54 protein-coding genes and 1 pseudogene (1 of these 55 running past the window's edge) are annotated in these 57,671 nt (G+C 49.1%); 34 read left to right on the top strand and 21 right to left on the bottom strand.

Features of this window, described 5'->3' with window-relative positions; genetic code table 11:
* Both WC980_09630 and WC980_09625 read left to right on the top strand, forming a co-directional pair.
* Positions 1-455, top strand: partial view of an RHS repeat-associated core domain-containing protein gene (locus WC980_09630; protein ID MFA5795305.1) — the 3' portion only. It extends 988 nt beyond the left edge of the window; the window shows 455 of its 1,443 coding nt (coding positions 989-1,443); the start codon falls outside the window, past its left edge; its stop codon occupies positions 453-455.
* Between the two features lie 24 nt (positions 456-479).
* Positions 480-1,580, top strand: coding sequence for a hypothetical protein (locus tag WC980_09625; GenBank protein ID MFA5795304.1), 1,101 nt, complete (start codon positions 480-482; stop codon positions 1,578-1,580).
* Between the two features lie 1,281 nt (positions 1,581-2,861).
* Here the strand turns inward: WC980_09625 and gdhA are convergent.
* On the bottom strand, positions 2,862-4,202 hold the full coding sequence (gene gdhA, locus WC980_09620) for an NADP-specific glutamate dehydrogenase (protein MFA5795303.1): 1,341 nt from the start codon (positions 4,200-4,202) through the stop codon (positions 2,862-2,864).
* Between the two features lie 272 nt (positions 4,203-4,474).
* Positions 4,475-5,398 (bottom strand): SDR family oxidoreductase, encoded by a 924-nt coding sequence (locus WC980_09615; protein MFA5795302.1) that lies wholly within the window; start codon positions 5,396-5,398, stop codon positions 4,475-4,477.
* A 163-nt stretch (positions 5,399-5,561) separates the two neighbouring features.
* Here WC980_09615 and WC980_09610 point away from each other — a divergent pair, with 163 nt between their 5' ends.
* Entirely contained in the window at positions 5,562-5,978 is a 417-nt protein-coding gene (locus tag WC980_09610; protein ID MFA5795301.1) for a PAS domain-containing protein, read from the top strand.
* Positions 5,979-5,981: 3 nt separating this feature from the next.
* Here the strand turns inward: WC980_09610 and bioD are convergent, their stop codons facing one another.
* Positions 5,982-6,605 (bottom strand): dethiobiotin synthase, encoded by a 624-nt coding sequence (gene bioD, locus WC980_09605; GenBank protein ID MFA5795300.1) that lies wholly within the window; start codon positions 6,603-6,605, stop codon positions 5,982-5,984.
* 91 nt (positions 6,606-6,696) lie between these two features.
* Positions 6,697-7,914 (bottom strand): hypothetical protein, encoded by a 1,218-nt coding sequence (locus tag WC980_09600; protein MFA5795299.1) that lies wholly within the window; start codon positions 7,912-7,914, stop codon positions 6,697-6,699.
* 148 nt (positions 7,915-8,062) lie between these two features.
* Between WC980_09600 and WC980_09595 the strand changes: the two genes are divergently transcribed.
* The 16 genes from WC980_09595 to WC980_09520 all read left to right on the top strand — a co-directional run bounded on the left by WC980_09595 (position 8,063) and on the right by WC980_09520 (position 23,500).
* Positions 8,063-8,692, top strand: a complete 630-nt coding sequence (locus WC980_09595) for an isoprenylcysteine carboxylmethyltransferase family protein (GenBank protein MFA5795298.1) — start codon at positions 8,063-8,065, stop codon at positions 8,690-8,692.
* On the top strand, positions 8,692-9,108 hold the full coding sequence (locus tag WC980_09590) for a hypothetical protein (GenBank protein MFA5795297.1): 417 nt from the start codon (positions 8,692-8,694) through the stop codon (positions 9,106-9,108). Before WC980_09595 ends, WC980_09590 begins: the two co-directional genes overlap by 1 nt.
* Positions 9,109-9,196: 88 nt before the next feature.
* Positions 9,197-10,156, top strand: coding sequence for a class II fructose-bisphosphatase (gene glpX / locus WC980_09585; GenBank protein MFA5795296.1), 960 nt, complete (start codon positions 9,197-9,199; stop codon positions 10,154-10,156).
* A gap of 257 nt (positions 10,157-10,413) precedes the next feature.
* Positions 10,414-10,770: a hypothetical protein gene (locus WC980_09580; GenBank protein ID MFA5795295.1), complete on the top strand. Its 357-nt coding sequence runs from the start codon at positions 10,414-10,416 to the stop codon at positions 10,768-10,770.
* The gene (locus WC980_09575) at positions 10,767-12,551 is read left to right on the top strand and encodes a glutamate mutase L (GenBank protein MFA5795294.1); all 1,785 of its coding nucleotides are present in this window, start codon (positions 10,767-10,769) and stop codon (positions 12,549-12,551) included. Before WC980_09580 ends, WC980_09575 begins: the two co-directional genes overlap by 4 nt.
* A 31-nt stretch (positions 12,552-12,582) precedes the next feature.
* Complete coding sequence (locus WC980_09570) at positions 12,583-13,710, top strand: hypothetical protein (protein ID MFA5795293.1); 1,128 nt, start codon at positions 12,583-12,585, stop codon at positions 13,708-13,710.
* 186 nt (positions 13,711-13,896) lie between these two features.
* On the top strand, positions 13,897-14,481 hold the full coding sequence (gene thpR / locus WC980_09565; protein MFA5795292.1) for an RNA 2',3'-cyclic phosphodiesterase: 585 nt from the start codon (positions 13,897-13,899) through the stop codon (positions 14,479-14,481).
* Positions 14,482-14,600: 119 nt separating this feature from the next.
* Complete coding sequence (recA, locus tag WC980_09560) at positions 14,601-15,641, top strand: recombinase RecA (protein ID MFA5795291.1); 1,041 nt, start codon at positions 14,601-14,603, stop codon at positions 15,639-15,641.
* A gap of 36 nt (positions 15,642-15,677) precedes the next feature.
* Entirely contained in the window at positions 15,678-15,911 is a 234-nt protein-coding gene (locus WC980_09555) for a hypothetical protein (protein MFA5795290.1), read from the top strand.
* Between the two features lie 31 nt (positions 15,912-15,942).
* Positions 15,943-18,603, top strand: coding sequence for an alanine--tRNA ligase (gene alaS, locus WC980_09550; protein ID MFA5795289.1), 2,661 nt, complete (start codon positions 15,943-15,945; stop codon positions 18,601-18,603).
* A gap of 10 nt (positions 18,604-18,613) precedes the next feature.
* A complete protein-coding gene (gene thiS / locus WC980_09545; GenBank protein MFA5795288.1) occupies positions 18,614-18,814 on the top strand; it encodes a sulfur carrier protein ThiS in 201 nt (66 codons plus the stop codon).
* Positions 18,815-18,817: 3 nt separating this feature from the next.
* On the top strand, positions 18,818-19,612 hold the full coding sequence (locus tag WC980_09540; GenBank protein ID MFA5795287.1) for a thiazole synthase: 795 nt from the start codon (positions 18,818-18,820) through the stop codon (positions 19,610-19,612).
* Between the two features lie 24 nt (positions 19,613-19,636).
* Positions 19,637-20,035 (top strand): secondary thiamine-phosphate synthase enzyme YjbQ, encoded by a 399-nt coding sequence (locus tag WC980_09535; GenBank protein ID MFA5795286.1) that lies wholly within the window; start codon positions 19,637-19,639, stop codon positions 20,033-20,035.
* Between the two features lies 1 nt (position 20,036).
* Positions 20,037-21,098, top strand: coding sequence for a DUF362 domain-containing protein (locus WC980_09530; GenBank protein ID MFA5795285.1), 1,062 nt, complete (start codon positions 20,037-20,039; stop codon positions 21,096-21,098).
* Complete coding sequence (locus WC980_09525; GenBank protein ID MFA5795284.1) at positions 21,091-22,326, top strand: NPCBM/NEW2 domain-containing protein; 1,236 nt, start codon at positions 21,091-21,093, stop codon at positions 22,324-22,326. The genes WC980_09530 and WC980_09525 overlap by 8 nt, the downstream gene beginning before the upstream one ends.
* A gap of 46 nt (positions 22,327-22,372) precedes the next feature.
* Positions 22,373-23,500, top strand: a complete 1,128-nt coding sequence (locus WC980_09520; protein MFA5795283.1) for a transglutaminase family protein — start codon at positions 22,373-22,375, stop codon at positions 23,498-23,500.
* 983 nt (positions 23,501-24,483) lie between these two features.
* On the opposite strand, the gene waaF is transcribed toward WC980_09520, so the two are convergent.
* From waaF to WC980_09495, 5 genes are read right to left on the bottom strand one after another with little or no spacing between them, the layout of a single operon-like run.
* Positions 24,484-25,521: a lipopolysaccharide heptosyltransferase II gene (waaF, locus tag WC980_09515; protein ID MFA5795282.1), complete on the bottom strand. Its 1,038-nt coding sequence runs from the start codon at positions 25,519-25,521 to the stop codon at positions 24,484-24,486.
* 2 nt (positions 25,522-25,523) lie between these two features.
* Positions 25,524-26,333, bottom strand: coding sequence for a lipopolysaccharide kinase InaA family protein (locus WC980_09510; protein MFA5795281.1), 810 nt, complete (start codon positions 26,331-26,333; stop codon positions 25,524-25,526).
* A 6-nt stretch (positions 26,334-26,339) separates the two neighbouring features.
* The gene (locus WC980_09505) at positions 26,340-28,142 is read right to left on the bottom strand and encodes a hypothetical protein (GenBank protein ID MFA5795280.1); all 1,803 of its coding nucleotides are present in this window, start codon (positions 28,140-28,142) and stop codon (positions 26,340-26,342) included.
* Positions 28,139-29,026 (bottom strand): 4-hydroxy-3-methylbut-2-enyl diphosphate reductase, encoded by an 888-nt coding sequence (ispH, locus tag WC980_09500; protein MFA5795279.1) that lies wholly within the window; start codon positions 29,024-29,026, stop codon positions 28,139-28,141. Before ispH ends, WC980_09505 begins: the two co-directional genes overlap by 4 nt.
* A 3-nt stretch (positions 29,027-29,029) precedes the next feature.
* On the bottom strand, positions 29,030-31,594 hold the full coding sequence (locus tag WC980_09495; protein MFA5795278.1) for a hypothetical protein: 2,565 nt from the start codon (positions 31,592-31,594) through the stop codon (positions 29,030-29,032).
* 175 nt (positions 31,595-31,769) lie between these two features.
* Between WC980_09495 and WC980_09490 the strand changes: the two genes are divergently transcribed.
* Together WC980_09490 and WC980_09485 are read left to right on the top strand one after the other, a co-directional pair.
* Complete coding sequence (locus WC980_09490; GenBank protein MFA5795277.1) at positions 31,770-31,940, top strand: hypothetical protein; 171 nt, start codon at positions 31,770-31,772, stop codon at positions 31,938-31,940.
* A gap of 147 nt (positions 31,941-32,087) precedes the next feature.
* Positions 32,088-32,294, top strand: coding sequence for a hypothetical protein (locus WC980_09485; protein MFA5795276.1), 207 nt, complete (start codon positions 32,088-32,090; stop codon positions 32,292-32,294).
* Here the strand turns inward: WC980_09485 and rsmI are convergent.
* The 5 genes from rsmI to WC980_09460 are packed head-to-tail and all read right to left on the bottom strand — an operon-like array spanning position 32,260 to position 38,150.
* Positions 32,260-32,976, bottom strand: a complete 717-nt coding sequence (gene rsmI, locus WC980_09480; GenBank protein MFA5795275.1) for a 16S rRNA (cytidine(1402)-2'-O)-methyltransferase — start codon at positions 32,974-32,976, stop codon at positions 32,260-32,262. The two genes, WC980_09485 and rsmI, sit on opposite strands and share 35 nt — an antisense overlap.
* On the bottom strand, positions 32,973-33,239 hold the full coding sequence (rpsT, locus tag WC980_09475) for a 30S ribosomal protein S20 (protein MFA5795274.1): 267 nt from the start codon (positions 33,237-33,239) through the stop codon (positions 32,973-32,975). The genes rsmI and rpsT overlap by 4 nt, the downstream gene beginning before the upstream one ends.
* Before the next feature lie 27 nt (positions 33,240-33,266).
* The gene (locus WC980_09470) at positions 33,267-34,661 is read right to left on the bottom strand and encodes a tetratricopeptide repeat protein (protein ID MFA5795273.1); all 1,395 of its coding nucleotides are present in this window, start codon (positions 34,659-34,661) and stop codon (positions 33,267-33,269) included.
* Between the two features lie 60 nt (positions 34,662-34,721).
* Entirely contained in the window at positions 34,722-36,746 is a 2,025-nt protein-coding gene (locus tag WC980_09465) for a polysaccharide biosynthesis tyrosine autokinase (protein MFA5795272.1), read from the bottom strand.
* Positions 36,747-36,785: 39 nt separating this feature from the next.
* Positions 36,786-38,150 (bottom strand): MATE family efflux transporter, encoded by a 1,365-nt coding sequence (locus WC980_09460; GenBank protein ID MFA5795271.1) that lies wholly within the window; start codon positions 38,148-38,150, stop codon positions 36,786-36,788.
* Positions 38,151-38,552: 402 nt separating this feature from the next.
* On the opposite strand from WC980_09460, the gene WC980_09455 reads away from it, so the two are divergent.
* The 13 genes from WC980_09455 to WC980_09395 all read left to right on the top strand — a co-directional run bounded on the left by WC980_09455 (position 38,553) and on the right by WC980_09395 (position 51,449).
* Positions 38,553-39,728, top strand: coding sequence for a radical SAM protein (locus WC980_09455; GenBank protein ID MFA5795270.1), 1,176 nt, complete (start codon positions 38,553-38,555; stop codon positions 39,726-39,728).
* A gap of 6 nt (positions 39,729-39,734) precedes the next feature.
* Entirely contained in the window at positions 39,735-41,048 is a 1,314-nt protein-coding gene (locus WC980_09450; protein MFA5795269.1) for a radical SAM protein, read from the top strand.
* A gap of 220 nt (positions 41,049-41,268) precedes the next feature.
* On the top strand, positions 41,269-42,204 hold the full coding sequence (locus WC980_09445) for a proline dehydrogenase family protein (GenBank protein ID MFA5795268.1): 936 nt from the start codon (positions 41,269-41,271) through the stop codon (positions 42,202-42,204).
* Between the two features lie 181 nt (positions 42,205-42,385).
* A complete protein-coding gene (locus WC980_09440) occupies positions 42,386-43,357 on the top strand; it encodes a helix-turn-helix domain-containing protein (GenBank protein ID MFA5795267.1) in 972 nt (323 codons plus the stop codon).
* 197 nt (positions 43,358-43,554) lie between these two features.
* Positions 43,555-44,760 (top strand): ammonium transporter, encoded by a 1,206-nt coding sequence (locus WC980_09435; protein MFA5795266.1) that lies wholly within the window; start codon positions 43,555-43,557, stop codon positions 44,758-44,760.
* A gap of 81 nt (positions 44,761-44,841) precedes the next feature.
* Positions 44,842-45,627: a hypothetical protein gene (locus tag WC980_09430; protein ID MFA5795265.1), complete on the top strand. Its 786-nt coding sequence runs from the start codon at positions 44,842-44,844 to the stop codon at positions 45,625-45,627.
* A 21-nt stretch (positions 45,628-45,648) separates the two neighbouring features.
* Positions 45,649-47,604: an APC family permease gene (locus tag WC980_09425; GenBank protein MFA5795264.1), complete on the top strand. Its 1,956-nt coding sequence runs from the start codon at positions 45,649-45,651 to the stop codon at positions 47,602-47,604.
* Positions 47,605-47,710: 106 nt separating this feature from the next.
* Positions 47,711-48,790, top strand: a complete 1,080-nt coding sequence (locus tag WC980_09420) for a hypothetical protein (GenBank protein MFA5795263.1) — start codon at positions 47,711-47,713, stop codon at positions 48,788-48,790.
* Between the two features lie 44 nt (positions 48,791-48,834).
* Positions 48,835-49,635 carry an endonuclease/exonuclease/phosphatase family protein gene (locus WC980_09415; protein ID MFA5795262.1) on the top strand — a complete coding sequence of 267 codons (801 nt, stop codon included), beginning with the start codon at positions 48,835-48,837 and terminating at the stop codon, positions 49,633-49,635.
* A 119-nt stretch (positions 49,636-49,754) separates the two neighbouring features.
* Positions 49,755-49,976: a hypothetical protein gene (locus WC980_09410; protein MFA5795261.1), complete on the top strand. Its 222-nt coding sequence runs from the start codon at positions 49,755-49,757 to the stop codon at positions 49,974-49,976.
* Between the two features lie 4 nt (positions 49,977-49,980).
* Positions 49,981-50,184 (top strand): hypothetical protein, encoded by a 204-nt coding sequence (locus WC980_09405; GenBank protein MFA5795260.1) that lies wholly within the window; start codon positions 49,981-49,983, stop codon positions 50,182-50,184.
* A gap of 162 nt (positions 50,185-50,346) precedes the next feature.
* Positions 50,347-50,793 (top strand): hypothetical protein, encoded by a 447-nt coding sequence (locus tag WC980_09400; protein ID MFA5795259.1) that lies wholly within the window; start codon positions 50,347-50,349, stop codon positions 50,791-50,793.
* A gap of 71 nt (positions 50,794-50,864) precedes the next feature.
* Complete coding sequence (locus WC980_09395) at positions 50,865-51,449, top strand: hypothetical protein (protein MFA5795258.1); 585 nt, start codon at positions 50,865-50,867, stop codon at positions 51,447-51,449.
* A 1,017-nt stretch (positions 51,450-52,466) separates the two neighbouring features.
* On the opposite strand, the gene WC980_09390 is transcribed toward WC980_09395, so the two are convergent.
* The 7 genes and pseudogenes from WC980_09390 to WC980_09360 form a co-directional block, all read right to left on the bottom strand.
* The gene (locus WC980_09390; protein ID MFA5795257.1) at positions 52,467-52,718 is read right to left on the bottom strand and encodes a helix-turn-helix domain-containing protein; all 252 of its coding nucleotides are present in this window, start codon (positions 52,716-52,718) and stop codon (positions 52,467-52,469) included.
* A 167-nt stretch (positions 52,719-52,885) separates the two neighbouring features.
* A complete protein-coding gene (locus tag WC980_09385) occupies positions 52,886-53,215 on the bottom strand; it encodes a hypothetical protein (protein ID MFA5795256.1) in 330 nt (109 codons plus the stop codon).
* Entirely contained in the window at positions 53,203-53,532 is a 330-nt protein-coding gene (locus WC980_09380; protein MFA5795255.1) for a hypothetical protein, read from the bottom strand. Before WC980_09380 ends, WC980_09385 begins: the two co-directional genes overlap by 13 nt.
* Positions 53,533-53,576: 44 nt before the next feature.
* Positions 53,577-55,355 carry a HEAT repeat domain-containing protein gene (locus tag WC980_09375; GenBank protein MFA5795254.1) on the bottom strand — a complete coding sequence of 593 codons (1,779 nt, stop codon included), beginning with the start codon at positions 55,353-55,355 and terminating at the stop codon, positions 53,577-53,579.
* Positions 55,352-56,365 (bottom strand): tetratricopeptide repeat protein, encoded by a 1,014-nt coding sequence (locus tag WC980_09370; GenBank protein MFA5795253.1) that lies wholly within the window; start codon positions 56,363-56,365, stop codon positions 55,352-55,354. Before WC980_09370 ends, WC980_09375 begins: the two co-directional genes overlap by 4 nt.
* A 71-nt stretch (positions 56,366-56,436) precedes the next feature.
* A pseudogene (locus WC980_09365) lies at positions 56,437-56,676 on the bottom strand (ORF6N domain-containing protein).
* Between the two features lie 99 nt (positions 56,677-56,775).
* The coding region (locus WC980_09360; protein ID MFA5795252.1) for a C45 family peptidase at positions 56,776-57,671 on the bottom strand (896 nt) is incomplete at its 5' end.

Raw genomic sequence — 57,671 nt, 5'->3', positions numbered from 1 at the left:
CCGAAATAAGTATTTATACTATAGGGGAAAATGACGACACATTTGATCTGGACATGAAAATTAATTACAGTTTTATTTATTCGGGAGATTTTGATCATATCAAGATAACAGAGATTGAAAACTGGTTTGCTATACCGTTAGGTAGGGATAGGATTGATGGGTGGGCAAGCAATGAAGAAAGGCAAAGGGACATTAAGGATGGTGTTTTAACCGACTACTCAACCATGAGTATAAGGAAATCATGGATTCTTCCCCCCTCTGAACAAACATGGTGTGTTATTCGCGGACAGTATATTGTTAAATGGATACTCGAAATTTCAGGTAGATATGCCACAACTATAGAACGACAATTTATAATGGATTTTTTTGTTGATGTAAATTATAAGGGCGAATACAGCACAACGATAAGAGGTCCACAGCACCATGGAATAGAGGGATTTGGCGGTCCCAAGTAAAATATAATTGGAAAGGATTAATATATGAGAAATTTATGTTTAAAAGTAATGGTCTATATGACAATACTAGTTTCTATCGCTGTTAATAAGGTTTATTCGGATGAGAAAATTATTGTACTAAATGATGAAGATAATCATATTAGCAGAACTATAATGGCAACGCGATGTTATAAGGTATATGGAGCTGGATATGAGAATGCTGTTTTGGCTCGTTTAAAACTTGAAAACACTACTATAGAAATGGCGAAATTTCAAATATCTATTGCTTTCCCAGAAATTCGGGTATATAGCAGTTCAACAAGCCCTTTTGGGGTGATTCTTAGTGTAAAGCCGGCGTACGATTCATTCAAAAATGAGTTAATTTGTTTGCCTTATTTGGACGGGTTAGAAAATAAACTAAAAAAATTTATTGATTATATAGATAATAAAAATAAAAGCATTCCCCAGAAACGTTTGGAGGAAATATTATTACCTATCGCGTCATATCCGGCATGGGTTTTTACACGGCAACATACAGCAGCTTTTTCTTTAAAAGACGATATTTTCAAGGACGGTCCGGAAGAAAAAAAAATATTCGATAAATTTCACGAAGAAGTTACCAAGGCGCAAAAAGATATTGCAAGCATTATGAATGATAAAAACACTGATCGTGATTTTTTAGCTTTTGCTATCTTTTTAAGAGGATGGTTTTATTTTAAATTGAGCGAGTACAGCAATGCTATCGAGATGTTTGATAAGGTGACAGGATGCGGCATAGCTGATTACAGTTTGCCAGCGGCTTTGTATAAAGTAATAAGTTTAGGGTTATCATCTAAAGATGACCGGCATATTGCCGGGGATTACGATAATTTCTTTGCTTTGCACCAGTTTTTTGAGACCAAGCCTTCTGAGTTTCGGGCTGGGTATTATAAGCGATTGCCTAAGTCTTTATCAGCCAAGAAAGCCGCAACAGATATCCAAAATGATTATAAGCATTTGGAGAAGGATAGAAAAGTTATTCTTATCTGGTGCAAACAGATAACCACTGGTGAATTAGAACCGATAGAGCAGGTGAAAGATGATTCCAAAACTGATGCGCCGATAAAAGAAGAATCTAAAGAACCCAAACAAAATACCCCTAAATAATTAAAATTTGGTGGTGGGGACACATCCCACCGGCGGTAACTAGCTAATCAGGGCTATTCCCGGGCGTAGTTTTTGTAAAATCATCATTTCTTTGGGTTTTTCCCTCGTTTTTGTGGAACCCTTCCCCTGTCCCACAGGGGTTATACCCCATTGCGTAGGGTATTATACGGTAATGCGCATAGGGTAACCCGGTATCGCATATTAGGACATCTGGTATCGCGTATTAGGACATCCGGTATCGCGTACTAGGCCATCTGGTATCGCGTATTAGGTTATCCGGTATCGCGTATCAGGTTACTCGGTAGTGCGTAGAAGTATACTCGGTGTGCCATTAGGGTATATAGGGGGTAGGTACCCAGGGAGGGTGGGTAGGTAGGGGTAGAGAAGGTGGTTAGGGGGGAGGGACACCCCCATCTGTACCTACCCCATAAAAAAACGTAACATTTTGCTTAAATAATGATTATAATGCATATTCGGAGGGGGGGGGAGATACCTCCCCCCTCCCCCCTTAACCTCTACTCCCTATATCGATAACCTCTATATGGAGTATGGGTAACTCCCATAGGTGGTGTCAGTCATCCCTATAGGCGATATAGATAACCTCTATCGGGTGTGTGAATTACTACTATAGGGCGTACTAATAATCCCCATAGGCGGTATCGATAACCCCTGTAGGGGGTGTGGATGACTACTATGGGATATATGGATAATACCTATAAGCAGTATCGATAACCCCTATAGGATATGTCGTAAACCGGTATTAGGGATGTTGATAATTAGTATTAGGGGTATCGTAAACCGGGATTAGGGATATCGATAACCGATATTAGGGATGTTGATAACCAGGACTAGGGATATCGATAACCGGTATTAGGAATGTCGATAACGGGTACTAGAGGTGTCAATAACCGATATAAGGAGTATAGATAACCTCTATAGGGTGTATCGTAAACCCATACCCCATTAAAAATACGGGATTAATGCTTCTGGTGCTGAGCTTTTGCTAATGTGATTGGTCCCACTCCGCACAGTTTACCCCGCCTTTAGGCGGGGCTTCGGGGAGTGCGTAGCCTCCAGCAGTCACTAATCCTGCTCTCTATGGTCGCTGGATAAGTACCGGTAACTCGTTGCACCTGCCTGCAGCAGGCAGGCTCGAAGTGTCCCTAATCCCACTCCACTTCGTTTCGGGGATAAGTACCGGTAACTCGTTGCACTCGAACCGGCACTAAAAGTAAAAGGGGCGTCCGGATGGACGCCCCTTTAAAGGTTTGCCTGCAAAAACTAGACCACCCCGTGGTCGAGCATGGAGTTGGCTACTTTGACGAAGCCGGCGATGTTGGCTCCGTTGACGTAGTTGATGAAGCTGCCTTCCGTGCCGTATTCGGCGCACTGGGCGTGGATGGCTTTCATTATGTTGTGCAGTTTCTCGTCTACCTCTTCGCGGGTCCAGCTCAGGCGCAGGCTGTTCTGTGACATTTCCAGTCCGCTGGTGGCCACGCCGCCGGCGTTGGCGGCTTTGCCCGGGCCGTAGAGTATCTTGGCGCCCAGGAACACGTTGACCGCTTCGATGGTCGAGGGCATGTTGGCGCCTTCGGAGACGCAGATACAGCCGTTCTTGACCAGGGTTTTGGCGTCGTTGACGTCAACTTCGTTCTGGGTGGCGCAGGGCAGTGCCACGTCGCACTTGATGCCCCAGGGGCGTTTGCCGGCCAGGTATTTGCATTTGTACTTGGCGGCGTATTCTTCGATGCGGCCGCGCTTTTCGTTCTTGAGCTGCATGACGTAGGCCAGCTTTTCGGTGGTGATGCCTTTGGGGTCATAGACGGTGCCGTTGGAATCGGACAGGGTGACCGGTGTGCCGCCCATTTCCAGGGTCTTTTCCACGGCGTACTGGGCGACGTTGCCGGAGCCGGAGATGGCTACGATTTTGCCTTCCATCGATTCCTTGCGGGTCTTGAGCATTTCTTCGGCGAAGTAGAGTGTGCCGTAGCCGGTGGCTTCGGGGCGAATCAAGCTGCCGCCCCAGGCCCGGCCCTTGCCGGTCAGGACGCCGGTGAACTCGTTGCGGAGCCTCTTGTACTGGCCGAACAGGAATCCGATTTCACGGCCGCCCACGCCGATGTCGCCGGCCGGGACGTCTGTGTCCGGGCCGATATGGCGGAATAGTTCCGACATGAACGATTGGCAGAACTTCATGACTTCGTTGTCAGATTTGCCCTTGGGGTCGAAGTCCGAGCCGCCTTTGCCGCCGCCCATGGGCAGGGTGGTCAGCGAGTTCTTGAAGACCTGCTCAAAAGCCAGGAACTTCAGGATGCCCAGGTTGACCGAGGGATGAAGGCGCAGACCGCCCTTGTAGGGTCCGATGGCGCTGTTCATCTCAATCCGGAAGCCGCGGTTTACCTGGACCTCGCCTTTGTCGTCCAGCCAGGGCACCCGGAACATGATGACTCTTTCGGGCTCGGCGATACGCTCGAGTATTTTAGCCCTCTTGTACTTGGGGTTCTTTTCGATGAAGGGCATGAGGGACGATGCCACTTCGAACACGGCCTGGTGGAATTCCTTTTCGCCGGGATTCTTGGCGATGAGCCGGCCCATGAATTCCTTTACACTACTGGCTGCCATACTTCCTCCTCCTTTTGTTTGGGTTTGTTTCTTCGATCTCTTTCTCTGTAGCTCTAAAACTGCCATATTACCTCCTTATTTTTCACCTGTAAGTATTCTGTTTAACCTGTGAAAAACTGAACTAGCAATATAGCAATCGCAATAATCGAGTCAATAAATATTATATAAAATTTTGGGTAGTTTTTACCCGCAAGCGGGGTAATTCGCCCCGATAAACACTGGTATTAACGCAGGCGCAAACAGGCATTATAGCGTCGTTGTTATGGTTGCGGTTATATGAAATAGCTGACTGTCTTGCCCAGGCCCTGGGCGAAGCTGACCGTTGATTTGTATTTGAGGTATTTGCGGGCCAGGGTAATGTCGGCATAGGAGTGCAGGATATCGCCCTTGCGAGGGGGCTTGAATAGGGGCTTGACATCCTTGCCCATTATTTTATTGAGCAGTTTGGCCATAGCCAGGACGCTGTAGGGATTGCCGTTGGCGATGTTGATGGCCGGAACGCTGGGCGGAATCGGCGCGGTCAGGGCCTTTAGCGTGCCGTCCACGACGTTGTCTATGTATGTAAAGTCGCGCGACTGGAGGCCGTTGCCGAAGATGGTCGGCCTCTGGTTATTTTTGAGCGCCTTGATGAACTTTGGGATGACCCCGGCATAGGGCGATTTGGGGTCCTGGCGCGGGCCGAAGACGTTGAAATAACGCACCACCGCGGTGGGCAGCCCGAATACCTGGTGGAAGTTACGGCAGTATATCTCGCCCATGACCTTGGTGGCGCCGTAGGGCGATATCGGCTGGACCGGGAACGATTCCCTGACCGGCAGGCTGGCCGCATCGCCGTAAACCGAGCTGGACGAGGCGAAGACGAACCTGCGCACGCCGGCATCCTTGGCGGCCAGGAGCAGGTTAAATGTGCCGTTGACGTTGACATCGTGGAACTGGCGCGGGCGGAGTATGGATTCTGGCACCGATTTCAGGGCGGCCTCGTGTATGACGTATTTGACTCCGCGCATGGCCCGGGCCACGGCCCTGGCGTCGCGGATGTCGCCCTTGATGAACTGGACTTTATGGCCAAAGCCCTTGAGGTTGGCCAGCAGTCCGCTGGACAGGTCGTCGATAATCCGGACTTTTTTGCCCTGCCGGACAAGTCGTTCGACGATATGCGAGCCGATGAATCCCGCGCCGCCGGTTACTAAATACATACTCATTTCCTTTAGAAAGAACGGAGTCTAACTATACTAACAGCAGTGATTGTGTCAAAATATTCTTGACCAGCAAAACTGATATGCTTTGAATAACCTTGCAAAAATATAAATATCTGGTATAATCAATTAAGTTACAAAAGATAAAAGAAAGGATATGAATATGTGCGTGAACAATATGGTTTCTTTGCCGACCGGGAATCTGGGGCTGGACGAACTGCTTAACATCCTGAATACGCTGCCGGTGGACATCACCTTTGTGGACAAGGACGACAAGGTCAGGTATTTCTCCGAGACCAAGGGGCGGATATTCGTCCGGCCCAGGACCATTATCGGGCGCGAGGTCAAGAACTGCCACCCGGCCAAGAGCCTTGCGGCCGTGGAGAAGATAATCAAGTCGTTCAAGGACGGCACCAAGGATTCTCACAGCTTTTGGATTAACCTGCAGGGCAAGATGGTCTATATCCGTTACTTCGCGGTGCGCGACAGCGAGAAGAAATATATGGGTACGCTGGAAGTCACCCAGGACATTACCGATATCAAGAAGATTGAGGGCGAAAAACGGCTGATGGACGCTTAGCTGTCAGGCGTTGCCCATATAAGGTATGGCGCCGAGGTATTTGACGCCGGAAATATTCCGGATAATGTCTGGGCTCATTTTCGCGGTCAGGTCGTTCTTGTTTTCCGGCTCGGTGTGATTGGTGATGAATCCTTCGATGGGAATCCGGCGGCGTTTTAATTCCCCGATAGTCAGCAGGGTATGGTTTATGGTGCCCAGCCGGGGGCGGCTGACGATGATAACCGGTAATTTCATATCTTTTATCAGGTCGGCTACCAGATAATTCTTTGCCAGCGGGACCATCAGCCCGCCCACGCCTTCGACCAGCAGGCCGTCCTTATGGATGGATTTGAGTTTTCTGTATGTGGCCATAATCTTTTTAATCGAGATGGTCTTGGCTTCCAGCCGGGCGGCTATGGTTGGTGCCAGCGGTTGCCTGAAATGGACCGGGTTGATCAGCTCAATAGGGTCTTTTAACCCGGTATGGTTCAGGAGATAAAAGGCATCGGCCCGGCCGCCGCTGGAAACCGGTTTCATCACGCCGACATCATAACCCTGTTCCCGGAAGATGCCGCAGAGCACGGCGGTGACCACGGTTTTGCCCACTTCGGTGTCCGTGCCGGTTATGAAAAAAGAGTGGTTGTTCATTTGGTAACTACTTTCTTTAAAGGGTAAAATAGATGTTAATTTTCGAAGTCAGATATGTCAATGATTTTTCGGCTATCAGGGAAAATGCTTGTTATTTGCCGCCGGTGCCGGTAATGACGGCCTTGAGGGGCTTGGTGGCCATCTTCAGGAAAAGCATGGCGAAACAGGTATCGCTGATGCTGCCTTTGTTCCACATGCCGCTGGATTCCTGGCGGTTGACGATTTCGGTGCAGCCGTCCACGTACCAGTCGCGCCCGCCGAATTTCTCGATTCCGGCGAATACGCCGGCTCGTTCCATGGCATAGAGGTAGTAAAAGAAGTAATCCTGGCGGTCGGTTTTGGGGTTAGTGGATACGGTATAGTTTTTGATTACCCATCCCATGGCCCGCTTGATATATTTGTCTTCCTGGGCTGATTTAAGTTCCTTGAATTCGCCCAGGTAGAATTTAGTAATGTAAAGGCTGCCCATGGCGCCGGCTGTCATGGAGCCGTATGCCGGTGAATTAGCCGCGTCCCCGTTCGGCGCGTAGCCCCAGCCGCCTTCGCCGTCCTGGGTGGATTCAAACCATTTCTTGGAGGATTTCCAGAGTTCTTCGGGTATGAAAACCTGGGTTTCTTTGCAGGCCCTCAGGCCCAGGATGGCATACTGGGTGTTGGAATTATCGCCGGATGGGCCGCCCAGCTTCTTACTCTGGATAGCTTTGTAATTGCCCAGCTTGACGCTTTTGGTGCCGCTACCGGGTATTATCCGGACGTCCTTTGGTGGAGGCGTGGGGCCTTTTTTATCGGGGCCGGTCACCACGGCCTTGCCGTAGCGTATCTTCTTCCAGTTCTCGGACGGACGTTCTAGTCCGTAGCTCCACTGGCCGTTGGAGCACTGGGTATCAACCAGGTATTGGGCGCAGTCGGCTATCCGGGCTTCGTAGGCTTGTTTGTCGATTGCTTCCAGGGCCATGGCCTGGAGCACTACGTGGTAGGTCCGGTCCAGCGGATTTTCCAGGGTGCGTTCCAGCAGGGCCTGGAACTCTTCGTCCTGCATGGCGCCGCAATGCGCCAAGGTATAAAGGACTATTTCGTCATAGCGCATGTTGTGCATCATGCCGTTGTGGTCTTTGAGGTCGAACTTATAATCCGGCAGTTTTTCTATTAATCCGACCAGCACCTGTTTGCCGCGGATAATGGCGTCCTCGACTTTTCCCTTGAGTTCCGGGTCGAGGTCTTTCTTGGTTTCAGCCTTGGGCGCTGAAAACGGCAGGATGATGGCGAAAGTTATGACTGACAGGACAGAGATGATTTTAAAGTAACGCATATATTTATCAGGACCGGTTTAAGCGGAATAAACTCCGCGAATTATCCGGCTTTTATATAATTAACTATAATCCCAACTTTGTTGGAAAAGAGTTTACTAATTCTTGACAGCACCCTACATTATACCTTAAATATGTCAACTAATTTTTATGAACAAAAGATATTACATAGGCCGGTTCCTTTTTAGGTATCGCTGGTTTGCCTACCTGCTGATATCCCTGCCCATGGTCGTACTGCGCGACCATATTACCGCTGATTGGTTAAACTGGATGGAACAGTATTACCTGACTTGGATAATCGGCGGGATACTTCTGGCCAAAGGCTGCGGTATCCGGATTTACGCGGCCCGTTATATCGGTTGGAAGGGGCAGCCGGGCGACCCGTTGAAACGCCAGCTGGCCACCGAAGGTCCTTACCGGTTCACCCGCAACCCGCTTTACTGGGGTAACATCCTCGGTTTCGGCGGCGCGGCTTTTCTCTTGAAACTTATCTGGTACGTGCCCGTAGCCGTATTCGCCATATTCATACTCCACCAGATGCTGATAGCCTGGTACGAGGAAAAACGGATGCTCGAGAAATCCGGTCCGGATTACCAAGCGTATTACGACCGAACCCCGCGCTGGGGTCCGAAATTGTCCGCTTTGTTTACCAAGAGCGATGCGGTCAATGTCACCAGATTTCCCTGGGGTCGGGTGTTGATGGCCGAGCTGGGCACCATCGGCGGGTTCGCCGGCGTTATTGTTGTCGCTCTGGTTAAAGAGTTTATCGTTAAAGCCTGATGTCTGAACTCAAATGGACCGTTCATCCCGTTAAACAAACCCCGGTTAAAAGTTTATTCCTTATCGCTTTCCTCCTGTTGCTGTTGCTTCTGGTTTATATCTTGTTTGAAAGCTTATTAATGACTATTGTTTCCGGCCTGCTTATGTTCGGCTCGCTCTATAAATTCTTCATCTCGACCAGTTATACATTGACCGAGACCGAGTTAATCGTGAAAACCTTGTCCGGCCGTATGGTCAAGACTTGGTCTGAATTCAAAAGCTACTATCCCGACCAGAACGGCATCCTGCTCAGCCCCTACCCGGATAAATCAAGGTTGGAGAATTTTCGGGGTGTTTACCTGATGACTTCGCAAAACAGGGCCGAGGTTATAGCCTTTCTTGATAAGAAAATAGCGACAGAGAAATCGGCGAAATAGAAAAGAGAAATTCTTAGTTGACGTAAATAGTTGACAGGGAATTATTTCAGATATACTATGCCGCGATATAATTTGAAAGGAGAATTTTATGGATAGGAATTTAGCATTGGAATTTGTCAGGGTGACGGAAGCGGCCGCATTAGGGGCTGCTAAATGGATGGGGTTAGGGAATGACAAGGCCGCCGACCAGGCCGCGGTGGATTATATGCGCAAGGCATTTTCGGCAATCACTTTTGAAGGAACGGTCGTCATCGGTGAGGGCGAGCGGGATGAAGCGCCGATGCTTTATATCGGCGAAAAAATCGGCAAGGGCGGTGGTCCGAAGCTGGATATCGCCATTGACCCGCTCGAAGGCACCACCCTGACGGCTCAGGGACGGCCCAATGCCATAGCGGTTGTGGCCGCGGCGCCGAGCGGTCATTTCCTCAACGCGCCCGATACATACATGAAAAAGATAGCCGTCGGCCCGCGCGCTGCCGGAGCTATCGATATCAACGCCCCGGTTAAGGACAATGTCAAGGCCGTGGCTAAAAAACTGGGCCGTGATGTGAGCAATATCACCGTGGTTATTTTAGACCGCCCCAGGCACGCGGACATTATCAGGGAAGTCCGTGAAACAGGCGCACGGATTTATTTGATTCAGGACGGCGATGTGGCCGCCGCAGTGGCAACCGCCTTCCCGCCTGATTCGGAGATTGATCTTTTACTCGGTATCGGCGGAGCGCCCGAAGGCGTTCTGGCCGCGGCCGCTTTGCAATGTTTGGGCGGTGATATGCAGGGACAGCTGAAACCGCGCAATGAAGAGGAGGTTAAACGGGCTCATAAGATGGGTGTAAAAAATATAGACAAGGTTTTTAATATAAATGAACTGGCCAAGCCTGATGATATTATGTTCGCGGCTACCGGCGTAACCAATGGGTCATTCCTTAAAGGCGTCCGGATTACAGGCGACGGGGCAACCACCCATTCGGTGGTGATGCGCTCGAAAACAGGCACGATTCGGTATATCGAGGCGCATCATAGGTTCTCTAAGAAACCGGTGTATTAGAATAGGTCTGAACTCGAGGACAGGTTTGTAGGGCCTCTAACCCTTGTGCTTAGCACAAGGATAAGTGCTGGTAACTCGCGCAGTTTATCCCGTCTGTGGCGGGACTCGAACCAGCACTAACCCCGCTTAAGCGGTGTAAGAGACAGGTAACGTTTCATCCTGATTAAAATCAGTCTGAAACTAACTGTCTCTAATTTCTTGACAGCAGGCTCGGCTAAAGTTAAATTAACGGTCTTAACAATGGCTGATATAACCAAATGTCGTTAATAGATAAACTTAAGCACGCTTTTGCCATAGATAAGGGCGATAAATTCACGGAGGAGGAGATAGCTTTAGTCGATAAACTGGCCGGACTGGTAGTCCGGCGCCAGATGGCGGTTCCGGCCGTGATGTTTCTGGAATCGGTCAGGCCTCTTAATTTCCTGGGCAGTCAGGCGATGGAGTTCTTTAAGCCGATTGTTGGGTTTGTCTGGTCAACCGCTGAATATGAAAAGATGGCTGTGATACTCGAGCGCCGCAAGAGCGTCGACTTGATTATCGAGCGTATAGAAAAAGCGGACGAAGAAGCTAAAAAGCCGCCTGAGAACAAAGGCGTAGAAGATAATAAGAAATGAACGTAATAATTGCAACGGACTGCGGAAGCACCACTACTAAGGCGATTCTGATAGAAAAGACCGCCTCGGGCGAGTACCGCCAGACCTTTAGGGGCGAGGCGCCGACCACGGTTGAAGCGCCTTTCGAGGATGTCACCAAAGGCGTTCTCAACGCCATCTCTGAGGTGGAGGATCTCTCCGGCCGTAAGATTCTTGACGGCGAAAAGATTATTTATCCCAACAACGGCAAGACCGGTGTTGATATCTACGTTTCCACCAGCTCCGCCGGCGGCGGCCTGCAAATGATGGTGGCCGGTGCGGTTAAGAGTATGACCGGTGAAAGCGCTCAGCGCGCCGCGCTCGGCGCCGGCGCTATTGTCATGGACGTGCTGGCCTCAAACGATGGACGCCTGCCGCACGAGAAAATTGAACGCATCCGCCAGCTTCGCCCGGATATGGTTCTTTTATCCGGCGGTACCGACGGTGGTACCGTCACCCACGTGGTCGAACTGGCTGAATATTTGGCCGCGGCCGACCCCAAGCCGCGTTTCGGCATCGGCTACCAACTGCCGGTCATCTTTGCCGGGAACAAGATAGCCCGGCCCAATATCGAAGAAATCTTGGGTAAGCGCACGGCTCTTTACATTACTGACAACATTCGGCCGGTTCTGGAGCGTGAGAATCTCGGCCCGGCCCGGCACGAAATACACGAACTTTTCCTAGAACACGTTATGGCTCAGGCGCCCGGATACAAAAAGCTTATGTCTTGGGTCGGTGCGCCGATTATGCCCACGCCGGCCGCCGTCGGCCTGATTATGGAAACCATCGCCAAGAGACAGGGCATTAACCTGGTCGGAGTCGACATCGGCGGCGCCACCACCGATACCTTCTCGGTTTTTGACGGTATTTTTAACCGTACCGTCAGCGCTAACCTAGGGATGAGTTACAGTATTTCTAACGTTCTGGCCGAGGCCGGACTGCCCAATATTATGCGCTGGGTGCCGTTTGATATCAAGGAAGAAGACATACGCAATCGTATTAAGAATAAAATGATTCGTCCGACCACTATTCCCCAGACTCTGGAAGAACTTAAGGTCGAGCAGGCCATCGCCCGCGAGGCATTGCGGCTGGCCTTTGAGCATCATAAGAAACTGGCGGTAGGGTTGAAGGGCATTCAACAGGAGCGGAGCATTTCCGACGCTTTTGACCAGAGTGCTTCCGGGCAGACTCTGATAGATATGAAACGCCTGAACTTGATAGTCGGCAGCGGCGGGATACTCTCGCACTCGCCCCGGCGATCACAGTCGATGATGATGATGATGGACTCTTACCAGCCGGTCGGCGTGACGCTTATTTCAGTGGATAGCATTTTTATGATGCCGCATCTGGGCGTTCTTTCCACGGTTAATGATAAAGCCGCCACCGACGTTTTTACCCGTGATTGCATGGTTTACATCGGTACTTGCGTGGCCACAGTTGGTCAGGGCAAGGTTGGCGACAAGTGTTTGGAATATAAGATAACCTTTCCGGACGGCAAGGTTGTAACCGATTCTATGCCTTACGGCGAGGTCAGGTTATATCAGCTGGGTGTCGGTCAGGAAGCAACGATTGAAGTTACTCCGGCCCGAGGATTTGATTTGGGTGAAGGCAAGGGCAAGGCTATTAATAAAAAAGTGGCCGGCGGCGTGGTTGGGCTGGCTTTTGATACCCGGGGTAGGCCGCTGGTACTGCCTGAAAATAAAGACGAACGGGTTAGCTGTTTGAACAAATGGGCTAAGGCAATGAACCTTTACCCGGAATAATATTTACAACTTTAGAATTAGGATTTAATTTATGGGTCATGCATATACGCCAGGATTGAGGGTGACCGAGCGGACGCTTATCAAGAAGAAGCGCATTCTGCCCATTCAGGGCAATGTGCTGGTCCAAGCCGGCCAGGCCGTTAATTCCGATACCATTATTGCCCGGACCGAACTGCCCGGAAAGGTCCAGAGCATCAATATTGTTAACCTGCTGTCTATTGCGCCGGAAGACATTCACCTCTACATGCTCAAGAAACCCGGCGACAAGATAGCCAAAGACGAAGCCATCGCTGAGAGCAAGCCGTTTATCAAGTGGTTCAAGACAGCCATTAAATCACCCATCGACGGTACGGTTGAAAGCGTCTCTGAAATTACCGGCCAGGTATTGCTTCGTGAACCGCCCCAGCCGCTGGAACTCAAGGCTTATATTGACGGCAAGGTGGTGGAAGTAATCCCGCGCGAAGGTGCCGTTGTTGAGACCTACTGCTCATTTGTCCAGGGTATTTTCGGCATCGGCGGTGAAGTTACCGGCAACCTCCAGATGGCCGTCAAATCGGCTGATGAAGAGCTTACACCTGACAAGGTCAAGCCCGAATATAAAGGGAAAATAATAGTGGGCGGCTCATACGTGCCCAGCGCTACCCTGAAAAGGGCCATTGAAGTAGGTGTTAAAGGCATAGTAATCGGCGGATTCGACGACAAGGATCTCAAGGAATTGCTTGGTTACGACCTGGGTGTGGCCATTACCGGCACCGAGAAAATCGGCTTGACCCTGGTGCTGACCGAAGGTTTTGGCCGGATAAATATGGCCAAAAAGACCTTTGACCTGCTGGTCAAGAAGGAAGGCAAAAAGGCATCCATCAGCGGCGCCACCCAAATCAGAGCTGGTGTCATCCGTCCGGAAATCATCATCCCCGACCCCGAATTGGCCAAGGCCGTGGCCACCCAGGAAGGATGGGAGCGGGGCGCTATGAAAGAAGGCGACGCTATCCGGATAATCCGTGAACCTTACTTTGGCAGACTGGCTCGGGTAACCAAACTGCCCAACGAGTTGGTCAATATCGAGACCGAAAGCCCGGCCCGGGTGCTTGAGGTTGAGTTCTCGGATAGCAAGCGCGCTATCATTCCACGGGCCAATGTTGAGCTGATTGAGGAATAATAACCACCTTAAAAGCAGTCTTTACCCTAGTTAATCTCCCATATATATTTAATTCTATGGTTGTTTGAACACTAAATTACACACCGGTATTATTTTGAGATTGGATAACACCAAATTATTGACTATTTCCTCTTTTTCAGTAAACTAAATTAGGCTGTTTAGTTAATCAATTATTCGGGTTGATAAATGCGATTATTTGTCGCGATAACGCTGGATGAATCCGTTCGTCAGGCTTTGATTAAGGCGCAGGCTGAATTAAGGCAGTCAGGCGTCGATGCGCGATGGGTTGAGCCAGTCAATATCCACCTGACCATGCGTTTTCTGGGCGAGGTGCCTGAATCGATGGTTTCTAAATTGGCAGAAACTTTGGTCAAAGCCTGTTCCGGACACAGGGCTTTTAGTATGGAGATTGTTGGGCTGGGCGCTTTTCCGCCTGCCTGTGCGTCACACGCAGACAGGAACGTCAGCCGTCCGCGAGTAGTCTGGGCCGGATGCCGTGAGCTGAAGCCGGTGTTGCCGGCGCTTTACCGCGATATTGAAACCGGTATTTTGGGCATGGGACTGCCCGGGGACGACAAGACCTTCTTAGCTCACATAACCCTGGGCCGGGTAAAATCGGGGAAGAATGTTGATAAACTGGCAACAGTTATTAATAGTAATAATAGTAAATCGTTTGGTATTCAGGCAGTCAGCGGCGTGACGCTGTTCGAAAGCAAACTTACGCCGGACGGCCCGATTTACCGCGAAGTGGAGAAATTTAAATTAGGATAAATGAATAAATCCCGCAACCGGTAGTTGTGGGGTCTAAGATCCAGTGAGCGCCATAGGGCGCCATGGCGCTTCGGCGCCATAACGCTATATGGATTAACTGGCTCTAAGAGGAGGTTTTTATGGCAGAGCAAAAGGAAAAAGAAAAGAAAGCCCCGGCGGTTAGTGCCGAACAGAAGCAGAAATCGGATGCTTTGACTCAGGCAATTGCTCATCTGGAAAAGCAGTACGGCAAGGGCGCGGTGATGAAACTGGGCGGTGAAACGCGCATTGATATACCGTGCATCTCGACCGGTTCTTTGAGCTTGGACATTGCTCTGGGTGGCCGCGGCGTGCCCAAGGGCCGGGTGATTGAGATATTCGGGCCGGAAGCTTCCGGCAAGACAACGCTGTCGTTGCATATCGTGGCTAACGCCCAGAAAAACGGCGGCACGGCCGCGTTCATTGACGTGGAACACGCGCTTGATCCGATTTATGCCGAGAAAATAGGCGTTAATCTGGAAGACCTGGTGATTTCCCAGCCGGACAGCGGCGAACAGGCCCTTAACACAGCCGAGACCTTGGTTCGGAGTAATGCGGTTGATATCGTGGTCGTTGACTCGGTGGCGGCGCTGGTGCCCCAAGCCGAAATCGAAGGCAATATCGGCGATGCGCACGTTGGTCTCCAGGCACGCTTGATGTCACAGGCGCTCCGGAAACTGACCGCGATTATCAGCAAGTCCAACACCTGCGTGATATTCATCAACCAGCTTCGCGAGAAAATCGGCATTTCCTGGGGTAACCCGGAAACCACGCCGGGCGGACGGGCGCTGAAGTTCTACGCTTCGGTTAGGCTGGATGTGCGTAAAATAGGTTCGCTCAAGAATACCGCCGAAGAGGTTATTGGCACCCATGTCCGGGTGAGCGTGGTTAAAAATAAGGTCGCGCCGCCATTCCGGAAGGTGGAGCTTGATATTATGCACTCCGGCGGGATTTCTTACATAGGAGATGTTTTGGATATGGCCGTTACTGCGGAAGTGGTTAAGAAGAGCGGCGCTTGGATGGAATACAAAGGCAACCGTATCGGCCAGGGGCGGGAAAAGGCTAAGGATTACCTCAAGGAGAATCCCCCGATTATGAAGGAGATAGAAGACGAGGTTAAGAAGCTTCACGGTTTAGCGTAATAGATTTTATAATAGGATAATTGTTAGGAGTATGATATGGCAGATAAAAAACTGAAGATTTATTACTGCAACGAGTCTCACGAAGTTAAGATTATAGGTAACAAAGAAGGATTGGAATTTTTGTCTGATGGCCTGAAGAAGATTATCGGCAAAAAAGGCCCGGGCGCTAACAGATTGAGCCTGCTGCCGGGCGACCAGCTGGTTGACGGCTCGGCTCCGGTGATGACGCTGTTTTCGGATAATAACGAAGATTACGAGGAAGAAGATTAACCGGGACGTAATTCTGCGGCGAGATTAATTTATGAAGGTTGACGAACTGCGCAAGTTGTTCCTGGAGTTTTTCCAGGAGAAGGGCCATCAGGTCTGCCCGAGCGATTCGCTGGTGCCGGCCAATGACCCGACGCTGCTTTTTACCGGCGCCGGTATGAACCAGTTCAAGGATTATTTCCTGGGCCGGGTCAAGCCGCTTTTTAAACGGGCCACCACGTCCCAGAAGTGCCTGCGCACTGGCGATATCGAAAAGGTCGGCCGAACCTCGGCGCACCATACCTTCTTTGAAATGCTCGGCAATTTTTCGTTCGGCGACTATTTCAAGAAAGAGGCCATCCAATGGGCTTGGGAGTTCCTGACGGTCCGGCTTAAAATACCGGCCGAGCAACTGCGTATATCGGTTTATAAGGATGACCACGAGGCATACCGGATATGGAACAAGGAAATCGGCATTCCGGAAAAGATGATTTACCGGCTCGGGCCGGAAGGCAACTTCTGGCCGGCTAACGCTCCGGCCGAAGGCCCGAATGGCCCGTGCGGGCCGTGCTCGGAGATATATTACGATTACGGCGAGTCTGTCGGCTGCGGTCTGCTAGAATGCGGCGTGGCTTGCGACTGCGGCCGGTTCGTGGAAATCTGGAACCTGGTATTTATGGAATTCGACCGGCGCGACGTGGATGAACTGGTGCCGCTGGCCCAGAAGAACATCGATACCGGCATGGGGCTGGAGCGTATCTCTGCCGTGATGCAGGGCGTCCGGAGTAATTTTGATATTGATATATTCAAGCATATTATAAAATATATTGATGGCTTGATAGAGGTGACGGCTGACCAGAAGTCGGCCGAGGCGAGCATCCCGGAGAACACAGCCCGAATCAGGCGCATTGCCGACCACAGCCGGGCGCTGGTGATGCTTATATCGGACGGTGTGTTGCCGTCGAACGAAGGCCGCGGTTACGTCGAACGCCGCATCCTTCGGCGGGCTGTGCGTGACGGCATGACTATGGGCCTTAACAAGCCGTTTATGCATAAGATTATTCCTTCCGTGATTGAAGTGATGAAGTCCGGCTATCCGGAATTGGTCGGCCGGCGCGAGCATATCGTACGGATAATCAAAGCCGAAGAGGAAAAGTTCCTGGAAACCGTGGAACAGGGAATGGTATTGTTGGATGAAACTATCAAGAAAGTAGCCAAATCGTCTAAGGTTTTTCCAGGCGAGGATGCTTTCAAACTTTACGATACTTACGGGTTTCCGATTGACCTGACCGAATCAATTCTGGCTGAAAAGGGTTTTCGGCTGGATATTACCGGTTACGAGGCGGCTATGTCAAAGCAGAAGGAATCGGCCCGGGCATCGTCTAAAATAGCTGATTCAGTTTTTGCCAAGACACCGCTGGATGAAATCAGGAATATCCTGTCCGAGACTGTTTATCTGGGCAACGAAACATTGGTCGCCAAGATGAAAGTTGAGGCCATCCTGGCTGAAGGCAAGGTTATCCAGTCGGCTGAAGCCGGTACCGAAGTGGGAATTATCACGGACCGGACGTCATTTTACGCCGAATCGGGCGGACAGGTGGGTGATATGGGGAAATTATCATCAGATAAAGCCCATATTACCGTGACCGATACCCAGAAGCTGGATAAATATTTTCTGCATATCGGCAAGGTTAAGAAGGGTTCGTTAAAGGTTGGCGACGAGCTGGAAGGCGTGGTTGATGCCGAACGGCGTATGGCCATTACCCGCAACCACACGGCTACCCACCTGCTCCAGAATGCATTGCGCACTATTGTTGGCGCTCATATCGAGCAGGCCGGCTCGCTGGTGGCTCCGGACCGGTTCCGTTTTGATTACAGCCATTTCGCGGCACTTAGCCGTGATGAGATAAAGGCAATTGAGGACTTGGTCAACCGGCGCGTTATGGAAAACGGCAAGGTTGACATCAAAACAACCACGCTTGAAGATGCCAAGAATCAAGGGGCGTTGGCTTTCTTCGGCGATAAATACGGGGAGAAGGTCAGGCTGGTCAAGATTTCAGATTACAGCCGGGAACTGTGCGGCGGTTCGCACGTTCATCAGACCGGCGATATCGGATATTTCAAAATACTCAGCGACGCGTCTATTGCGGCCGGCACTCGCCGGATAGAAGGGTTGAGCGGAGAACCGGCCGTTAAATATGTTCGGGAGAACGAGGCTCATCTGGTTGAGGCGGCCGAGCTTTTATCGGCGCCGCCGGCACAGTTGTCAGCTAAAATCAAGGCGCTCCAGAACCAGCTTAAAGAGCAACAACAGGAACTGGCCAAGCACCGCAAGGGCGATAATAAAGAGATTGCCCATGCTTTGCTGGCCAAAGCCTGCGCCATGGCATCCGGCAAATGCCGGGTGATTGCAGAAGTATTAGAAAACAAGACTGTTGATGATCTGCGCAATATCACTGATATTATCAAGGGTGTTAACGAACCGGTGATTGCACTATTAGGCACGGTCAGTGAGAACAAGGTCAACCTGTTGCTGATGATGCACCAGTCGTTGGTTAAGGATGATTTTAACGCGGTCAGCCTGATTAAAGAGGTGGCCAAGGTGATTGAGGGAAGCGGCGGCGGCCGGAAGGATATGGCCCAGGCCGGCGGCAAGCGGCCGGACAAGGTCGAAGAAGCGCTGGCTCTGTTTAATCAGCTGGTAAACCGCAATTGATAATTCGGTTATGCACATAACAGTTAACGGCGAGAAAAAAGAACTGGCTGAAGGGTTGACGGTTAGAGGATTGCTGGAAAAGTCCGGTATCGTTACCAATCAGGTGGCTGTAGAGGTCAACCTGCAGATTATTCCCAAAACTGACTTTGATAAATATGTTATCAAGCAGGATGATAAAGTAGAGATAATATCGTTCGTAGGCGGAGGTTAACCGATGGATAAGAAATTGAAGATTGGCAAATACGAATTCAATTCCCGGATGTTTGTCGGCACGGGCAAGTATGCGACATTCCCGCTGATGAAAGAGGCTTTGGAGGCATCCGGCACCGATTGCGTGACCGTGGCGGTTCGGCGGGTAAACCTGAAATCGGCTCTTTCCGGCAATAAAGACAGCGAGTCGCTCTTGGATTATATCGATACCAAGAAGTACAAGATTCTGCCCAACACGGCCGGCTGTTATTCGGTCGATGAGGCCGTGCGCACGGCCCGGCTGGGGCGCGAAGTGGGACTGTCCGATATGGTCAAAATCGAGGTAATCGGCGATGAAAAGACGCTTTACCCGGATTTGATGGGATTGATTGAGGCGACCAAGATTCTGGTCAAAGAAGGGTTTACGGTATTGCCGTACAGCTCGGATGATTTGATTACGGCGCTTCGTTTGGAGGATGCCGGCGCGGCCTGCGTCATGCCGCTGGGCGCGCCGATTGGTTCGGGATTGGGCATAGTCAACCCTATGAATATCCAGATTATTATCAGCCGGTTGAAAGTGCCGGTGATAGTTGACGCTGGCGTGGGTACCGCGTCTGACGTGGCCGTGGCCATGGAATTAGGCGCGGATGGGGTGCTCCTTAATACCGGTATTGCCTTAGCCAAAGACCCGGTTAAGATGGCTCGTGCCATGAAGCTTGCTTGCGAAGCCGGCAGAGAATCCTTCCTGGCCGGCCGGATACCCAAGAAATACTTTGAGGCTTCGGCGTCTTCTCCTAAAGATGGTAAAATAAGTCAATAAACTGATTACGCATCTTGCTGAAAAATGGATATATTGAATATCTCAACCCATTCCCGAACGGAATTGATTGATATCACCGGCCAGATTCAGGGCTTGATAAAGAAGAATAAATGGCAGGATGGGGTGCTGACCGTGTTCGTGCCGCACACAACGGCCGGGGTGACGATTAACGAAAACGCCGACCCGTCGGTGCAGAGAGATGTGCTCAAACAATTATCCAAATTAGCTCCGGTTGAGGCCGGCTATATCCACAGCGAGGGTAATTCAGACGGGCATGTCAAGAGTTCGCTGGTGGGCTGTTCGCTTAATATCATCGTCGAAAACGGGGCGATGGCGTTGGGCACATGGCAGGGCGTCTATTTCGCCGAATTCGACGGGCCGCGGAGCAGGAAGGTCCAGCTGAAATTCCTATCAGATAAGTAATATGAAAAGCAAGATTTTATTCAAACCGGTTCAATCAGGCGAAGACACTGCGGCTATCTGCGATAAGGTGGCCCAGCTATTCCAGGCTGTCACCCTGAAGAAATATATCCGCAAGGATGACCTGGTGGCATTGAAGATACATATGGGCGAAGGCCGGAAGAAGACCTTTGTTTCGCCCGATTTCATCAGGCCGATTATTGACCAGGTCAAGGAATGCGGCGGCAAGCCGTTCGTGACCGACACCAACACGCTTTATACCGGCCGGCGGTCCAACGCGGTGGACCATCTGATGATGGCTCACGAAAACGGTTTCTCCGTAGAAAACCTGGGTTGTCCGGTGATTATCGGCGACGGTATGATCGGCGAGAGCCAGGTTTCGGTTATGGGGCCGGAGGGCAAGTGGGCTCATATCTGCGGGCTGGCCCGGCGGGCCGACGTGATTATTGGCATTGCCCATTGCACCGGGCATCTTTTGTCCGGATACGGTGGCGCGCTCAAGAATATCGGCATGGGGCTGGCCGGCCGGGGCGGGAAGCTGGACCAGCATTCGGGCGTGCTGCCGGATATTGCCATAAGCGAGTGCGTCGGATGCGGGATATGCGTGGTGCATTGCCCGGCCAGGGCGATTAGTCTCAAGGATAAGAAGGCTTATGCGGATAGGAAGAAATGCTACGGCTGCGGCGAGTGTTATGCCGTCTGTCCGAACGGCGCGGTAAAAGTTGAAAAGTGGCATGCCGCGTCGGATATGGTCCAGGCGAAGATGGCCCGGTATTGCTCGGCGATACTAAAGGACAGGAAGGCATTGTTCATTAATTTCGCGATTAACGTCACCAAGAACTGCGACTGTATCGGCGAGCCGGAAAAGCCCATTGCCAATGATACCGGGATACTGGCCGGGACCGACCCGGTGGCCTTGGATGTGGCCAGTATTAAGGCGATTATCAAAACTGCCGGTGCCGATGTCTTTAAACAGGCCTGGCCGGATGTCGATTATAATATCCAGTTCCGCGAAGCGGAAAAGCTGGGCGTAGGCTCGACTGAATACGAGGTGGTCAATGATTAAGATGAGATGCCTGTTTTTAATAGGGTTGTTGATGCTGGCTTTGGGCGGCGGCGCGGTCTATGCCGCCGGCGCCGAAGTGGTCAGCGTGGATAACAGCAGTTATACCGGCGAAAATATTGTTTTCGGCGCAGACAGCTGTATTGTTTACCGGGGAGTCACGCCCACCGAAGTTTTATATAACAATATCGCCGGGATAATGATTTTATCGGAATTATCGCCGGCGGTAAAATCACCGGTCAGGATTACGACCGTTAATAACGATATCCTTATGGGCAAGATAGACGGCGGGCAGAAAGGCAAATTGCTGTTCTCGTCGCCGGTCATAGGCCAGGTGGAACTACAATATTCGGCTGTCAAAAGCATCGAAATGGCCGTCAACAAGTTTTTTATTAGTGAACCGGGCGATACGGAAGAAGATATGGTTTATCTGTTGAGCGGAGACAAGGACAGGGGCGCTGTTACTTTGCTGGACAGCGACAGGCTGGTGGTTAAGTCGTCTCTGTATAACAAAGAGCTGTCCTATAAGTTGGCTGATGTCGGGCGCGTGGAGTTTATGAGTTCCCCGGTCTTGAACAAACCGGACAGGCCGGGATTTGAAACGACGGTCTTGTGCCGGGATGGCAGCCGGATAACCGGGTATATCGAGGGTAGCAAGAGCCATATCGGATTGAAGACGCGTTACAATATTAATTACAGCATTCCGCTGGACCGGATAATATTTGTTTATTTCCCCGGCAGCCGCTGCCGGTATCTTTCCGACGAAACGCCCTCTATAGTTAAGGAATACGCCTGGACCTTTGCTCAGGATGATATGTTTCTGTGGCCTTACCAGCGCGATAGGGGCGTTCGGATAGGCAAAGGCGAGCCGAAGAATATCTCCATAAAAGGCGCTGAATATCCCAAGGGGCTGGGCGTTCACGCCAACAGCGAATTGACGTATAAATTCGCCGAGTTCACCGCAGGCAAATCAGACGGCCAGTACCAGACTTTTTATGCGACCATCGGGCTGGACGATTCCGCCGAGGACAAGGCCAGCGTCCAGTTCGTTATTTATCTGGACGGCGTCAAGGCTTATGAAAGCAAGGTTTTTAAGAGCGGCGACGGCCCTGAGGAAATCGCCATCCCGTTGAATAAAACCAAGGAGATGAAACTGGTGGTGACCGATGTCGGAGATGGTTATGTCCACGACCGGGCGGTCTGGGCGCTGGCCAGGGTCATTAGGCCTTGATTCGGTATGAGTTTCCCCAAATTAATGATATTCTTTTAATTAAATTATGAATTCAATAGTAAAGATTACTTTTTGTATAGTCAGTTTATGTGCCTGTTTTGGGTGCAGCGCCCACAATAATTTATCCTTAAGCAATGTAACTGAAAAACCAACGTTTAAATATACAGTCAAATCCGTCTGCGAAGAAATCCTGGCCACACCCGAAGATAAGCTGGATTTTGGCCGATATGTTATACTGCTTAGTAAGGTTGTAAATCCAAATATAAACATAGAAAATGAATTGAGACGATTGGATAATATGGCTGATGCGGTTCGCCCCCGACTAAAGGGCGTTAATAAGCCAAAAGAAATAATAAGGGTTTTAAATAAATACTTGTTTGAGGATATGAAATTTAAAGCCACAGGCATAAAAAAAATGGGAAATGTTCCTATGGAACAAATTATGGTGCCGTATGTTTTGGGGAAAAGAGAGGGGACATGTGTTCCTTTAAGCATTATATATCTTTGTTTAGCCGAGCGTTTGGATCTGCCAATTTATGGGGTAACTTTACCGAAACACTTTTTTGTAAGGTATGATGATGGGGAAACCAGGATAAATATTGATCCTGTAAAAAAAGGTATTGAGGTTGACGACAATAGCTACTTGAAGATTTTTGCGCCCTTGGTTAAAGATGCTGACTTGAAGATCAAGGAGATGCTTTTAAGAAATTTATCACGTAAAGAAATTTTAGGGGAATATCTGGGGGGGCAGTTAATAAGAGAATTTATAGACCCTGAAAAAATGCTAAATTACAAACAGGCGGTGGAATATGAAAATTATTCAATCGAATTATTCCCAAATTATTCATATTCTTATGTCAGAAAAGGCACATATATTCATTTCTTATGGGAAGAAAATGGTAAAAAGGATGCGAATGATCTTAATGAGGCACTTCAATATGTATTAAAGGCATATAATTTATATCCTTATGATCTATATACAATAGTAGCTATAATTTTAATTTATAATGATATGAATAATTGTCAGGAATGTTTAAAAATGATAGATGAATTATATCAGAAATTCTCACTTGCAGAGGTTGCAGAGATATGCACAAGTGAAGCAAACGATGATATAATGTTTATAAAGCAAAAGTGCCGGACAAAGCTGGAAGACCGGCCTGTTCCAAAATAAATAGTGTTTGTAGATGCGTGTAGATGCGACATACATCAGGGATGTCCAAAATTGACAGGTTTTTGGGCTGACCCCGACTTCCGTCGGGATAAGAGCCTCTAACTCACTATGCCTGCCTAATGCAGACCAGGTTCGAACTGGCTCTAAAAACGAATTAAACGTACTTTCAGCCTTTCAGGAGGGGGCAGTGGGGTATCACTAACTGGGATAGGGATGTCTGGGAATGGTTCACTGATGTCTCTGAACGGTTCATTGAGGGCGGTGAACGGTTCACTGACGTCTCCGAACGGTTCATCCAGGGCGGGGAACGGTTCACTGACGTCTCTGAACGGTTCATTGAGGGCGGTGAACGGTTCACTGACGTCTCTGAGCGGTTCATCCAAGGCGGGGAATGGTTCACTGAAGGGTACAAATGGCTTGTACTAAGGAACGAACGAGCTGTACTGCCCCGCTGGAATAAGCGGGATAAGAGCCAGTACGTTACTTCGTTCCTACTGGCTCTAAAGTAACGACGGGCCGTAGGTATACGCTTATAGGTTGTAGGCATATGCTTATAAGCCGTAAGTATATGCTTATAAGCCATATCCACAAGGATATAAGCCATATCCACAAGGATATAAGCCGTAGATTCGGGGATATGACTCATAGACGCTTGTCTGCAACCCGTAGACGCCTGTCTGTAACCCGTAGACGCCTGTCCGCAACCTATAGACGCCTGTCTGTAACCCGTAGACGCCTGTCCGCAACCTATAGACGCCTGTCCGTAACCCATAGACGCTTGTCCGTAACTCATAGACGCCTGTCTGCAACTTGTAGACGCTTCTTTATAACTCGTATTCACAAGAATATAAGCCTTAGTGCAGGAAATATGGGTCTTAGCAGGAGGAATATAAGCGTTTTGGAGGGGGCGCAACTGGATCTAGCCCCGATGATGCGTTTCTCATCGGGATAAGAGCCAGTAACTCACGTTGTTCGAACTGGCTCTAAAGATATTTTTTACATACCTGGAACACTTCTTCAACCGTAATCAGCCTCATACATTTGTGGTCGGTCGGGCAGGAGCGTTTAAGGCACGGGGCGCAAGCGGCCTTTTTGCAGATAATCGAATGCCCGTTGCCGAACGGGCCGGTGGTTGAGGTGTCGGTCGGCCCGAATATAGCCGCGACCGGAGTGCCCACGGCGGCGGACACGTGCATCGGCCCGGTGTCGTTGGTTACCAGCAGTTTGCATTTTTTGAGCAGGGCGGTCAGCTGAAGTATCGAGGTCTGGCCGGTAAAATCAATCACCCGGTTGCTGTCAATTTGCCGGGAAATCAGGTTGCCCAGCTTGGCTTCGTTCGGGCCGCCGATGATGACGATATGCAATCCGCTGTATTTATCAAGCAGCTTTTTTGACAGTTCCACGAATCGTTCTGTTGGCCAGCATTTGGCATCGCCGTAAGTCGCGCCGGGGTTGATGGCTATGAAATATTCCGCTCCGGAAGCGATTGCTTTTTTAATCTGTCCGGTTGCCCATTTCTCTTCCTCCGGTGAAGTCGTAATCTGCGGGGCCGAGAAGGGCACGGGCTTATTAGCGCTCCAGACTGAAAGCAGGTTCAGGAAATAATAGACCCTATGCTGGGTCAGGATTTCTTTGGTCCTGGGCAGGCTTTGGGTCAGCAATCCGCCGCGGCCTTCGCTGGCATAGCCGACGCGATGGGTTATTTTTGTCAGAAAGCTTACCAGTGCCGAATGGAACGAACGGGGCAGGATGATGACCAGGTCAAACCGCTTGTTCTTGAGGTGCTTGATAAGTTTTATCTCGGCGCCGATTTTTTTCAATCCCTTGGCGTCTTCATAGGGGATGATGTCGTCTATGGCGCGCTCGTACTTGAACAGCTCGGCCAGGTTGGAACGGGACAGAACCGCGATGCGGCTTTCGGGGAACAGGTAGCGTACGGCTTTGAGCACCGGCAGGGACATTACCGCGTCGCCCAGCCAGTTGGGTGTCTTGATTAATATGTGTTTGTAATCCGTATTCATAATTACTTATGCCCGATGATTGACCACCAGATTTGGTGCAATCTGAGGTTTCTTAAACAATGGGTTATGATATCTTTTTTGTTAGCTTTAAAGTAGTTATCGTCAAAATATATCTTGAGGAATCTGAATCTGTCCGAAGCCGTGATAGCCGCAGCTCCCAGGAACTTGGCAATCGAGCGGTTCAGGCGTATCAGGCTGTTTAATTCTGATTGCTGATTTTCTAAATCCTTGGCGCCATCGAAATCGATGATATAGGCCTTGTCACGGTTTACCAGGATATTGCGGATATGCAGGTCGCGGTGCAGGATGCCGGCCTGGTGCAGTTTTTTTATGGATGCGTTGACCATTTTGAATAGATTGGTTTTTCTGGATAATAATTCTTCCGGTGAATCAGTTTCCCCCAGCGAGACGATGGCTTCGGCCAGTGTGGGCGCATCGATTTCCTTGGTGATAATCCAGAGCTGGCATAGGGGGCCGAACACTGGCTTGGTAATGATACCCAGTATTTCTGGCGCCGGCACGTTTGATTTGATGGCTTGCTCGGTCATATTCAGCTCATTGATGGCTCTGGTATTGCCCCAAAAGATGTCCGGCAGTAACGCGCTGCTTAGCCCGCCGCGTTTGTATTGGCGAATGACGGCCGAAGTGTCAGCGCCTGTTTTAAAAGTATTATAGCTGCCCCGGCCCTGGACTGTTTTTCCCGGGGACGCCGTCTTGATATTTTTGATGATGTCCTGATAGCCTTTGCGGATGAGATAAAAAAGGCCGTCATCTTTTATCGATTCAAATGCCTCTGAATTAACAGGCTTCATAATGATTTATTTCGGCGTTTCTATGTATTTAATCGGCGTTAACGGCTTGGTTGCCCGGCTTAGGAAAAGCATGGCAAAGGCCGTATCCTGGGCGTTGTTATTCCAATCGCCGCTCTCCCGCTGTTCTATCAAAAGGTAACGAGCGCCTGATTGATACCAGTTATGCTCGCCGAATGTTTCCGTATCTGAAAGCACCCCGGCGCGCTGAAGCCCGTAGATATAATAATAATGCCAGGTGGTCGGCGCTCCGGCCATGCAGGGGTTTTCCAGGACAGTGAAGTTTTTGTCCAGCCAATCAACAGATTTTTTGATGGCCGGGTCGTCCTTGAGTTTTTTATTCTGGTAGTATTTTGATATGGCCAATCCGCCCAATCCGCCGGCGGTCATGCTGCCGTAACTGCTGCCAATCGTATAACACCATCCGCCGTCGCCGCTTTGGGTGCGGAGCAGGTGTTTTTCGGCATCGGCCCAGACCTCTTGCGGGATATCGATATCGGCTTCGGCGCAGGCCCTTAAGCCCAGAAGGGCGTATTGGGTATTTGAATTATCGTAAGCCGCATCTTTGCGCCGGTAGGCTACTTTCACGCGTATTTTTTTTACCGATAAGGTTGAATTGTTCGGTTTATCTTTACCGGTAATTACCGGTTTCAAAGCATCGGAAGTGACAGTCTGCGTGATGGTTGAATCGTCTATAGTTGCGCCGTAGGTCCAGTTTCCGCTGTAAGATTGATTGGCCATCAGGAAATGAGCGCACTGGGCGATGCGCGATTGGTATTTGCCCCTATCAATATATGCCAGCGCCATGGCCAGAATCGCCACATTATATGTTCTTTCCAGTTTTTTAGTCATAAAATTGTTTAGCGATGCTTCAATCATCGGATCGTTTATCGGAAGCCCGGAGTGCAGAAGAGCGTAAAAAGTCAACTCGTCGCTGATTTTTCCTTGAGATTGGGCTTGTTTGATAAGGAAATCCTTGCCACGATTGATTGCTGCGGCAATATCCGTTTGGGGAGTTTCTGGGGGGATTTGCCACCATTTTTGCCATTTCTTGGCGTCTATCCCGTATTTTTGGCCGGTAATCGTTTCCAAAGTCTGTCCTATCTTGTCTTTTATTATCTTGCGATTTTCATCCGGCAGGAGCTCTATCAGCAATGAAATTGATTTTACGTTTTTGATTTGGCTTAATACGGATAAAGCTGCCCAGGCGATGTCTTGATTCCTATCTGCCGACAAGTTGACCAGCGGAAAACAGGAAAGGTATCCCGGGAATTTAGACAGCGCGCTTATGATAGTCTTTTTTATCGCTGGGGATGATTCATCGTTCTTAGCCATTTCAGCCAGTATATTCGCCGCTTCGGCCTGATAATTGATAAATTGTCCTAATACCTGGATTAATTTTAGTTTGCCGGATTCGTTATTTACAAGCGAATAATCTTTGGTAAACCATTGCGCCGCATAATAATCAGTTGAGGTCATTTTGGTGATGCAGTCAAAAATGGCGTCAATAACGATTTGGTCATTTTCTGAATTTAATGTCTGGATTATTGTCTGTACCGCCTGGCGGCGATCCCGATCTTTATCAAAAAACCCCCAGAGAGGGTTTAATAATTGCACTGCTTTAACCCGTTCAGCCGGATTTTTAGACTGGTATTTGCTCCGGAAGGCAACATATTTATTTTCCCAGTCTGTTGAGCTTATTTTGGGTGGTGGCGGTGGTGGAGGCGGCTGAGGAGCCGGATCAGCCGCCAGGGCTTTATCCAGAATCGAAAAGATGATAAACAGTAAAAATAATACTTTTAAATTACTCATTGATTATGGTCATTACTTTTTAGACGATTGATGACCGCCTGAATCACCCAGTCTGGGGTAGAAGTTCCGGCTGTAATACCAATAGATTTGAATTTTTTGAGGTTTTTAAGAGGTAACTCTGTTTCATCCGCTACCTGGAAAGTTGGCACCTTTAGAGATCTTGATAGTGCTGCTAATCTGGATGTGTTGGCGCTTTTATGGTCGCCGACCACAACCATAGCTTCGACCCGTTTGCTTAATTCGACAACTTCTCTTTGGCGGCGGGTAGGCGCAGGGCAGATTGTGTTTAGAACTATGACATCGGAGCATCTATTTTTAACCACATCAATTATTTCCTGGTAAAGCTGCGGTTGGAAAGTGCTTTGCGCCAGAATACATATGGGTACTTGCAGGTTAATATCTTTTTTATTAAATAAACGAATAGTTTCTTTCTTAGAACTCACCACTACCGGGCGTGAATTTGGATTTACCGATTGCGCATAGCCAACCAGGCTGAATACTTCAGCATGTGCTTTATCACCGACAATAATCATATGGTAACCTTTACGGGCGTATTCCATTACCTGTTGTTGGGAATTCTTGACGTGAGGACAGGTGGCATCTATGACTTTATAGCCTTTCCCGGAAAGTTTTTCCTGAACGACTGGTGGTGCGCCATGCGCCCGAATTACAATAATAGGTCTTTTTGTTTTTTTTATTGGTTTCTCGGTGCGATTTGTTACCGGATTTACGCCTTTACTTCTCAACATTTGAACAACTTGTTCGTTATGAATAAGCGGTCCATATGTATAGACTGTATATTGAGGCGGGATTTTCAGGACTGAGTCAAGAGCTCGTTTTACACCCCAGCAGAATCCTGCAGTTTTAGCAAGTTTTATTCTCATAGCTTATTTGAAAAGCAACGGTAACGGTTTAAGCACCGCTTTTGGTTCTGTAAAGGGGCCTTCCACTTTAATGGTATAAATACCTTTTGTGAAAAGATTTGTAATATCTTTAAGGATTTTAATGTCGGGCAAGAACCATGGCGCGAACTGAGTATCAAACTGCAAATCCAGAGTCCCGTCTAATTTTATCGTGCCTGCTCCTTTGAGCGTGACTGATTTACTGGCGAATATTAATCGGGTGACATTAATTTTCCCGCCTTTCATGGAGAATTTAATTTCGCCTTCATGGAAAACTGATTTTTCTGACATAGTAAAAAGATTAAAAATGCTTAAAAATATCGGGACTTCCCAGAGCTGCGCGTCAATAATTGATGCCTGACCCTGGATAGAGATGGCTTCCTTTGAGATGTTGTTTCCCGCAATAATAAGTTCAGCTGATAGTTTGCCTGAGATATCGCTGGCTACCAAGGTTGTATCTCGGCCGATAGACCTGATATCAAGTCCGACCAAATTAATTTGTCCGTAATATTTATAAGAGCTGGCATTTTGTTTATTTGGTAATTCAACAGTTGTATAGCCTGAAATAGTCCCTCCGTAGGCGGAGCCGTTTATGTCATAAAAACTAAATCGGTTATTTTCCCTGAGAAATTGGATGGAAAGGTTTGAAAATTGCTTGCCTTCTATGCGTAAATGATTCATCTGTATGGATCCTGCTGTATGGCCTTTTTGGGAGTTAGCCTGTGACTGACCTTTTATCGTGATGGAGCCATTAATCTCATTTAATAACAAGCCAACTCTGAGGGCGCCATTGGATAATTTTATCTCAGCCTGATAATTTATCGTGTCACCGCTGAGATTAGGACTGGTTATATTAATGGACATATTGCTGTTGCCTGTAAGTTCCAAATCTTTAAGGAAACCGCAGATAGGTTCTGGAACTAACTCGAATAATTGAGGTGATAAATCTATCTGTGAGGCGGTGATAGACAATAAAAAAATAGGTTTTTCTTCCCCAGAGAAAGGGTTTATAATGATGCCATTAAAATTGAAAACGGTTTTATTATTGGCTGCTTTTAGGTTTTTTAAGAGAAGCACGGGCATTTCGCGGTATTTTGAATAATCTGCTTGCTTATTGTCTGGTTGTTTGCTCGTAATTTGTTCTGTCAGGGATGAATCATAGGTGTTTTTCTCCAGAATATCTTTTTTCAAAAGAGCCCGGGGAATATAATCAATTTTGCCTGTTAGTGACGACAGCGGATAAAAAGAAGGTTTTAATTTTATAGAGTTATTATTACATTCTATGGATAATTGAATATTGGTATTTTTATCTCCAGGTTGTTTGGACACTGTAACGTTAAGATTTATTAATCCTGCAGGCTGGTAAGTCATCCATAATTTTTCGGTATCGGGCAGGTATTTTTTTACAGCCTCTTTTAGGGCGTAATCGCTTGTTTGTATATCCTTAGCTTCAACGATTATTTGATAGGATTCATTGTCGGGCGCAAAGTGATAGTTGCCAACCAGATGAATATCTGATTTGTTTTCGTTATTAGTTCCGCTTCTTCTGACGGCATTCAATGATTTTATTTTAACCTCGGTGGCGGCGTTATTTTTGATGTTGATTCCGATGTCGGCATCAGAGTTGACAACAGTATAAGGAAAGAATGCCGGGGTGAATTCAACAGCCTTAAATAAGAACTCAAGACCATATTCCTCGGCTTTATTAGGGCCTTCCGCCCGAATAACCGTCCCCTTGATATCGATGTTCCCCCTGGTAATTGCTAGTTTATTCCATATTTCTTTAACGTTACTTGAGGTTGCCTGGAAAAGCTTGTTGTCCAGAATGATGTTATTGGCGTTTATATTTAAGGCGAATCCGGAGTTGATATCGTAACCGTTGACCTGCCCATCCAACTCTATAAGGCTGTTGTTTTTAGGGTCATAAGTGCTAAGTTTTTTTAGTTGAATGACAGACTCGGAAAATATTACTTGGCCTTTAATATTGGAGATTTTATAAGGAAAATTGCTGTATGTCATTTCCGTGTCCAAACAATCCATCTGAACCGTAAAATCGGATGATTTAGTGTTTAGATTATAAGTGTAATCAATATTAAGATTGACTTTCCCTTGAGCCTGATACCTTTTCCAGATATGCCGTAATTCATCAGACAGCTTATTTGACAGATTCTCATCTATCTTTAAGCCCAAACCGGACAGCTTTAAGCGAACTATGCCGGAATGGAAATCTATCTCCCCGTTAATCAGCCAATTTGCCGAAAAATATTCAGTTTCCCGGGCTTGAATGAGCTCCAGCTTGGATTCTCCTTCAATCAAGCAACGATTGACTCCTATCGGATATAATGAAATGTTAATATTGCTTAGTTTTGCCGAAGTCTCTTTGCTAAGTAAGCTAACATCTTTTATGTGAACAGTTCCGTTTATAACGGTAATTTGCGGCAAGTTCTTCCCTATGGAGCGGGCAGGGTCGGTGCCGTATGACAGTGGAGATGTGTTAGAGGATTCCAGGTTGTTAATAAGCTGCGAGATTAGTTTGTAATCCCAATTCAATTCCGGTTGCCTCAAAACTATTTCTGACAGGGTAAATTTGCCTTTAAGCAGTTTAAGCCTATCCGGTATTACCTTGATGCTTCTGGCGGAGAGCAGGGTGTTTTCGGTTGTCGGAGTGGAGGTGACCGAAAGTTTAAAGTTGGCCAGCTTTAATCCTCGCCATAAATTAAAATCTGTGGCACCGACGCTTATTTTGGCCCCGGTTACTTTCGCCACTGATTCCTTGATGCCGCCTATATTTATCAGAGAAGACGAGACAATCCTTAAATTTATGGCTATAATGGCAACCAGCAAGGCCAAGATGAAGACAAAAATCAAGAATTTTCTGGTGTTCATAGAAGATTAAAAACGGTAACTCCTTGAACCTGATTATATAAGGCTAATCCATGCTGTCTATAATTTTGTTAATTTTATAGATTAAAAATATATATTTTATCTTGACAGGCGCGATTGATACTGCTATGAAATTAACGTAATTAAGAGGAGGCAGATTATGAAGAAATTGCTATTAATCGGGTTGCTCGTTATGATTTTGAGTGGTTGCATATCTTTTAATACTCAATGGGACCCGTCCATCAAAGATGATTTCTCTCACGAGAAGTCTCATTTTCGGGCGCTCTGGCAGGATATGGCCTATATCCATAAATTCATTGATCGGCATGTATTCAACCTTGAGGAAGGCGATCCCACTCGTTATTAACAGGGTCGGGACGGAAGCCTGATATAACCAGGGTAATTTCCCCTTTAATATCCTTGTCTTTTATCTGTTCCGCTATTTCCGAAGTCAGTCCGTATTTTATCTCCTCGAAGAACTTAGTCATTTCGCGGCAAAGAGCCATCGGCCGGTTGCCGAGTATTTCCGAAATCTGAGCCAGCGTTTTATGTATTCGATGAGGCGCTTCGTATATTACAATGGACCGTTTTTCCTGGCGCAGTTGTTCCAGGTGTTTCTTGCGTTTGGATGGTTTAAGCGGCAGGAATCCCTCGAAAACAAATCCGGCTGTAGGCAAGCCGGAAACCGATAGGGCCGTTATCAGCGCGCTCGGGCCCGGAATCCCGATTACCCGGATGCCATTTTCGGCGCATAATTTCACCAGTTCGTATCCTGGGTCTGATATCAAAGGCGTGCCCGCATTGCTGACCAGGGCTATATTCTTGCCGGATAACATTAACTGGACCAGATGTTTGGAGCGATAATCCTTGTTATGCTCGAAATAGCTGAGCAGGCTTTTCTTGATTTGATAATGGGCCAGGAGTTTTGAGGTGACCCTGGTATCTTCGCAGGCGATAAAATCAACTTCCTTGAGTATTCGCAATGCCCGGAGAGTAATATCCTCAAGATTCCCTATGGGCGTCCCGACCAGATAGAGCACGCCGCTCATGACTTTTTGGCGATGGCCGAAGAAAGCCGGGATTTAAGGCGCGATGCCTTATTCCTGTGGATGACGCCCGAACCGGCCGCTTTGTCAACCAAACGCGTCAGGGTTTTAAACTCGGTCTTGATAAGGGCCGCTTCGCCTTTTTGGGATACCAGAAGCCTTAATTTCTTCATCTGGGTTTTGATATGGGTTTTTAATGACTTATTCCTGGCCGATTTCTTCAGGCTCTGCCGGACCCGTTTCCTTGCTGATAACGTATGCGCCATATGCTACTCCTTTTTAAGAACGGATTGTTATTTAGCAGTTGTGTTCATTTTCTGCTGAATCTGTTCTACTTTCTTCATTGTATCTTTATAGTTAATGTCAATCTCTAATATCTTCTTGAACTCTTCCAGCGCTTTGGGGATGTTTTGATTAGCTTCGTGGCTGGCCGCCAGATTATAATGGATATCCTTATTCTGTTCCGGCGTTAAGGACCCGGACTCAAGCGCTTTTTCGAACTGGGAAATCGCCATATCGTATATTTTTTTGGCCATGAAGCAGCGGCCGATGTAGATGAACGAATCAATCTTGCGCTTGGGGTCGCGCACCGAATTTTGGAACTCCGAGGTGGCCTCATCAATATTGCCGTTAGCGTATAACACCGCGCCTAAATGATAGCGCAGCGCCAAATCCGTCGGGTGGTCCTGAACCCGTTTCCGGTATTCCTCAATCTGGAACAGCCTTTTGTCCTGGCGGGCTTTCTGCAAGGCCTGTTTTACCGGCTGATTATTGGGGTCAGCCTGGAGCTTTTGCTGGATTTTCTTAATCTCGGCATCGAACATCAGTATTTTGATGTCGCCTATCTTTGTTTTAACCGTAGCGTCATTGGGGTTGAGTTTTCCCAATTTATTATAGGCGTCAATGGCTTCGGTGTATTTAAACTGCCGCTGGCAAAGCTCGGCTATTTTCTTATAGTGCTTGATGTTATCAAGGCTCTCCGGGTTTTCGGCAATCATTTTACTAATGCGCACCACTTCGCCGCTTATTTCGGAATCTTTGACAATCTGTGTTTCGCGCTCAAGCTGGATGGCCCCCTTCTTATCCTTGATAAGGTCGCGTGACGACTTGGCATCGGACCAGCCGCCTTCTTTTAATGTTGATAACGCCGCGATATCCTTTAGGGCTCTGGGCGCGTCCAGGTCGGAAGGATTAAGCGAAAGCACCGCCTGGAAATATTGCTGGGCTTTCCGTCCGTCCTTAACCTGGATATATAATTTCCCCAGTGACTTAAGCACATGCAGCTGCTTGGGCGCAATCATAGCCACGCCTTCAAATTCATTGATTGCGCTTTCCAGATAGTTCAGGTTCTGTAAAGCGTCGGCCAGTGCGGTCCTGACCCAAACGCTATACGGGTTCTTGCTTATGAAGTCTTCGGCGGCCGGGAGCAGTTTGACATTGTTTTTCATCGCCTTAAAAATGGTGACCTTCATGAATGGCACAAACGCGGAAATGACGGCGTTGACTGCCGAAGGGCGCAGGCCCTGGGATTCGCATTTCCTGATTTGCGAAGTTCTTAGGATATGGCGCGCTTTGGGATGCCCCGGTTCAAGTTCTACGATTTGCTTGGCCAGGTCCGCCGCATAATCGTAATTGCGCTTGTCGAACGCTTCCTGTGCCTTGGTAAACAGTTTTTCAGTATCTAACATTTCCTGTATCTTGTACTATTACAGGGCAAACTGTCAAGAAATTCTAGGGCAATATAGGTTTTATTTCTCTTTAGTTGCGGAGTAATCCTTGTAGTAGTGGTAATAATAGGTGGGGGAGATTTCGATTTCCGGCGAGATATGGTTAAGAATCAGCCCGTCGATTTTAATCTGGGCGGTGGTCAACTGTTCCTTGGCCCGAATCAGGGCCGCCTTGTCGGTGCGCCCGGCCCGGTAAACCATGGTGATGATATCGCTCTTCGGCCCGAGAATCATAGCGTCCGTTACCGGTAATACCGGCGGACAGTCCATTATTATGTAATTGTATTTTTCCTTCAGTTTATTAAGCAGGTTGTCCGCCTCAGCCGAGCCTAAAAGCTCCGCCGGATTCGGAACGCTTGCGCCGGAGGTCATTATGTTAAGGTTGTCTATGCCCGGTGTTTTAACGATGACATTCCAGTTCAGCCCGCCGATGAGCGCGTCGGTAATATTGCGGATGGCTTGGTCAGCCGTGGTTTTGCCCATCAAGACATCGCTCAGGCCCGGTTCTCTTTCCAATCCGAGCACCTTATGAATGACCGATTTGCGCATATCGGCGTCAACCAGCAAAACCATCTCGCCTTTCTGGGCCATGGATATGCTCAGGTTAAGCGCCGTGACGGTTTTGCCTTCTTCCGGCCCGGTGGAGGTGACGATGATTATTTGCCCCTTCTTACCGTTGCTGACAAACCCCTGGGCGCTGATAGCCTCGGTGGTGGTTGCCTGCGCGCCAGAGACCTCCTTAGCCCCGGTAATCCTTAGCAGATTGGTCCTCAGGGTTTTGTAAGATTCGGTAATCGGCGAGGTCGGGCTGTAATTGAAAATCAGCTGGGAACGGATGTCCAGCGAATGCTCGCTCATCTGTTTTTCCCCGATCATCTGGATGTCCTTAGGCGAGTTCTTTCGGCGGGGTGGCCCTAGCAACCACGAAAGCAGGTCGGTTTTCCCTTTCTTCTCGTGTCCCCGGTCAACCTGGGATAGGAATGGAATTACACCCAGAACGGGTATCTTCAAAAGCGATTCTATCTCTTCAATCGTGGCGATGGATGTATCCAGGTTCTCTATGATGAATCCCAGCACCACGCCGACCACCAGCCCCAGCATTATCCCGATAATCTGGTTCTTGGTTTTGTTGGGATAAACCGGAGCCTCCGGTATACTGGCTAAATTAACGATGCTCACGTCGGATGTTTTCTCCGCTTCATCCAGGTGCGCCCGTTCCAGCCTCTGTCTCAGGTCGGTATAGATGCCGTTATAAAGCACCGTTTCACGCGACAGCTGGGAATAGTTCAGTTCTTTCTCCGGATAGCGGGCCAGTTCTTTGCGGTATAATTCAATCAGGTTGTTGAGCTTGACGACTTCCGGGTGCTTGTCGGTGAACTTGCTCAACATCAGCTCGCGCTGCTTCTTGGCTTCCTCGAAATTAGCGTATATTGAATTAGCCCCGCCGGTCACGTCCGGGTTCTGCTCTTTGAAACGCCGCATATCTTCTTCGGTCTTGTCCAGCTTTTGCTTTGACTGGGCCAGCCGGTTCTCGATGGTCTGGCGCAACTGGGTTACGGTTTTGCTCTTTTCCACCAGGTTGAACTTCTTATAGCCTTCAGCCACGCCGTTGGCGATGTCACAGGCCTCTTTGCCCTGGCTGGAGCGGACCGAAATCTTGATTATATTGGTGTCTTTTTCAATGCTGGTGGTGACCGATTGTTGTATCCTGGAAATAATCTTCTGGGCCTCTTCGGTCGGCGTATCATCCTTGACATACCCCATTTCACGGGCCGTGATATCCATTACGCTCCAGCTCGAAGCCACCTTGGCCTGCGACAGCATCGTATCGCCGATGGGGTAGCTGACCAATTCGGTCAAGGTGGCCAGGAACGGTTTTTGCTCGGTATATTGGATGCTGGACGAGGCCTCGTAAACCGTGGGCAACAGGTATGAATACGTCAGCGTGCCTATGAAGATGATGATAAAAGCCGGGATGATGACCCATCGCCGCTTGCGGATAACCCGCCAGTAATCCTGCAGGCTCAGTTCGTATTGCGTTGCCATAATTGGTTAGTTTATAAAACTATAATAAAAGGTCAATATCTAGATGTTTATTCTTTTCCAGCGTCCGCCCTTGTAAACCAGGCTGAAGATAAACGAGCGGAACAGCCAGTCGACCGGCATAACCAGCCACACCCCGAGCAGACCCATATTGAACGTGACGGCCAGCAGGTAAGCCAGCGGCAGTCGGACCAGCCAGACGCCCATGACATTGACATAAAGGGTGCTTCTGGTATCGCCGGCGCCCCGGAGCACGCCCTGATGAATCATGGCATAGCCGATGATGGGTTGTTCTACGGCCGCGATAATCAGGCATAACGCGCCCAGTTCGCGGATATCCATATCCCCGGTGAACCCGCTGATGATAAACCTGCGGAAAATGATGAACAGAATCCCCATCGAACCCATGATGATGATGGTCAGCCGGAGCGATTCCTTGCGTATCAGCCCGGTCTTGCCCAGTTCCTTGGCGCCGAGCACCTGGCCGAACAACGCTCCCGCCGCCATGGACAATCCCATCGCCGGCATAAACGAAAACCCTTCTATCCGGAGCAGGATATGGTGCGTAGCCAGCGACACCGCCCCGAAGGTGGCCACAATCTTGAGAAATAACAGCGACCCGATATGCGCCAGAAACGGCTCCAGCGCCGCCGGCATGCTTATGCGCATTAGTGTGGTGAACATACCCTTAGTTATTTTAAGGAAGTGCGACGCCTTTATTTTTATATGTGCCTTGCCTATGAACAGCACCAACAGCATACAGACGCACTCGACGCTCCAGGCCGCGGCCGTGGCGATAGCCGCGCCCCTGATGCCCCATTCTGGGAATCCCAGTTTGCCGAAGATAAGCAGGTAATTGCCCAGCACATTGAGTAGGTTGGAAAATATGGTGATAATCAGCGCCGTCTTGGTGTCGCTGGCCGCCCGCAGGATGGCCGTGCCTATCAGGAAGACATAACTCATCACGAAGGCCGAAAGGGTGATGCTTAGGTAAGTGATTGCCTCTTGCCCCAGCTCCGAATTGATATCCAGGAAGAACCCGGTCATAACCCGCGCTCCGAATGCTCCACCCAGCGAAACCAGTCCGCCCAATGCCAGTCCGACCATCAAGGCCATAGACGCGTTGATATTGGCCTTTTCTTTATTGCCCTCGCCGATAGCTCGGGATACCATAGCCGTAGCTGTGATGGGAATGCACATCAGTACCAGCCGGACCATCAGGTTAATCGGAGTGCCGATGCCGGTGGCCGCCAGCGAAGTGGTTTTGTAATGGCCTAGCATGATGGTATCGACAATCAGCGTCATTATCATCAGCGTGTTCTGGAGCATTATCGGCCAGGCAAGCTTGAATACCTCCTTGCGCACCAAGATGGAGTCGATGGGTTTTGGTTGGCCTAACTCAGTCATATCAAAATTAATGGGACGTACTTGGGCTGTTGGAGCAAAGCGACTTACAGCCCAGTATACCTGGCAGTAATTCTGATGCCAAAGGCGTCATCAAACTGCCAGCGTGCTGATTTTAGCAGATTAACGCCGATAGTTTGGTTGTCAGAACCTGCCTGCCAGCAGGCAGGTTTATCTAATTAATATAATCTGTGGCTTAAAATAATATCGTCAATTTCCGCGCCCTCCACGCATTAAATCTTGTGTAAACACCTGCCTGCTGTGTTTGGCCGTCAGCCGGGCGATTTGGCTCTTGGGGTAATTCTTGACAACTGACTATGCAGTTCTATTATGTCATATAATGAGATATGTTAGTCAGATAGCCCGCAAGAGCGATAGGGCCGATAATAAAGAAAGTATTCTGGCATGAGCCGCAAGTTTTTACTGTGTTACTTCGAGACCACCCGCCGGTGCAATCTTGATTGTCCCCATTGCATGACCCGGGCCGACCGGCCGCAAACCGAGCCGGAGCTGACCACCGAGGAGGCCAAGCGCCTGGTCCTGGACGAGGTCAAAAAGGCCTGCCCCAACGGCGCCGTGGCTTTCTCGGGCGGGGAGTTCCTGCTCCGGAAAGACGCCCTGGAGCTCCTCAGCTATAACGCCAAACTGGGCCTCTATTCCTTCGTCAACACCAACGGCAAATTCCTCAACCGCGACCTGCTCAAGGCCATAAAGAAGGCCACCAATAACAAGGTCACCTTGGGATTATCGCTCGACTCCATCGACGACGGTATCCACCGGCAGACCCGGAGCGACAAGCCGTCCGAGACGCTGGAGCTGATAAAGCTGTGCGACCGGGAAAAGGTCGGTTACTTCTTCCTGGTAACCGTAACCAAGGCCAACCTGTCCGGTCTGGCCGAGACTATGGACTTCCTCAAGTCGCGCCGGATACCCATCATCCGCTCGCCCTTCGTGCCGCGCGGCGCCGGCAAAAGCGTCAATCATCTGGCTTTCGACCGCAACGATATGGCCAAAATCATCCATCCGGCACTGAAGGACAACTATCTCGGCTACGTCAGCTTTACCCCGTTCTTTGCCGCGCCCGAGTTCATGGTTAAGACCTGGCGCGAACTGGATATCCCCATCGCTAACCTAGGTTGCCAGGCCGGCCGCGGGTTCATCGGCATCTCGGCCGAAGGTAGCGTTGCGCCCTGCGTACATCTGCTCGACAGCGCGATTGACTGCGGTAATGTCCGGCGCAAACCGCTGTCCGAACTGCTCCGGACCGACCCGATCCTGTCCAGCCTGCAGGACGGCAGCCGGCTCAAGGGCAAATGCGGGCGTTGCCGCTACAAACACACCTGCGGCGGATGCCGGGCTCTGGCTTATTACGGCACCGGCGATTACCTGGCCGAAGACCCCACCTGCTTCTTCGAACCGCAGGACGAGAGCACCGTCTCCGAATACGAGGAAACATATAACCAAAATGTCTCTAAATTTCTCGATTTCGTCATTTACCACAAGCCCTGGAACCAGATATTCCGGCCGTTATCCGTATGGTCGCGCCTGAAGATACTGTCCAAGATTATCGCCGGGAAATAGGAGCCCATGAAGATACTGCTTATCAAGCCCCGCTGGTTTGTCAAAGGCGGGGTTTATCGTTATTTGGAAAAGATAAAATTCGCCCCGCTCCATATCGCCGTCATCGCCGCGCTCTCCGAAGGGCACGACGTCAAGCTGGTTGATAACGACTGGGAAGACATTCCCTACCAAGAACGGTTTGACCTGGTCGGTATCACCGCCACCACCTTTACCTCGGAGCGGGTCTACCAGATTGCCCGGCACTTCCGCCGGCAGGGCAGCAAGGTGGTGCTGGGCGGCGTTCATCCGACCCTCTTGCCCGACGAATGCCTCAAGCACGCCGATGCCGTAGTGGTCGGCGAGGCCGAATACGTCTGGTCCGAACTCTTGAAAGATATGGCCGCCGGCCGGCTGAAAAAGGTCTACCACAACCCGACGCCGGTGGATATGGATCACGTGCCTTTCCCACGGCGCGATTTATTGAACGAAGACTACCGCGTCGCCACCATCCAGGCCACCCGCGGCTGTCCCAACACCTGCAACTTCTGCTACCTGGCCAGTATGCCCTGGGCGGCTTACCGCAAGCGCGACATCAACCTGGTTTACGAAGAACTCAAACAACTCAAACAGAAGGTGTTTTTCTTCGTGGATGACAACCTCTTCGGCGACGAAGAATACGTCATCAAGCTGTGCGAGCGCATTGCGCCGCTCAAAAAGGCCTGGTCAGTTCAGGCGCCTATGAACATCGCCAATAATGAGCGGATGCTCAGCAAGATGAAGCAAGCCGGCTGTTTCAATGTCCAGATAGGCTTCCAGACCGTTAACCCCTCGTCCCTGGAATGGGCATCCATCAGGCAGAACAAGGTCGAAAAATACAGGTCCGTGGTCAATAAACTGCACCGGCACAACATCCTGGTGGTCGGGTTCTTTATCTTCGGGTTCGACTACGACGACAAGCGCATATTCGACCGGACGCTCGGCATCATCAAACAGCTGGACTTGGACGACGCCCATCTTTACATCCTGACGCCGTATCCGGGCACAAAGTTATACGATAAGTTTAAGCAGGAAGGCCGCCTGCTGGCCGGTAAGGACCGCACACACTACGGCTGGGTCAGCGCCGTTTATCAGCCCAAGCTGATGAGTCCCGGCGAACTCGAGCGCGGCGTCCAGCAGATGTACCAAAAACTCTACAGCCATATGCGGGCCAGGGCGCCGTTCAAGATGTTCCGGCGGCTGGGGCTGTTCCTGCGCAATCCCCGGCTCCTGAAATTGGTCATCGAAGGCACCTTGCAGGACAGCGATATCTCCAAACAGGTCGTGCCCGACGACTTAAGCTAATTGAATACGGTGTCAGCGAAACCTGAGGTTTCCTCGTATTAAATTAGGAGAAATCGGCTTAATAACGCGTCTTAAATATCTTGACTTGCCCGGTTTTTCCGGCCATAATCCGCTAAATTATATTAACTTTCCCGACGGAATAGTCGGGATAAGACCCAGTAACGGTTTTCGCCGATGTTCATCAGCGAATCCCTAACTGGCTCTAAAGGAAGGTTATATTATGAACCCGATGAAAGATATGTTCCTGTTCCTGTCCCGGCAGACCCTGCTCCAGAAAATGCTCTCCACTTCCGGCCCGTTCAAGATTATTTCCAAGCGCTTCATCTGCGGCGAGACGCTCGAAGAAGGCACCAAGGGCATCTGCCACCTCAACGATAGCGGTATCAGCGTCACGCTCGACCATCTGGGCGAAAGCGTTTTCCTGGAATCCGAATCGCTGGTGGCCGTCAAGGAATATATCGAAATGCTCGACTGCATCAACCAGAAAAAACTCAACGCCACCGTCTCACTCAAGCTCACCCAGATGGGCCTGGATATCAAGGAAGAGCTTTGCCTGGCGAACCTGCGCCGGATAATGCAGAAGGCCCAGCTCCACAAGAACAAGGTTACTATAGACATGGAATCGTCCGACTATACCGACATTACCATCAAGATATACAAACGGATGCTTCAGGAAGGGTTCAACAACGCCGGTATCGTCATCCAGTCCTACCTCAGGCGCACCGAAGACGACATCCGCAATATGCTGTCCTTCGGGCCAAGGGTGCGGCTGTGCAAAGGCGCCTACAAAGAACCCAAGGCCGTGGCCTTTCCCAAAAAGTCCGACGTTGATAAGAACTACATCAAGATGCTGGAAATAATGTTCGAAAAGCCGTCTCTGGACAAAGGCACCTATCCCGAAATCGCCACCCACGACGAAAAGATAATCAACTGGGTCCTGGAACACGCCAAAAAGAATAACATCCCCAACGACAAGTTCGAATTCCAGATGCTCTACGGCATCCGGCGCGACCTGCAGGACAAGCTCAACCAGCAGGGCTACCGGATGAGGGTCTACGTCCCGTACGGCACGCACTGGTATCCCTATTTCATGCGCCGCCTGGCCGAACGCCCGGCCAACCTGGTCTTCATTATGAAGAGCATGCTCTATAGGTGAACTGCGCTTGGCAGGTGAGTGTCAGTGGACAGCTTGGGAATAGCCGGTTGTAAAAAGGCGTGTCCACCCCGCGAGTACTTTGTCCATATCCAGACATAATTTTCCACCCTGATTTTTATTGACCTGTAATCCCATTTATAGTATTAAGTAATACTTAACACGGTATTTTAAAAGGCGGCTTATGGATGATATGCAATGCACAACCGGCGTAAAAGAGCTTGATAATTTTATCGGCGGCGTGAAATTGGGCGATAACCTGGTCTGGGAAATAGATTCCGGCGTGCCGGTCCAGTTTTTCGTTTCCAATTATTTGCAAGACTCGACCAAGGGAACGTCCAAAGCCGTTTTCGTTAGTTTTAATGCTTCGCCACAGACCGTCCTCGACCGGTTAGGGAAGCTTAAGTCATTGAAAAACCTGGTTCTGGTAGATTGTTTTACGTCAGGCAAGGGCAATGACGAAGCTATATTTTCCAGGTTCTATAAATCGGCGTGGAAAAAATATGATGCCAGGGTCATTCATGTAAAAGATCCTTCTGACCCGGAAAAACTGAGGAAAGTCATTAATGAATTCGTCCTGGAAAATAATCCCTGCGGCCGTTATGTCTTTGACAGCCTGACCGGCATGCTCGAGTTATGGGGAAACGAAAGCAGCGTTCTGAAATTCTTTACCCGTTCCTGCCCGTGCCTTTATGATTTAAAGGCTTTGGCCTACTGGCTCCTGGAAACCAGGGCTCACTCGGAAACGTTTCTGGCTAATATCAAGCACATCACCCAGGTAATAATAGAATTGGATATCGATGCGGGGCAAAACACCTTGACTATCCATAAGGCATATGATCGGACCAGCCCCGGGATAGGCGTGCCCCGTTATTTCATGATTGAAAACGATTTGTTGAAGTTCGGACCCAAGGTTGAAAGGTTGCCCAGGCAGTTAAAAGGCGAAAAGCTGCTGGAGCAAATCGGTAATAAGATTAAGACCGAAAGGATTAAACTTAATTTATCCCAGGGGGAATTGGCTAAACGGGTCGATTTGACCACCAGCGCCATTTCCCAGATTGAATCCGGCTTGTTCATTCCGTCGCTCAACGTTCTGCTCAGGATTATGGATAACCTGGGAATGAAGATTGACGACCTTTTGATTCCTTATAGGTAGGCGTATCAAACGCCTCTCCCCTGATTCCTTGCCCTGATATTTCATCCAAGCATGCCATTCGCGAGCGTCCAGGCGGCCTTAAATTTTATCTTCTTATTTTTCTTGACTCAAAACCCTGTTTTCAGTATTAAGTATTGCTATAAATTAATTAAGTAACACTTAATATAGTGTTTAAATGAAAGAAAGGAGATTTGGTTATGTTTGATATCGGCAATACCGGGTTTATGCTTATCGCCACAAGCTTGGTTATGTTAATGACCCCGGGGCTGGCTTTTTTCTACGGCGGCTTGGTGGGCCGGAAAAACGTCCTGGCCATAATGATCCAGAGTTTCGTTTCCATGGGCGTTACCACCATTATTTGGGTCTTTGTGGGCTGGTCGTTATGTTTCAGCGGTGATCATTTCGGAATCATAGGCGATTTGGGCCAATCACTTCTTAATGGGATAACGCCTTTATCGGTTTGGTCGCCTACCAATAATATCCCGACCCTGGTGGTGGTGGCATATCAGATGATGTTTGCCATTATCACGCCAGCCCTGATAACCGGCGCCTTTGCCAACAGGATTAGGTTTAAAGCCTACCTGTTGTTCCTGGTCGGCTGGCTGGTCCTGGTTTATTTCCCCTTTGTCCATATGGTCTGGGGCGGCGGATTGCTTCAGCAATGGGGCGTTCTGGACTTTGCCGGCGGTATCGTCGTTCATAACATTGCCGGTATGGCCGCGCTGGCTTCGGTATTATATGTAGGCAAAAGGCAATCGCCCGACCAATTACACAGCGTTCCCCTGATAGCCTTGGGCACTGGGTTGCTCTGGTTCGGCTGGTATGGCTTTAACGCCGGAAGCGAACTAAAGGTCGATTCCATTACCGGTCTGGCTTTCTTGAATACGGATATCGCCGCTTCGTTTGCCGCCCCGACATGGCTTTTGCTGGCCTGGATATTCGAGAAGAAGCCTAAGTTTGTAGGCCTATTGACCGGCGCGGTGGCCGGACTGGCCACCATTACACCGGCGGCCGGCTACGTTTCCACAACCAGCGCCGCCATTATCGGCACTGTGGCCGGTGCAGTATGTTATTTCGCAGTGATGCTCAAGAATAAATTAAAGTGGGATGATGCGTTGGACGTCTGGGGCGTGCACGGCGTCGGCGGAATGATAGGCATCATCATGCTCGGTATCATGGGATCAAAACTCATTAATCCTGCTGGAGCTGACGGATTACTGTATGGGAATTCTTCGTTCTTCTTCAAGCAACTCGTGGCTATCGTGATCAGTTCCATATACGCTTTTGGAATTACTTATATCATGCTGGTGGTGATTAACAAGATTACGCCGGTAAAGGTCGAGAAACAGGAAGAAATAAACGGATTGGACGAAACATTGCACGGCGAGCAGGCCTATCTGTAGCCGTAAGAAACATTGTTCATTAAAGGGCGGCGCTGAAGCGGAAAACTTCAGCGCCGGTCCCGTAATCAAAGAGGAATGTTTATGTTGAAAACGGCCTGGCTAATCCTGGCAACCGTCTTGTTCATATTGCCTCCTATCGGCGCCGAGGCTACGCCTTCAACCCATATCTGGACGCCGTCAACGGATATCCAGCCGTATAAGAAAATACATCTGACCGCCGATTGGTATGTCCCAAATACGGGAAAGGATGACAACGGCAACAGTCTCCACGTCCTGCAGGTTTACGGCCCGACTTTCAGCCTTCTTTCCGATAAACCGGAAGACAATCTCCTGGGAAAAATCTGGTCGCCGCTGGGGAAAATTATGGCCGAAACCGGCTTTGACTACAAAAAGGGCTTGGGAACGGAACTGGACAAATCACCATTATACCTGCACTACAAATTTGCCGCGCCTGAAGACGCGTATTTTAAGGGTATGCCCGCCCTGGCCATCGGAGAATTTGATATGGGAACAAAGCAGGATGAAACTAATAATAATGTGTTTTATCTCAAAGCCGCCCGGACATTCGGCAAAGCGGGCAGGTTTTCCGCCGGCTATTTTACGGGCAATAAGAAACTCCTGCTGGATGGAAACGGGGCCAAAGATAATGCCGGGCTGATGTTCACCTGGGAACGGACCATGACTGAAATCAGCGATAAGTTATGGCTCTGCCTTGATTACCAGGCCACCCAATCTGCCTATGGCGCGCTTAATTACGGTTTCTCCTGGAAATTCAACGACCATTTGGCCGCTATTGCCGGTTATGACCGGTATAATAATTCAGATCTAACAGACACCATTACGCTTCAACTGGATGTTGACTTCTAATCCGCATTATTCGGGATTCGCATGAAACTATCCGACATAAAACATTTTCTGATAGGTAGGGCTAAAAACCCGTTTGACCCGGGTATATTCAGGCATATTTCCCTGGTTGCTTTGTTGGCCTGGGTCGGTTTGGGGGCGGATGGGTTGTCCTCATCCTGCTACGGCCCGGAAGAGGCGTTCCGGACGCTGGGGCAGCATACCTATATGGCCATTCTGCTGGCAATCGTTATGAGCCTGACGGTATTGGTTATTGCCTATGCCTATAGCCGGGTCATCGAGCATTTTCCCTTGGGCGGCGGCGGTTATGTGGTATCCAGCAAGTTGCTGGGCGCGCCGGCTGGCGTCGTATCCGGCAGCGCTCTTTTGGTGGATTATGTGTTGACCATTACCGTTTCAATTGCCGCGGCCGGGGATGCGCTCTTCAGCTTCCTACCGGCAGAGTGGCATTCTTTTAAACTCAGCGTTGAGATATTTCTGATAGTCTTCCTGATAATCCTTAATCTCCGGGGTGTTAAGGAATCGGTTCTTGCCCTGACTCCGATTTTCCTGGTTTTCGTTTTGACTCATCTTATTTTGATTATCGGAGGGATTGTCATCCAGGCGCCGTCCGTACCGGCGACGCTGGATTCGGCCCGGCAGGGATTTGCCGGTGGTTATGCCACCCTTGGTCTGGGCGGGATGATTCTTATCTTTTTACATGCTTACTCATTGGGCGGCGGGACATATACCGGCATCGAAGCTGTTTCAAACGGTTTGTCAATCATGAGGGAACCGTATGTGTCGACCGGACGGCGGACCATGCTCTATATGGCCATCTCCCTGGCTTTTACGGCATCAGGCCTGTTACTTTGCTATCTACTCTGGGGTGTTACGTCGGTTGAAGGCAAGACCATGAATGCTGTGTTTGCGGAAAAGTTCATCACGGCCGTGCCGCTCGGGCAGGTATTTGTCATCCTGGTCCTGGTATCCGAAGGGCTGCTTTTAGTGGTGGCGGCCCAGGCCGGATTTGTAGACGGTCCCCGTGTTCTTTCCAATATGGCGTTGGACCAGTGGATGCCCCGGCGGTTTGCTTCCCTCTCGGAACGACTGACCATACATAACGGCATTGTCCTGATGGGCGGGGCGGCTCTGGCCGCGTTGCTCTATACCAAGGGCGATATAAGGCAGTTGGTTATCATGTATAGCATTAACGTGTTCATCACATTTTCAATGACCGAGATTTCCATGTGCCGGTTATGGGTTATGGAACGTAAAACCCGTCCGGATTGGTGGAAAAAAATATCAATCCATATCATCGGCGGAATGATGTGCCTTACGATTCTGACCGTAACGGTCTATGAAAAATTTCTGGAAGGCGGTTGGTTGACCTTGGTCATAACCTCCGGAGTGATAATTCTGGCCTTTGTGGTGAAACGACACTATATGGCCACCAAAAATTCTCTCAAACGGCTGGATGATATCCTGACTAATGTGCCTCGGCTGGAAAACCTGCAACCTATATCTGAATCAATGCCGACCGATGCGCCGACCGCCGTGCTTATGGTCAGTGGTTATAACGGCTTCGGTATTCATATGTTCTTCTCAATGGAAAAACTCTTTCCCAAGATATTTAAAAGGGTGGTTTTTGTTTGTGTTGGTGAATTGGATATGGGCCGGTTCAAGGGAATTCACGAGGTGGAAAATCTGCGGATTAATACCGAAACCGAGATGAAGAAATATGTCCAGATGGCTAACGACTTTGGGTTCCATGCCGAATATCGTTTTGACGTCTCGGTGGATACCATAGAGACCCTGATGACTTTGAGCAACCAGATACAAAATGAGTACCCTCGCTCGGTATTCTTCGCCAGTAAACTGGTGTTTAAGAACGAGAATATCTTTACTCAAATATTACATAATGAAACGGCTTTTAGGATCCAGCGCCGGCTGGCCCTGGAGAACAAGCAGACCATAGTAATGCCTATCAGGGTGTATTAGCGGGACTTGGGGGGTAGGCGCGAATGGCTGTCAGCAGCACCGAAATAACAGTTGACATATTCTTAACCTTTCTTATAATCCTGCCTAAAAGGAGGGTGGCGCATTTATGAAAAAATCATACCAGATATTGATGCTGATGACAGTCCTGATTTTGAGTTATGTGGCTTTCAGCTATTATCAGGGCATGACCGAACAGAAATCTTACCAGACCGAGATGAACAAGCCGATTAAGCCCGAAGTCCTGAATGACAAAGATATCAAAGCGCTCCAAAAACCTGATGTCAATAGCCGCAATCCCTGGACGCCCAAAGAAACAACAAACGCATTGCCCGGCAACCAAAAACAGATATCATCATTCAAGCTGACCGGGGTAATAATCGAGCCCAACAAGCCGTCCGTCGCTTTTATTATGGACTTGGCCACGACCCAATCCGGACGCTACTACGAAAACGAAACCATAGACCAGACCGACTGGCGCGTCATTACCATTACCGAACAGGGCGTAACGCTCAGGAACAGTTCGGGCGAGGAGTTATTCATTTATGTCCAGAACAACTGGGGCGAGCCGGCTCCGAAAAAGCCGGAGGCTAAAATATCCGAACCGGCTCCGGATGATAAGGGCATCGGCCAAGTCATTGCCGACATAATGGACACCAAGATGCCTAACGAACTGCTGAAACCGGTCATTGGCCAAGCCATAAAAAGCCTCGGTCGCGGCAAAATAGAGGAGCTGGTGCAAAGCGAGCTGGGCATCGCCCCGGCCGAACTGCCCGCCGACGACGGCCAACTGCTGGAATACGCCATGCGTATGGTGGCGGTGTTCAGGAACCAGCAGATAGAGACCGCCCCCGGCGCCGAGCCCATATTGTTTGCCGCGCAGGTCAACCCGCAGGATAACCGGCCCGTCAAACCGGCCGATGTTTTTCCGGCCAGCCAGGGCAAAATATACGCCTGCTTTAACAACAAAGGACTGCTCCAGGGCAAATCGAGGGTGCTGATGCGCTGGACAAACCAAACCACCGGCAAAAGGATAATAGTCAGGCCCTACGGGATATCCGGAAAAGACCCGGCCAATTTTATTTACGTATCGCCTGAAAACAGCTGGCAAAAGGGGACTTATCAGACCGAGCTGTTCGATATCAAAACCGGCCAAAAGATAGCCGGCGGAACATACAGGATTGAATAAAGGCCTAATTTATCCGGTAACACAAGGGCGGTGCGAGGTAATTTATGCGCAAGATTTTTATCTATGCTTCTATTCTGATAATTCCCGTCTTGTTTTTGTTCTGTGCGCCGGCCGGCCTTAGAAAAATACAAGAACCAACCGGTCCTCATATTAAAGTGCTTACCTGGAATGTTAATTGGGGTATGCCTCAACCGTCGGAAGCATTAAAAGTATTGCAGGATGCCGGTGCTGATATAATCTGCCTGCAGGAAACCACACCGGCCTGGGAGCGTTTTTTGCGGCCGCAGTTAGGAAAAGATTATCCGTTTATGGAATTTAGGCATAGGAACGCGGCCGGAGGGCAGGCGATTTTCTCCAAAAGACCATTTAAAGAACTTGAATATATTTTACCGGCTGAAGGCTGGTTCCCGGGCTGGTTCAACGAATTTGAAACTGATATTGGAACCATCCAGATTCTAAGCGTACATCTTCATCCGGCCATTAGTGATAAAGGAAGTTTTAGTGTCGGAGCGTATTTGTCAACCCCCAAAATCAGGTTGGGCGAAATCCAAACGCTGTTTCCACATCTTAAAAAGGAAACCGCCACGCTTATTTTAGGCGATTTTAACGAAGAAGATTCCAGTGTCGCCCTCGAATGGTTGGTTGAACAAGGATTTACTAATGCCCTAGGGGAATTTGACTCTGAGAGCCAAACCTGGGAATGGCAGAGCAGTTTTATGAGTATTAAAAGGCGTTTTGACCATGTTTTATATTCCAAGGAGTTAACTTGCCCTAATGCCTATGTTAATCGGACCGGAGGTTCTGACCATTTCCCGGTCTTTGCTGTTTTTGAAAAAGCGAAATGAGCTGAAATCAGGGGAAATTCTGGTGATTTGCCTGCCGCCTATCCCTATCTGAGACAGGGTAGTGGGGGAATGAATGGTAATTTGGCAGGGCATTCTAATGATTGAGAGGAATAAAGGCCATGGGAGATGAAAAACCAATTAAGCTGTTTACGAAATGGAAGATTATTATTATTGTCATTTCGGTTGTTATTGGAATAGGAATTGGAAATTATTCTATTTATCAGGGGAAAGGCACGTTTGATACGGTGTCATTAATGGGATTATTGCTAACTATAGTATTGGTAGCAGGTATTATAATTTCTCTTATCTGGTACGGGAATAAGCCGGAAAGAAGGCAATAAAGGGATGAACACTCATTTTAATTGGGCTGGATTGATTCCCTTTTTGGGCGGAATTTATGGTTTATTGCTGGCCTATCGGGTTATTCCCCGGAAACCAAAAGATCCCGAGAAAATGGAATTATGGCACAAGAAGTTTGGTAAGCTGATGAAAATTTTAAGCCCTATTTTAATTATTATGGGCATTTTGGAATGTTTCAATCTTTGGTGATGGCGACACACCCCGACCGTTTTAGCGGGTTTTGTGTGTATTCGTTTTATTCGTCCTTACCTGTGAGGGTTCTTGTCCCAAGACTCCTCAGGGTCTAGGGGCAGGAGGCTTTGCTCTGTTCATTCGTGTTAAAAGGGTGCCGACGGTCAGCGTAGAAGCTTTATGAAAAAATACCTGATTCTGGTTTTAGTCTTGAGTGTGGTCATATTGCTTCTGTTCATAATTGTGCAAGGCTATAGAGAAGGCCGATTCCATGTAACTGATTTTTCAGCCGAACAGAACCAAGCCGGTTATTGGTGGCTCAAGCTAAGGGGCCATATCCGCAAAGAATATATCAAGGGCGATTATACCTGGGGCGAACATTTCTCTCATCATGGTTACAGGACTTTCAAGATCAAGACTGAGGATATCCCTGACGGGAAAGGTCAGGGGATTTTGGATTATCTGGAAACCTGCTTCAGGTATGATTACCCCATTAACAAGGAAATGCAAGACCTGCTCAATAAATCCCTGGGCAAACCAAACCCGGATTATAAGGAATTGAAAGCCTGGTGGCTGAAAAATAAGGCAACCCTCCGTTACGATCCGGTAAACGATGTTTTGAAATGAGCTCGTATTGAAATAGGTCTGGCCTGGGCAGATGGGCTCTTGGTGGCCATCCTAAAATAGGAAGTAATAAAATGAGCGGAAATCATTATGTTTTATTAATGGCCTGGGCAATTTTTATCCTTGCCCTATGCCTTGATTTGCTTTCCTTATTCTTATCTTTGCGATGGAATGTTAGGAAAGCAGGGCCATCAGGCATACCGGTGATTCCTTGGTTTATGTATATTATGTTTGTTGTAATAACTCGACACTCTAATCCTTGGATTAATATTCGAAATGCTTTTCTATTAACGATTCTCCACGTATTTATTCAGTATATTCTTCCATTTGCCCATCGGAAAATACTTTTGAAGTGGGGGGACTGGTCGTTTAAAAAGCGCATCGGAGTTATCCTCGGCTCAATTCTGATTGCATATCTTTTATCCGCATTCGTTGTCTTCGATTTTACTAGAACCGCGGATCCAAATGACGAAGAGTACTATAAAGGACGCCCGGTAGCCTATGGTCCCCATCCCAGATTGATATTTTGCGCTCCTTCTCGTGGCGGTTTTATATATGATGATTATGACGGCCGTGAATGGCCCTTTATCGTATATGCGCCGATATGCCGGGTGTGGAGAACCTTAACCGGGCACGCGCCTCCGCACTCAATTAGGTAACATCTACCTTACAGCCTAATCCGCTAAATCAGCTTACTAAAAGTATTTTTTCTATTTTCGAGCCTGCCCGACCGCAGGCGGGGATGGTTTCCCTGCGAGTTAGGGGGATGACAATCTGACACGGATTTAGGACAATCTGACACGGATTTAGGACAATCTAACCCAGAAGTAGGACATTCTGGCCCAGAAGGAACTCCCTCCGACTCGAGTTCGGGGGACACCTTACCGAATTCGATACGCGGTCTCTTCGAGTTCATAATTGAGTATGCCTGCCCGTCCGTAGCCTCGGCGCAGGCGGGGTGTCCCCGGAATTCCTCCGTCATATATCAGAGGAAAGATTGACTATGCCTTTCTCCACCACCTACCCAGCAGAGGGGATGGGTTACCCTAGGGGAGGGGATGGGTGCCAGTACCTACCCCGTTCCCCAACTATAGTATACCTGATGGGTACTATTACCCCTGCCGTTCCCCAATACTGGTAGAGGGGATGGGCAATACTACCCCTGCCATTCCCCTTTAGTAGTGGTATATATCCCCCATATTACCCCTGCCGTTCCCTAACCATAGGGGAGGGGTAGGGCTCGGGTAGCCCTGCCGTTGGGTATATCAAGGGGAGGCGCTCCCCAATACTAACCCACCCGCTCCCCTTAGGTACCCCAGCCGCTCCCCTAGGGTACCTCATCCCCTCCACTACTCTACCCACCCCCCTCCCCCTTGGAAATACTTAATTTTAGAAATTCTTAAAAATTAGTTAAGTTTACCTCAATATAATATATTACTGATTATAGAGTTATAAAAACTTTTATCCAGCCTCCATTTTTTCTAAAAAATCCGTTTTTAAAGATAGCTTCGAAGGTGCTCAGTTTCTATTTTTAGGGGGTAAAAAAGAGGCTAAAGTGGCCTTATTTTCGTTTTATTGGATTTGAAGGTGCTCAGTTTTAACGCAATTAAATGCAGTTCCAGACACCGAAAACGCATATAATGCAGTTTTTACAGGTAAAGAACAAAGGAAGGTGCTCACTTTTTCCTAGGTAGGAATGGTTTTATTCCTTCTTTTTGCCAGCGATAAATCCATCGGCGTACCGTAGCATAAGAAAAATATAATGACTTGGCGATGCTGTCATAACTTGAACCCTGGTCTGACCAATAAATAATCTGCAGGCGCCGGCGTTTTTTAGATTCTCTTCGATGGAGCAGTTCTTTTAAAGCCGACTCAACTTCTTTACGCTCTTGGTCGGTCAGTTTGACGAATTTGTGTGGATACGGCATAACTTTTTAAATCCTAATTTTTAACCTGTCTGATTGGCACCGGTCAGGCAGATGCTTAGCTTCAAGAATGTATGTCTTATACAATTGCCCCTCGGGAATACTCGGGATAAGTGCCGGATAACTCGCTAAGCTCTAACCGGCACTAAGCAAATTCCACATTTCATATTTCAAATTCGGGTCAGGCCGATAACCAGCAGAGCAAAGACCGCCAGGTTGATGGACAGGTAAACCGCCGTTATGAGTAAGTATATCCTGGGCGCGATAAACTGCTCTATCCGGTTGCCGGCTTTGGCCAGCAGTGCCAAGCCTAAACCCATAAGCATGCACAATACTATGGGTACCAGTAAATGCAAGTTCTTGAAGCCGTCCAGAATGGTATGGTGCAAAAACAGGTTCATAAACATAGGTAAATAGCCGGCCAGGAACTTGACCATTATAACGATGATTCCGGCTATCAGCCCGGTTGTCAGCGCCTTTGTAAAGTTTAAGACTTCCATGTTATTTTAAAATGCATCAATAAAACCGCCAGGTTGATGATACCGTAGCCGAGGATGACCAGCTTGAGCATATTGGCTTTGATGAACTCTTTTTTGGCATTATAGAAATAGCCGACCAGAAAAAACAATCCACTAAGGATTATGCAAACTGCGATGGGCAGGAGATACGACAACAGATAATATAATTCCATATCTATTACTTTAGATTTGTGGATATTAATGAATAGGAACGACAGATTACCCAGGTTGATGAGGGCAATAATAAAGCCGGTGATGAATCCGGCCAACAGTCCTTTTTTGATGGTCAGGTTTTGCATAAGCACTTTACTTTTATCCGCGCTTATCTGCGAAAATCTGCGTACTATTTCTCTTCAGGTATTCCCAATTCCTTGAGCGCTTGTCGAGCGCGGGCTGGGTAGTCGCCATCCCATTTGAGGATTGGTTTTATGTCTTCTACCGACTTGGCCGTGATCTTGTCCTTGGCTCCCAACTCCACCAGGACCAGCGCCGCCAGCCCGCGGATGTCGTCGTTCTTGTCTTCCAAGGCCTTGGTTAGTTCGAAGATGGATTCTTTGGCGTTGAGCTTGCCCAGCGTCTCGACCGCCAGTCGGCGGACCCAGGGGACGTTGTCCTGCAATAGCTTGGTGACGACCGGGATAGCTTCCTTGGCCCCTATCCGGCCCAATGCGTTGGCGGCCGGCCAGCGGAATTCGGGGTCGTTCAATAGCTTTATCAGGGTCGGCACGGCTTGCTTTGCTCCCAGCTGGCCCAGGGTGTTGATGGCTGTGATGCGGATGTTGGGGTCGTTGTTCTGCAACATCATAATAATCTGCGGGATGGCTTCCTTGGCGTCGAGCTTGCCCAATGCCTCGACGGCTGTTTGGCGCACGCCCGGGGCGTTGTCGTGCAACAACCCGGTAATCTGCGGGATGGCATCCTTGGCTCCGAGTTTGCCCAACGCGCCGACCGCTATCGAGCGGGTATCGGCGTCGTCGTTTTGCAACAGCTTGGTAAGCTCCGGGATTAACTCCTTGGCGCCCAGGTCGCCCAAGGACCAGACCGCCGACATGCGCACGTCTTTGCTGTCATCCTGCAACAGCTTGGCGATTGCCGGGATGGCCTGCTTGGCTCCTAAATCGCGCAGGGTATAAACCGCCGTGTAGCGGACCACCGGGTTTTCGTGCCCGAGCAGTTTGACCAGCTCCGGAGTGGCCTCTTTGGCCTTGAGGTCATTAATGCTCCAGACGGCCCAGCGGCGGATATCGGCGTTAGCGTCCTGCATTAGTTTTGTGAGCTTTGGGATTAGTTCCTTGGCGTTGAGCCGGACCAGTATCTCGACGGCTGATTGGCGCACGCCGTTGTCGGCATCCTGTAGTAACCCGATAATCTGCGGGAGGGACTGGTTGCCGCCCAGCTGGCTCAATGTGAAAGCGGCCGTCCGGCGGACCAGAGGTTCTTTGTCCTGCAACAGCTTGGCGATATCAGGGATGGATTCTTTGGCGTCCATATCCCTTAATGACCAGACGGCGAACAGGCGGAAGAGCGGGTTTTCGTCCTGCAACAGCTTGGTGATTTCGGGGATGGCGGTTTTTCCTCCGAGTTTGCCCAGGGCGTCAGCCGCCATTGTGCGGACGTCGGGCTGGCTGTCCTGTAATAATTTGGCAATCTGCGGGATGGCCGCGTCGGCGCCGAGCTGGCCCGATGCGTAGACCGCCAGCTCGCGGATTATCGGGTCGCTGTGCTGGAGCAGTTTGGCGATGTCCGGGATGGCCTGCCTGGCGTTTAGGTCAATCAGGGCATAGATAGCGTTTATCTGGGCGTTCCGGTCCTGGCCGTTGAGTTGCGCCAGCGCCTGGGTTATCTGTTGCCGGCGGGCTTGGTCAGATAGGGCGGGCGTGTCATTGGTCTTGACTGCCGGCAGGATGGCCTTTTCGGTCGGGGTTATGGGTACTGGGTTTATGGGCGGCTGCATCGCTGGGGCGGGCGTCCCGAAATAATCGGGACTCCGTTGCGACTCCGCTGGTTGGATAATTGTTTCCTGCACCGGCGGCATTTGCGTGGGGGGCGGTGTCGGCGCCGATGCGCAGCCGGCCAGGGTCAAGACGGTTAGGATGATGCTGATACGTAGAAATAGACTCATTTTTTTTCTTCCTTTTCCTGTAATGCTAGATTCTTTTTCCATTTATTCATTTCTTCAAGCTTTTTTGTCATATCCGAACCGGGTGGGGACAGTTTTATCCCGATTTCGTAATCGGCGATGGCGGCCTTATATTTGTGGATACCCGAATAAGCCTGTCCGCGGTTGAAATAGATGTTAGGGGTTTTGGGGTCAAGCTCGATGGCTTTGCTGAAAGATTTGATGGCTTCTTCATGATCACCGATAAACATTAGTAAGTATATGCCTTTTCGGTTCCAGCCTTTAATAAAATTAGGATCCATCTCGAGTGCCTTATTGATAAACAGCATTCCTTTTTCTACATCATTAAAAGCAAATAAAAGTTCCCATCCAATATCAAGCCAGCCTTGAGCGGTTGGAGGATTCAACTCGATAACTTTATAATATGCAGCCAGCGACTCTTTTTCCTGATGCATGTTATTAAGCTTTCTGGCTTTGGCTAACCATGCGTCAATAAAATCAGGCTTGAGTTTTATGGCTGTTTCATAGGCATTAAGTGATTCTTCATCACTTTCTATAACGCATCCATTATTAAACCAAGCTTCGGCATAATCCGGTTTTAGTTCAATAGCGCGTTCGTATGCTTTTTGAGCTTCGTTTTCATAGCCAAGCTTGGTATAGATAAGACCTCTGTTATTCCAAGCTTCGGCATGTGATGTATTTAATTCAGTAGTTTTTACGAATGCTTGAAGTGCATCCTGAATTTGGTTAAGCTTTAAAAAAGTTAGTCCTTTCTTGAACCAGGCTTCAGTATAATTCGGTCTTAAGTCGGTTGCTTTGCTGTATGAGATTAACGCGTTTTTATAGTAGCCATCGTTATAATATCTTGTGCCTATTTCAAACCAATCATTTGCGAAATCAAGAGGAATAACCGTATCGTTTTTCGTGGTTTGGGTAATACTCGATGGTGTTACAGTACAGCTGGTTAGGATTAATACGAACATTATGATGCTGATACGTAGGAACAAATTCATAACCTTACCACGAAAGCTCGAAATCACACGAAATTAAACTGATGTTTTGTGAAAGCCTATCCGGGGCTTGGAAAGGCATAGGGCGCATAACGCCGGCCACCCCGATTTGAGGTGACAATTTGGCACCTCAAAAACTCGGATGGCGTTAGTCTAAATACAAAATCCGCAGGGAATCGTTTAATATTACGCCGCACCTGACGGGTTAGATACTTTGTTTCAACCCCATAAAGAGTTGCCAGGTCTTTATCCAGCATTACTTTTTTGCCCCGGAGTTCCACTATCCGGCTGGCAATTATTTCTGTTGGGATAATGGTAAGCTTGCTGCTCATATTTCAGGTTCCTTTATATTGGGGACGCGGCTCCTTGTTTTTATTGGATTCTATTAATGCATTTTGTTTAGGTTTGTCAATCTATTTGGCCAGATATGGTTTCAGGTCGATGAGCCGGAATGGGCCGTTGGAGGCCGGGATTTGGCCGGCGGAGAAGTAGACCGTCCTGTCCTTGGGCAGGAAGACCATCGATTGCAGGTTTAACAGTGGCAACGGTACCTGGTTGAGTATCCTGATGGTTCCGGGCACGTCAAGTCTACCGGAGACCTGCTTGGCGCATCCAACCATTGTGGCGTAGCGCCAGTCGCCGGAGCTCTGTTTCAGTTTGGCCGACCGGAACCAGTTGGTGCTGTAGAGCAGACCCTTTTCTGGGTAGCGCAACTCGACATCGGTCGAGGTGAACTCTATTACCGCGGATTTATTTTGTGCGTCGGCTACGGCCAGGTTGGTCGGGGCGGTGCGCCGGGCGGCGGTGATTATCTTTATGGCGCCGTCTATGTCCGAGGCCTCTTCCAGCACCTTGCGGAACAGCATTATTGATGGCATCCCGGACAGGTTGGTCACGCCGTCCATACTCAGGAGCATGGCTACGGCCAGGCCGTCGCTGTTGATGCCGGAAATGACGCCGACGAACCCTGGCCAGGTTACGGCCGCGAATGGTTTCTTGCCGGCCGGATGGAACACGGTTATCAGGCTGTAATCCTTGGCGATGCCCAGCGAGGCGAAGTCGAGGTTGCGTCCGAATATCAGTCCGCCGTCAACGGTGGCCGGGCCGGAAGCGATGACGGCGCTGCAGAACGGCACTCGCGGTTCGTCTATGATGGTGTGCAGGAGTAGTAACTTTTCCGGAGCGATGCCGGAGGCCTGGGCCAGGGTTTCCAGCTCCTGGACGTATTCGGGCGGCATAAACGTGGTCATCTCCTTGAGCGCGTCCAGCGCCCGTTGTTTATTGGCATCCTTGGACAGGAATCTGTCGA

This window comes from Candidatus Brocadiia bacterium, assembly GCA_041658285.1.
Taxonomy (GTDB): Bacteria; Planctomycetota; MHYJ01; order JACQXL01; family JACQXL01; genus JBBAAP01.
The sequence above is the reverse complement of the archived record's forward strand: the minus strand, read 5'-3'. Positions and strand labels throughout refer to the sequence as shown.

Excerpts from the sequence above, each read along its gene's own strand:
- WC980_09400 (MFA5795259.1), top strand. The coding sequence starts at position 50,347 with ATGAAAAAATACCTGATTCTGGTTTTAGTCTTGAGTGTGGTCATATTG.
- bioD (MFA5795300.1), bottom strand. The coding sequence starts at position 6,605 with ATGAACAACCACTCTTTTTTCATAACCGGCACGGACACCGAAGTGGGC.
- WC980_09580 (MFA5795295.1), top strand. The coding sequence starts at position 10,414 with ATGTCGTTAATAGATAAACTTAAGCACGCTTTTGCCATAGATAAGGGC.
- thiS (MFA5795288.1), top strand. The coding sequence starts at position 18,614 with ATGCACATAACAGTTAACGGCGAGAAAAAAGAACTGGCTGAAGGGTTG.
- WC980_09420 (MFA5795263.1), top strand. The coding sequence starts at position 47,711 with ATGAAAAAATCATACCAGATATTGATGCTGATGACAGTCCTGATTTTG.
- WC980_09465 (MFA5795272.1), bottom strand. The coding sequence starts at position 36,746 with ATGGCAACGCAATACGAACTGAGCCTGCAGGATTACTGGCGGGTTATC.
- rpsT (MFA5795274.1), bottom strand. The coding sequence starts at position 33,239 with ATGGCGCATACGTTATCAGCAAGGAAACGGGTCCGGCAGAGCCTGAAG.
- WC980_09590 (MFA5795297.1), top strand. The coding sequence starts at position 8,692 with ATGTCTGAACTCAAATGGACCGTTCATCCCGTTAAACAAACCCCGGTT.
- WC980_09390 (MFA5795257.1), bottom strand. The coding sequence starts at position 52,718 with ATGCCGTATCCACACAAATTCGTCAAACTGACCGACCAAGAGCGTAAA.
- WC980_09555 (MFA5795290.1), top strand. The coding sequence starts at position 15,678 with ATGGCAGATAAAAAACTGAAGATTTATTACTGCAACGAGTCTCACGAA.
- WC980_09610 (MFA5795301.1), top strand. The coding sequence starts at position 5,562 with ATGTGCGTGAACAATATGGTTTCTTTGCCGACCGGGAATCTGGGGCTG.
- WC980_09570 (MFA5795293.1), top strand. The coding sequence starts at position 12,583 with ATGGGTCATGCATATACGCCAGGATTGAGGGTGACCGAGCGGACGCTT.
- WC980_09425 (MFA5795264.1), top strand. The coding sequence starts at position 45,649 with ATGAAACTATCCGACATAAAACATTTTCTGATAGGTAGGGCTAAAAAC.
- WC980_09505 (MFA5795280.1), bottom strand. The coding sequence starts at position 28,142 with ATGAGTAATTTAAAAGTATTATTTTTACTGTTTATCATCTTTTCGATT.
- WC980_09615 (MFA5795302.1), bottom strand. The coding sequence starts at position 5,398 with ATGTATTTAGTAACCGGCGGCGCGGGATTCATCGGCTCGCATATCGTC.
- WC980_09445 (MFA5795268.1), top strand. The coding sequence starts at position 41,269 with ATGAACCCGATGAAAGATATGTTCCTGTTCCTGTCCCGGCAGACCCTG.
- WC980_09375 (MFA5795254.1), bottom strand. The coding sequence starts at position 55,355 with ATGAGTCTATTTCTACGTATCAGCATCATCCTAACCGTCTTGACCCTG.
- WC980_09520 (MFA5795283.1), top strand. The coding sequence starts at position 22,373 with ATGAATTCAATAGTAAAGATTACTTTTTGTATAGTCAGTTTATGTGCC.
- WC980_09410 (MFA5795261.1), top strand. The coding sequence starts at position 49,755 with ATGGGAGATGAAAAACCAATTAAGCTGTTTACGAAATGGAAGATTATT.
- WC980_09455 (MFA5795270.1), top strand. The coding sequence starts at position 38,553 with ATGAGCCGCAAGTTTTTACTGTGTTACTTCGAGACCACCCGCCGGTGC.
- glpX (MFA5795296.1), top strand. The coding sequence starts at position 9,197 with ATGGATAGGAATTTAGCATTGGAATTTGTCAGGGTGACGGAAGCGGCC.
- WC980_09435 (MFA5795266.1), top strand. The coding sequence starts at position 43,555 with ATGTTTGATATCGGCAATACCGGGTTTATGCTTATCGCCACAAGCTTG.
- WC980_09600 (MFA5795299.1), bottom strand. The coding sequence starts at position 7,914 with ATGCGTTACTTTAAAATCATCTCTGTCCTGTCAGTCATAACTTTCGCC.
- WC980_09440 (MFA5795267.1), top strand. The coding sequence starts at position 42,386 with ATGGATGATATGCAATGCACAACCGGCGTAAAAGAGCTTGATAATTTT.
- WC980_09430 (MFA5795265.1), top strand. The coding sequence starts at position 44,842 with ATGTTGAAAACGGCCTGGCTAATCCTGGCAACCGTCTTGTTCATATTG.
- WC980_09510 (MFA5795281.1), bottom strand. The coding sequence starts at position 26,333 with ATGAAGCCTGTTAATTCAGAGGCATTTGAATCGATAAAAGATGACGGC.
- thpR (MFA5795292.1), top strand. The coding sequence starts at position 13,897 with ATGCGATTATTTGTCGCGATAACGCTGGATGAATCCGTTCGTCAGGCT.
- WC980_09525 (MFA5795284.1), top strand. The coding sequence starts at position 21,091 with ATGATTAAGATGAGATGCCTGTTTTTAATAGGGTTGTTGATGCTGGCT.
- rsmI (MFA5795275.1), bottom strand. The coding sequence starts at position 32,976 with ATGAGCGGCGTGCTCTATCTGGTCGGGACGCCCATAGGGAATCTTGAG.
- ispH (MFA5795279.1), bottom strand. The coding sequence starts at position 29,026 with ATGAGAATAAAACTTGCTAAAACTGCAGGATTCTGCTGGGGTGTAAAA.
- WC980_09535 (MFA5795286.1), top strand. The coding sequence starts at position 19,637 with ATGGATATATTGAATATCTCAACCCATTCCCGAACGGAATTGATTGAT.
- WC980_09540 (MFA5795287.1), top strand. The coding sequence starts at position 18,818 with ATGGATAAGAAATTGAAGATTGGCAAATACGAATTCAATTCCCGGATG.
- WC980_09470 (MFA5795273.1), bottom strand. The coding sequence starts at position 34,661 with ATGTTAGATACTGAAAAACTGTTTACCAAGGCACAGGAAGCGTTCGAC.
- alaS (MFA5795289.1), top strand. The coding sequence starts at position 15,943 with ATGAAGGTTGACGAACTGCGCAAGTTGTTCCTGGAGTTTTTCCAGGAG.
- WC980_09485 (MFA5795276.1), top strand. The coding sequence starts at position 32,088 with ATGAAGAAATTGCTATTAATCGGGTTGCTCGTTATGATTTTGAGTGGT.
- WC980_09450 (MFA5795269.1), top strand. The coding sequence starts at position 39,735 with ATGAAGATACTGCTTATCAAGCCCCGCTGGTTTGTCAAAGGCGGGGTT.
- WC980_09595 (MFA5795298.1), top strand. The coding sequence starts at position 8,063 with ATGAACAAAAGATATTACATAGGCCGGTTCCTTTTTAGGTATCGCTGG.
- WC980_09380 (MFA5795255.1), bottom strand. The coding sequence starts at position 53,532 with ATGCAAAACCTGACCATCAAAAAAGGACTGTTGGCCGGATTCATCACC.
- WC980_09395 (MFA5795258.1), top strand. The coding sequence starts at position 50,865 with ATGAGCGGAAATCATTATGTTTTATTAATGGCCTGGGCAATTTTTATC.
- WC980_09530 (MFA5795285.1), top strand. The coding sequence starts at position 20,037 with ATGAAAAGCAAGATTTTATTCAAACCGGTTCAATCAGGCGAAGACACT.
- WC980_09625 (MFA5795304.1), top strand. The coding sequence starts at position 480 with ATGAGAAATTTATGTTTAAAAGTAATGGTCTATATGACAATACTAGTT.
- WC980_09370 (MFA5795253.1), bottom strand. The coding sequence starts at position 56,365 with ATGAATTTGTTCCTACGTATCAGCATCATAATGTTCGTATTAATCCTA.
- WC980_09415 (MFA5795262.1), top strand. The coding sequence starts at position 48,835 with ATGCGCAAGATTTTTATCTATGCTTCTATTCTGATAATTCCCGTCTTG.
- recA (MFA5795291.1), top strand. The coding sequence starts at position 14,601 with ATGGCAGAGCAAAAGGAAAAAGAAAAGAAAGCCCCGGCGGTTAGTGCC.
- waaF (MFA5795282.1), bottom strand. The coding sequence starts at position 25,521 with ATGAATACGGATTACAAACACATATTAATCAAGACACCCAACTGGCTG.
- gdhA (MFA5795303.1), bottom strand. The coding sequence starts at position 4,202 with ATGGCAGCCAGTAGTGTAAAGGAATTCATGGGCCGGCTCATCGCCAAG.
- WC980_09575 (MFA5795294.1), top strand. The coding sequence starts at position 10,767 with ATGAACGTAATAATTGCAACGGACTGCGGAAGCACCACTACTAAGGCG.
- WC980_09405 (MFA5795260.1), top strand. The coding sequence starts at position 49,981 with ATGAACACTCATTTTAATTGGGCTGGATTGATTCCCTTTTTGGGCGGA.
- WC980_09385 (MFA5795256.1), bottom strand. The coding sequence starts at position 53,215 with ATGGAAGTCTTAAACTTTACAAAGGCGCTGACAACCGGGCTGATAGCC.
- WC980_09460 (MFA5795271.1), bottom strand. The coding sequence starts at position 38,150 with ATGACTGAGTTAGGCCAACCAAAACCCATCGACTCCATCTTGGTGCGC.